The organism is Mesorhizobium sp. B2-3-15 (assembly GCF_006442875.1).
Taxonomy (GTDB): Bacteria; Pseudomonadota; Alphaproteobacteria; order Rhizobiales; family Rhizobiaceae; genus Mesorhizobium; species Mesorhizobium australicum.
In genome coordinates, this window is the sequence record NZ_VFVO01000015.1 from 53,743 (window position 1) to 109,733 (window position 55,991).

Annotated in this window: 56 protein-coding genes, 1 tRNA gene and 1 pseudogene (1 of these 58 running past the window's edge); 36 read left to right on the forward strand and 22 right to left on the reverse strand. The window is 62.1% G+C overall.

Annotation, left to right across the window (positions count from 1 at the left end):
• Positions 1-20 precede the first annotated feature (20 nt).
• Positions 21-224, forward strand: coding sequence for a dodecin family protein (locus FJ954_RS26395; RefSeq protein ID WP_015317939.1), 204 nt, complete (start codon positions 21-23; stop codon positions 222-224).
• Positions 225-309: 85 nt separating this feature from the next.
• Entirely contained in the window at positions 310-675 is a 366-nt protein-coding gene (locus FJ954_RS26400; protein WP_015317938.1) for a PRC-barrel domain-containing protein, read from the forward strand.
• A 59-nt stretch (positions 676-734) separates the two neighbouring features.
• On the opposite strand, the gene FJ954_RS32295 is transcribed toward FJ954_RS26400, so the two are convergent.
• On the reverse strand, positions 735-860 hold the full coding sequence (locus tag FJ954_RS32295) for a hypothetical protein (protein WP_140664388.1): 126 nt from the start codon (positions 858-860) through the stop codon (positions 735-737).
• A gap of 197 nt (positions 861-1,057) precedes the next feature.
• Between FJ954_RS32295 and eno the strand changes: the two genes are divergently transcribed.
• The 11 genes from eno (at position 1,058) to FJ954_RS26460 (ending at position 11,299) form a co-directional block, all read left to right on the forward strand.
• On the forward strand, positions 1,058-2,332 hold the full coding sequence (gene eno, locus FJ954_RS26410) for a phosphopyruvate hydratase (protein WP_140619586.1): 1,275 nt from the start codon (positions 1,058-1,060) through the stop codon (positions 2,330-2,332).
• 149 nt (positions 2,333-2,481) lie between these two features.
• Complete coding sequence (locus FJ954_RS26415; RefSeq protein ID WP_140619588.1) at positions 2,482-2,805, forward strand: septum formation initiator family protein; 324 nt, start codon at positions 2,482-2,484, stop codon at positions 2,803-2,805.
• Positions 2,806-2,996: 191 nt separating this feature from the next.
• On the forward strand, positions 2,997-4,034 hold the full coding sequence (pdhA, locus tag FJ954_RS26420) for a pyruvate dehydrogenase (acetyl-transferring) E1 component subunit alpha (protein WP_140664391.1): 1,038 nt from the start codon (positions 2,997-2,999) through the stop codon (positions 4,032-4,034).
• Between the two features lie 14 nt (positions 4,035-4,048).
• Positions 4,049-5,479 carry a pyruvate dehydrogenase complex E1 component subunit beta gene (locus tag FJ954_RS26425; RefSeq protein WP_015317933.1) on the forward strand — a complete coding sequence of 477 codons (1,431 nt, stop codon included), beginning with the start codon at positions 4,049-4,051 and terminating at the stop codon, positions 5,477-5,479.
• An 18-nt stretch (positions 5,480-5,497) separates the two neighbouring features.
• On the forward strand, positions 5,498-6,838 hold the full coding sequence (locus tag FJ954_RS26430; protein WP_140664394.1) for a pyruvate dehydrogenase complex dihydrolipoamide acetyltransferase: 1,341 nt from the start codon (positions 5,498-5,500) through the stop codon (positions 6,836-6,838).
• Positions 6,839-6,852: 14 nt separating this feature from the next.
• A complete protein-coding gene (locus FJ954_RS26435) occupies positions 6,853-7,266 on the forward strand; it encodes a hypothetical protein (protein WP_140664396.1) in 414 nt (137 codons plus the stop codon).
• A 4-nt stretch (positions 7,267-7,270) separates the two neighbouring features.
• Positions 7,271-7,906 carry an SGNH/GDSL hydrolase family protein gene (locus FJ954_RS26440; protein ID WP_140664399.1) on the forward strand — a complete coding sequence of 212 codons (636 nt, stop codon included), beginning with the start codon at positions 7,271-7,273 and terminating at the stop codon, positions 7,904-7,906.
• A 15-nt stretch (positions 7,907-7,921) separates the two neighbouring features.
• Positions 7,922-9,370, forward strand: a complete 1,449-nt coding sequence (lpdA, locus tag FJ954_RS26445) for a dihydrolipoyl dehydrogenase (RefSeq protein WP_140664402.1) — start codon at positions 7,922-7,924, stop codon at positions 9,368-9,370.
• A gap of 99 nt (positions 9,371-9,469) precedes the next feature.
• On the forward strand, positions 9,470-9,727 hold the full coding sequence (locus FJ954_RS26450) for a GlsB/YeaQ/YmgE family stress response membrane protein (protein ID WP_140619600.1): 258 nt from the start codon (positions 9,470-9,472) through the stop codon (positions 9,725-9,727).
• A gap of 137 nt (positions 9,728-9,864) precedes the next feature.
• Complete coding sequence (gene lipA, locus FJ954_RS26455; RefSeq protein ID WP_140664404.1) at positions 9,865-10,830, forward strand: lipoyl synthase; 966 nt, start codon at positions 9,865-9,867, stop codon at positions 10,828-10,830.
• A gap of 10 nt (positions 10,831-10,840) precedes the next feature.
• On the forward strand, positions 10,841-11,299 hold the full coding sequence (locus tag FJ954_RS26460) for a type II toxin-antitoxin system RatA family toxin (protein WP_140664407.1): 459 nt from the start codon (positions 10,841-10,843) through the stop codon (positions 11,297-11,299).
• On the opposite strand, the gene FJ954_RS26465 is transcribed toward FJ954_RS26460, so the two are convergent.
• Both FJ954_RS26465 and FJ954_RS26470 read right to left on the reverse strand, forming a co-directional pair.
• Positions 11,275-11,784: a CinA family protein gene (locus FJ954_RS26465; RefSeq protein ID WP_140664410.1), complete on the reverse strand. Its 510-nt coding sequence runs from the start codon at positions 11,782-11,784 to the stop codon at positions 11,275-11,277. The two genes, FJ954_RS26460 and FJ954_RS26465, sit on opposite strands and share 25 nt — an antisense overlap.
• Complete coding sequence (locus tag FJ954_RS26470; RefSeq protein ID WP_140664413.1) at positions 11,781-13,010, reverse strand: bifunctional 2-C-methyl-D-erythritol 4-phosphate cytidylyltransferase/2-C-methyl-D-erythritol 2,4-cyclodiphosphate synthase; 1,230 nt, start codon at positions 13,008-13,010, stop codon at positions 11,781-11,783. Before FJ954_RS26470 ends, FJ954_RS26465 begins: the two co-directional genes overlap by 4 nt.
• Positions 13,011-13,150: 140 nt before the next feature.
• Between FJ954_RS26470 and dusB the strand changes: the two genes are divergently transcribed.
• The 8 genes from dusB to hflX all read left to right on the forward strand — a co-directional run bounded on the left by dusB (position 13,151) and on the right by hflX (position 23,273).
• Positions 13,151-14,179, forward strand: a complete 1,029-nt coding sequence (dusB, locus tag FJ954_RS26475; protein ID WP_140664415.1) for a tRNA dihydrouridine synthase DusB — start codon at positions 13,151-13,153, stop codon at positions 14,177-14,179.
• Positions 14,176-15,318, forward strand: coding sequence for a nitrogen regulation protein NR(II) (locus FJ954_RS26480; protein ID WP_140619608.1), 1,143 nt, complete (start codon positions 14,176-14,178; stop codon positions 15,316-15,318). The genes dusB and FJ954_RS26480 overlap by 4 nt, the downstream gene beginning before the upstream one ends.
• Entirely contained in the window at positions 15,315-16,775 is a 1,461-nt protein-coding gene (gene ntrC, locus FJ954_RS26485; protein ID WP_023783973.1) for a nitrogen regulation protein NR(I), read from the forward strand. The genes FJ954_RS26480 and ntrC overlap by 4 nt, the downstream gene beginning before the upstream one ends.
• A gap of 129 nt (positions 16,776-16,904) precedes the next feature.
• On the forward strand, positions 16,905-19,190 hold the full coding sequence (locus tag FJ954_RS26490; RefSeq protein ID WP_181177924.1) for a PAS domain-containing sensor histidine kinase: 2,286 nt from the start codon (positions 16,905-16,907) through the stop codon (positions 19,188-19,190).
• Entirely contained in the window at positions 19,180-20,541 is a 1,362-nt protein-coding gene (locus tag FJ954_RS26495; RefSeq protein WP_015317919.1) for a sigma-54 dependent transcriptional regulator, read from the forward strand. The genes FJ954_RS26490 and FJ954_RS26495 overlap by 11 nt, the downstream gene beginning before the upstream one ends.
• Positions 20,542-20,627: 86 nt before the next feature.
• Positions 20,628-21,491: a D-amino-acid transaminase gene (locus FJ954_RS26500; RefSeq protein ID WP_140664418.1), complete on the forward strand. Its 864-nt coding sequence runs from the start codon at positions 20,628-20,630 to the stop codon at positions 21,489-21,491.
• Between the two features lie 144 nt (positions 21,492-21,635).
• Positions 21,636-21,881, forward strand: coding sequence for an RNA chaperone Hfq (gene hfq / locus FJ954_RS26505; protein ID WP_006202172.1), 246 nt, complete (start codon positions 21,636-21,638; stop codon positions 21,879-21,881).
• On the forward strand, positions 21,882-23,273 hold the full coding sequence (gene hflX / locus FJ954_RS26510) for a GTPase HflX (protein ID WP_015317917.1): 1,392 nt from the start codon (positions 21,882-21,884) through the stop codon (positions 23,271-23,273).
• Positions 23,274-23,333: 60 nt separating this feature from the next.
• On the opposite strand, the gene mazG is transcribed toward hflX, so the two are convergent.
• Together mazG and FJ954_RS26520 are read right to left on the reverse strand one after the other, a co-directional pair.
• Positions 23,334-24,158 carry a nucleoside triphosphate pyrophosphohydrolase gene (gene mazG, locus FJ954_RS26515; protein ID WP_140664421.1) on the reverse strand — a complete coding sequence of 275 codons (825 nt, stop codon included), beginning with the start codon at positions 24,156-24,158 and terminating at the stop codon, positions 23,334-23,336.
• A gap of 89 nt (positions 24,159-24,247) precedes the next feature.
• The gene (locus FJ954_RS26520; protein ID WP_140664581.1) at positions 24,248-25,432 is read right to left on the reverse strand and encodes an amino acid aminotransferase; all 1,185 of its coding nucleotides are present in this window, start codon (positions 25,430-25,432) and stop codon (positions 24,248-24,250) included.
• A gap of 130 nt (positions 25,433-25,562) precedes the next feature.
• Here FJ954_RS26520 and FJ954_RS26525 point away from each other — a divergent pair, with 130 nt between their 5' ends.
• The 5 genes from FJ954_RS26525 (at position 25,563) to FJ954_RS26545 (ending at position 29,390) form a co-directional block, all read left to right on the forward strand.
• The gene (locus FJ954_RS26525) at positions 25,563-26,174 is read left to right on the forward strand and encodes a histidine phosphatase family protein (protein WP_140664423.1); all 612 of its coding nucleotides are present in this window, start codon (positions 25,563-25,565) and stop codon (positions 26,172-26,174) included.
• A gap of 104 nt (positions 26,175-26,278) precedes the next feature.
• Positions 26,279-26,797, forward strand: a complete 519-nt coding sequence (locus FJ954_RS26530) for a sigma-70 family RNA polymerase sigma factor (protein WP_224597231.1) — start codon at positions 26,279-26,281, stop codon at positions 26,795-26,797.
• Positions 26,794-27,567, forward strand: a complete 774-nt coding sequence (locus FJ954_RS26535) for an anti-sigma factor (RefSeq protein WP_140664428.1) — start codon at positions 26,794-26,796, stop codon at positions 27,565-27,567. Before FJ954_RS26530 ends, FJ954_RS26535 begins: the two co-directional genes overlap by 4 nt.
• A 23-nt stretch (positions 27,568-27,590) precedes the next feature.
• Positions 27,591-28,307, forward strand: coding sequence for a Bax inhibitor-1/YccA family protein (locus FJ954_RS26540; protein ID WP_015317911.1), 717 nt, complete (start codon positions 27,591-27,593; stop codon positions 28,305-28,307).
• 198 nt (positions 28,308-28,505) lie between these two features.
• The gene (locus FJ954_RS26545; RefSeq protein ID WP_140664431.1) at positions 28,506-29,390 is read left to right on the forward strand and encodes an aldose 1-epimerase family protein; all 885 of its coding nucleotides are present in this window, start codon (positions 28,506-28,508) and stop codon (positions 29,388-29,390) included.
• A 68-nt stretch (positions 29,391-29,458) separates the two neighbouring features.
• Here the strand turns inward: FJ954_RS26545 and FJ954_RS26550 are convergent, their stop codons facing one another.
• Positions 29,459-30,370 carry an agmatinase gene (locus tag FJ954_RS26550; protein ID WP_140664433.1) on the reverse strand — a complete coding sequence of 304 codons (912 nt, stop codon included), beginning with the start codon at positions 30,368-30,370 and terminating at the stop codon, positions 29,459-29,461.
• Between the two features lie 297 nt (positions 30,371-30,667).
• On the opposite strand from FJ954_RS26550, the gene FJ954_RS26555 reads away from it, so the two are divergent.
• The 4 genes and pseudogenes from FJ954_RS26555 (at position 30,668) to FJ954_RS26570 (ending at position 32,401) form a co-directional block, all read left to right on the forward strand.
• Positions 30,668-30,991 carry a hypothetical protein gene (locus FJ954_RS26555; protein WP_015317908.1) on the forward strand — a complete coding sequence of 108 codons (324 nt, stop codon included), beginning with the start codon at positions 30,668-30,670 and terminating at the stop codon, positions 30,989-30,991.
• Positions 30,992-31,067: 76 nt separating this feature from the next.
• Positions 31,068-31,267: pseudogene (locus tag FJ954_RS32160) on the forward strand (hypothetical protein); the annotation flags it as partial.
• Positions 31,264-31,590, forward strand: coding sequence for a hypothetical protein (locus FJ954_RS26565; protein ID WP_140664436.1), 327 nt, complete (start codon positions 31,264-31,266; stop codon positions 31,588-31,590). The pseudogene FJ954_RS32160 and the gene FJ954_RS26565, both read left to right, overlap by 4 nt.
• Positions 31,591-31,741: 151 nt before the next feature.
• Complete coding sequence (locus tag FJ954_RS26570) at positions 31,742-32,401, forward strand: DUF1629 domain-containing protein (protein ID WP_140664439.1); 660 nt, start codon at positions 31,742-31,744, stop codon at positions 32,399-32,401.
• Positions 32,402-32,619: 218 nt separating this feature from the next.
• Here FJ954_RS26570 and FJ954_RS26575 read toward each other — a convergent pair whose 3' ends face one another.
• The 7 genes from FJ954_RS26575 to FJ954_RS26605 all read right to left on the reverse strand — a co-directional run bounded on the left by FJ954_RS26575 (position 32,620) and on the right by FJ954_RS26605 (position 40,211).
• On the reverse strand, positions 32,620-33,441 hold the full coding sequence (locus FJ954_RS26575) for an MBL fold metallo-hydrolase (protein ID WP_140664441.1): 822 nt from the start codon (positions 33,439-33,441) through the stop codon (positions 32,620-32,622).
• The gene (locus FJ954_RS26580; RefSeq protein ID WP_140664444.1) at positions 33,438-34,232 is read right to left on the reverse strand and encodes a TatD family hydrolase; all 795 of its coding nucleotides are present in this window, start codon (positions 34,230-34,232) and stop codon (positions 33,438-33,440) included. Before FJ954_RS26580 ends, FJ954_RS26575 begins: the two co-directional genes overlap by 4 nt.
• Entirely contained in the window at positions 34,232-35,785 is a 1,554-nt protein-coding gene (gene metG, locus FJ954_RS26585) for a methionine--tRNA ligase (protein ID WP_140664447.1), read from the reverse strand. Before metG ends, FJ954_RS26580 begins: the two co-directional genes overlap by 1 nt.
• Positions 35,786-35,927: 142 nt before the next feature.
• Positions 35,928-36,983, reverse strand: coding sequence for a DNA polymerase III subunit delta' (locus FJ954_RS26590; protein WP_140664450.1), 1,056 nt, complete (start codon positions 36,981-36,983; stop codon positions 35,928-35,930).
• Positions 36,980-37,654: a dTMP kinase gene (tmk, locus tag FJ954_RS26595; protein WP_015317900.1), complete on the reverse strand. Its 675-nt coding sequence runs from the start codon at positions 37,652-37,654 to the stop codon at positions 36,980-36,982. The genes FJ954_RS26590 and tmk overlap by 4 nt, the downstream gene beginning before the upstream one ends.
• Before the next feature lie 80 nt (positions 37,655-37,734).
• A complete protein-coding gene (locus FJ954_RS26600) occupies positions 37,735-38,898 on the reverse strand; it encodes a D-alanyl-D-alanine carboxypeptidase family protein (protein ID WP_140664453.1) in 1,164 nt (387 codons plus the stop codon).
• A gap of 92 nt (positions 38,899-38,990) precedes the next feature.
• Entirely contained in the window at positions 38,991-40,211 is a 1,221-nt protein-coding gene (locus FJ954_RS26605; RefSeq protein WP_140664456.1) for a septal ring lytic transglycosylase RlpA family protein, read from the reverse strand.
• Between the two features lie 264 nt (positions 40,212-40,475).
• Between FJ954_RS26605 and FJ954_RS26610 the strand changes: the two genes are divergently transcribed.
• Positions 40,476-40,565, forward strand: a tRNA-Ser gene (locus FJ954_RS26610).
• 2,375 nt (positions 40,566-42,940) lie between these two features.
• Here FJ954_RS26610 and FJ954_RS26620 read toward each other — a convergent pair.
• Positions 42,941-43,174: a hypothetical protein gene (locus FJ954_RS26620; protein ID WP_023784107.1), complete on the reverse strand. Its 234-nt coding sequence runs from the start codon at positions 43,172-43,174 to the stop codon at positions 42,941-42,943.
• Positions 43,175-43,551: 377 nt separating this feature from the next.
• Here FJ954_RS26620 and FJ954_RS26625 point away from each other — a divergent pair, with 377 nt between their 5' ends.
• From FJ954_RS26625 to rimO, 5 genes are all read left to right on the forward strand, one after another.
• Positions 43,552-44,391, forward strand: coding sequence for a sterol desaturase family protein (locus FJ954_RS26625; RefSeq protein WP_015317896.1), 840 nt, complete (start codon positions 43,552-43,554; stop codon positions 44,389-44,391).
• Between the two features lie 54 nt (positions 44,392-44,445).
• The gene (locus FJ954_RS26630; protein WP_015317895.1) at positions 44,446-45,144 is read left to right on the forward strand and encodes a DUF2161 family putative PD-(D/E)XK-type phosphodiesterase; all 699 of its coding nucleotides are present in this window, start codon (positions 44,446-44,448) and stop codon (positions 45,142-45,144) included.
• Positions 45,145-45,200: 56 nt separating this feature from the next.
• Entirely contained in the window at positions 45,201-45,608 is a 408-nt protein-coding gene (locus tag FJ954_RS26635) for a DUF930 domain-containing protein (RefSeq protein WP_041163455.1), read from the forward strand.
• Positions 45,609-45,790: 182 nt separating this feature from the next.
• A complete protein-coding gene (locus FJ954_RS26640) occupies positions 45,791-46,477 on the forward strand; it encodes a TerC family protein (protein ID WP_023773709.1) in 687 nt (228 codons plus the stop codon).
• Between the two features lie 158 nt (positions 46,478-46,635).
• Entirely contained in the window at positions 46,636-47,949 is a 1,314-nt protein-coding gene (gene rimO, locus FJ954_RS26645) for a 30S ribosomal protein S12 methylthiotransferase RimO (protein WP_140664459.1), read from the forward strand.
• Between the two features lie 76 nt (positions 47,950-48,025).
• Here the strand turns inward: rimO and FJ954_RS26650 are convergent, their stop codons facing one another.
• From FJ954_RS26650 to FJ954_RS26685, 8 genes are all read right to left on the reverse strand, one after another.
• Positions 48,026-49,093 (reverse strand): BMP family ABC transporter substrate-binding protein, encoded by a 1,068-nt coding sequence (locus tag FJ954_RS26650; protein WP_015317891.1) that lies wholly within the window; start codon positions 49,091-49,093, stop codon positions 48,026-48,028.
• A gap of 51 nt (positions 49,094-49,144) precedes the next feature.
• Entirely contained in the window at positions 49,145-50,065 is a 921-nt protein-coding gene (locus tag FJ954_RS26655) for an ABC transporter permease (RefSeq protein WP_015317890.1), read from the reverse strand.
• The gene (locus FJ954_RS26660; RefSeq protein WP_140664462.1) at positions 50,065-51,195 is read right to left on the reverse strand and encodes an ABC transporter permease; all 1,131 of its coding nucleotides are present in this window, start codon (positions 51,193-51,195) and stop codon (positions 50,065-50,067) included. The genes FJ954_RS26655 and FJ954_RS26660 overlap by 1 nt, the downstream gene beginning before the upstream one ends.
• Positions 51,192-52,769: an ABC transporter ATP-binding protein gene (locus FJ954_RS26665; protein ID WP_181177925.1), complete on the reverse strand. Its 1,578-nt coding sequence runs from the start codon at positions 52,767-52,769 to the stop codon at positions 51,192-51,194. The genes FJ954_RS26660 and FJ954_RS26665 overlap by 4 nt, the downstream gene beginning before the upstream one ends.
• Before the next feature lie 217 nt (positions 52,770-52,986).
• Positions 52,987-53,964: a quinone oxidoreductase gene (locus FJ954_RS26670; RefSeq protein WP_140619646.1), complete on the reverse strand. Its 978-nt coding sequence runs from the start codon at positions 53,962-53,964 to the stop codon at positions 52,987-52,989.
• Positions 53,965-53,991: 27 nt separating this feature from the next.
• Positions 53,992-54,810: a phosphatidylcholine synthase gene (gene pcsA / locus FJ954_RS26675; RefSeq protein WP_181173904.1), complete on the reverse strand. Its 819-nt coding sequence runs from the start codon at positions 54,808-54,810 to the stop codon at positions 53,992-53,994.
• Positions 54,807-55,421: a DUF1326 domain-containing protein gene (locus FJ954_RS26680; protein ID WP_023795157.1), complete on the reverse strand. Its 615-nt coding sequence runs from the start codon at positions 55,419-55,421 to the stop codon at positions 54,807-54,809. Before FJ954_RS26680 ends, pcsA begins: the two co-directional genes overlap by 4 nt.
• Positions 55,422-55,435: 14 nt before the next feature.
• Positions 55,436-55,991: the 3' portion of a DUF2182 domain-containing protein gene (locus FJ954_RS26685; protein WP_140664470.1), read on the reverse strand. 374 nt of this gene lie beyond the right edge of the window; only the last 556 of its 930 coding nucleotides appear in the window; its start codon lies off the right edge, out of view; the stop codon is at positions 55,436-55,438.

The window sequence follows — 55,991 nt, forward strand, 5'->3', positions numbered from 1 at the left end:
GCTTTGGCAGGAGGAAGCCAATGTCCGTCGCCCGCGTCACCGAAATCACCTCGTCGTCCAGGAAAAGCTTTCAAGATGCCATCGAGAAGGGAATTGCGCGCGCCGCGAAGACCCTGAAGAACGTCGAAGGCGCCTGGATCCAAGACCAGAAGATCGTCGTCGAGGATGGCAAGATCGCAGCCTATCGCGTCAATATGAAGGTGACTTTCATCCTCGCGGAGTGATTGGGCAGCCCGCCAAAAAAGTCGGGAACTTTCGCCCGCGCCCCTCATTGTCAAAGTGCGGATTAACGACAACGAGGAGCAAACAATGACGACGCAAACAGGCCACACCGAAGCCATTGCCGCTTCGCGAGTCATCGGCACGACCGTCTACAACACCCAAGGCGACAGCATCGGCAGCATCGAGGACGTCATGCTCGACAAGACGTCGAACGGCATCATGTTCGCGGTGATTGGATTTGGCGGCTTTCTCGGCATTGGCGAGAAGTACCACGCCATCCCCTGGGCAAGCCTCGACTATGATGAGGCAAGGGGCGGCTATGTCATACCCTTCTCCAAGGAACAGCTGAAGGCAGCGCCTGCCCATTCCATCAACGAACTGGCCGGCGCGGATGGCGAGAGCGCGCGCGACGAGTCATACGAATATTACAAGGTCGCGCCCTACTGGCATTGACGCCACAATCGAAAAAAGGGGGTCGTTTCCACGGCCCCCTTTTTGATTCAAACGCAACGCTACTCGCTGATGTGCAAAGCCGGCAAAGACGCAATAGCCTTTGGCGGCGACTGCTGGTTGTGGCATGACGTCAGGAACGCCGCGGCGATCAGGAACAGACTGACAATACCGCTCAACTCAGACATGGCGAACCCCTCCTGTTTCGCCCCGCGATAACATTCCTAACCCGAAATGCGCGTCCGGTGGCATGACTTATGATGACAGGAAATTGCGCTTCGTGAATCGGGCGGGCGGCACTATTCGATCAGGCCCCGATTGCCTTTTGCGTCGCTTTGGCTAAGACGGGCGCGACGTTTTCTCCAGATCAATCGAGGACATCGCAATGACCGCCATCATCGACATTGTCGGGCGTGAAATCCTGGACAGCCGTGGAAACCCGACCGTCGAGGTCGATGTTGTTCTCGAAGACGGTTCGATGGGCCGCGCCGCGGTGCCGTCGGGTGCCTCCACCGGCGCCCACGAAGCCGTCGAGCTTCGCGACGGCGGCGCCCGCTACCTTGGCAAGGGCGTGCTCAGGGCCGTCGAGGCGGTCAATGGCGAATTGTTCGAGGCGATCGGCGGCATGGAAGCCGAAAACCAGATCCATATCGATCAGACCATGATTGAGCTTGATGGCACGCCCAACAAGAGCCGGCTCGGCGCCAACGCCATCTTGGGCGTTTCGCTGGCGGTCGCGAAGGCCGCGGCCGATGCCGCCGGCCTGCCGCTCTACCGCTATGTCGGCGGCACCAAGGCGCATGTCCTGCCCGTGCCGATGATGAACATCATCAATGGTGGCGCGCATGCCGACAATCCGATCGACTTCCAGGAATTCATGATCCTGCCGGTCGGTGCGCCGACGCTGCGCGAAGGCGTGCGCTGGGGCTCGGAAATCTTCCACACGCTGCGCAAGAAGCTGAAGGATGCCGGCCACAACACCAATGTCGGCGACGAGGGCGGCTTCGCCCCGAACCTGAAGAGCGCGCCGGTGGCGCTCGACTTCATCATGGAATCGATCGAGAAGGCCGGATTCAAACCAGGTGAAGAGATCGCGCTCGGCCTCGATTGCGCCGCGACCGAGTTCTTCAAGGACGGCAACTATGTCTATGAGGGCGAGAAGAAGACGCGCGATCCCAAGGCGCAAGCCAAGTACCTCGCCAAGCTCGCGGCCGACTATCCGATCATCTCGATCGAGGATGGCCTTGCCGAGGACGATTGGGAAGGCTGGAAGTACCTGACCGACCTGATCGGCAAGAATACGCAGCTCGTTGGTGACGATCTCTTCGTCACCAACACGGCGCGCCTGCGCGACGGCATCCGCATGGGCGTCGCCAACTCGATCCTGGTCAAGGTCAACCAGATCGGCTCGCTGACCGAGACGCTGGATGCGGTCGAGACCGCGCACAAGGCTGCCTACACCGCCGTCATGTCGCACCGTTCGGGCGAAACCGAGGATTCGACCATCGCCGATCTCGCCGTCGCCACCAATTGCGGGCAGATCAAGACCGGCTCGCTGTCGCGCTCCGACCGCATGGCCAAATACAACCAGCTGATCCGCATCGAGGAAGAACTCGGCAAGCAGGCGCATTATGCCGGCAAGTCCGTGATCAAGGGCTGATCCGGCCGCACATCGTTGATACGGAGAGGGCGGGACATCCCGCCCTTTTTTATTTCAGGCCGGCATGGCGGTCTCCCGTAACCGTCCGTTAAGCACAATCAGGCGAAAAGACTTCGAGCCGTTTGAGTTCGCGGCACGGGGAATCGGTTATGTGGACGCGTCAGCACAAGCAGAGAAACACCGGCCGGCTGATCATTCCCTCGCTGTGCGTGCTGTTCCTGGCTTATTTCGGCTTCCATGCCTATCACGGTGAATTCGGCATCAATTCGAAATACAAGCTTGAGGCCGAGACGGTTGCGTTGCAGGGTCAGCTCGATGCGATCAAGGCACGCAGGATGGAACTCGAGCGGCGCGTCAAGCTCATGCATGACGGCACGCTGGAGAAGGACATGCTCGACGAGCAGGCGCGCAAGGCACTCAATCTGTCGCAGGCCGACGAGATCACCATCATGCTGCCGGCTCCGGCGAAGTAACCAATTTCAGGTTAATCGCCAATATTTTCAATGATTTTAATTGCTTAGGCGCATGCCAGCTATGCAATTTCGACATGGCGGAACGCCTTTCTACGTGTTAGCCTCCCATAAATCGAAGGGGAGGGCGATCTCCCCGGAGCAGTTTGATCTTGCTCCAGTGTCCGCAAAGAGACGCCAACAGGGAGTGATGCATGGCCACCGCAGCCAGAAAAGCGCCTGCCAAATTGAAATCCGACGGCAAACCCGGTCTATCAGCACCCAAGCCTGTTGACTTCACCAAGGACGAAGAGCTTGCCGCCTACCGGCACATGCTGCTCATCCGCCGTTTCGAGGAGAAGGCCGGCCAGCTCTACGGCATGGGCTTCATTGGCGGTTTCTGTCACCTCTATATCGGCCAGGAAGCGGTCGTCACCGGCATGAAGATGGCGCTGATCGACGGCGATCAGATGATCACGGCCTATCGCGATCACGGCCACATGCTGGCGATGGAGCTGTCGCCGCGTGGCGTGATGGCCGAGCTGACCGGACGCCGCGGCGGCTTGTCCAGAGGCAAGGGCGGTTCCATGCACATGTTCTCCAAGGAGAAGCATTTCTATGGCGGTCACGGCATTGTCGGTGCGCAGGTGTCGCTTGGAACAGGTCTGGCGTTTGCCAACCGCTACCGCGACAACAACAATGTCTCGCTGACCTATTTCGGCGACGGCGCCGCCAACCAGGGCCAGGTCTATGAAAGCTTCAACATGGCCTCGCTGTGGAAGCTGCCGGTGATCTACATCATCGAGAACAACCGCTACGCCATGGGCACCTCGGTGTCGCGCTCTTCGGCGGAAACCAATTTTTCGCATCGTGGCGCGTCGTTCAAGATTCCGGGCATCCAGGTCGACGGCATGGATGTGCGTGCGGTGAAGGCGGCCGGCGATCTGGCTACCGATTGGTGCCGTGCCGGCAACGGGCCGATCATTCTCGAAATGCAGACTTATCGCTATCGCGGCCACTCGATGTCCGACCCGGCGAAATACCGCTCCAAGGAAGAAGTCCAGAAGATGCGCTCCGATCATGATCCGATCGAGCAGGTCAAGGCGCGGCTCATCGAGAAGAAGTGGGCGACCGAGGACGAACTCAAAACCGTCGACAAGGAGGTTCGCGACATCGTCGCCGACGCCGCCGAATTTGCCCAGCACGACGCGGAGCCGGATCCGTCCGAGCTCTGGACCGATATCGTATTGTAAGGGAGGGCCAGGACATGCCGATCGAAATTCTCATGCCCGCCCTCTCGCCGACCATGGAAGAGGGCAATCTTTCCAAGTGGTTGAAGAACGAGGGCGACAAGGTCGTCGCCGGCGACGTCATTGCCGAGATCGAAACTGACAAGGCGACGATGGAAGTCGAAGCCGTCGACGAAGGTACGCTGGGCAAGATCCTGATCGCCGCCGGCACCGAAGGCGTCAAGGTCAACACGCCGATCGCCGTTCTGCTGCAGGATGGCGAAAGTTCTGGCGACATCGACAAGGCCTCCAAGGCGGCTCCCGCCTCGACGCAAGACGCGGTGTCAACTGGTGGGCAGCGCGCCGACGCGGCCGAGGAAGGCTCGCAACGGGCGCCGCAGGATGCTGGAGAGGCGCCGAAAGCCTCCGTCCCCGCCGCCCCGGTGGTCAACCTCGCTGCCGATCCGGACATTCCTGCCGGCACCGAAATGGTCTCGACCACGGTGCGCGAGGCGCTGCGTGATGCCATGGCCGAGGAAATGCGCCGCGACGGCGATGTCTTCGTCATGGGTGAGGAAGTCGCCGAATACCAGGGCGCCTACAAGATCACACAGGGCTTGCTGCAGGAATTTGGGCCGCGGCGCGTCGTTGACACGCCGATTACCGAGCATGGTTTTGCCGGCGTTGGTGTCGGCGCGGCGATGGCTGGGCTGAAGCCGATCGTCGAGTTCATGACCTTCAACTTCGCCATGCAGGCGATTGACCAGATCATCAACTCCGCCGCCAAGACGCTTTATATGTCGGGCGGCCAGATGGGCGCGCCGATCGTGTTCCGCGGGCCAAATGGCGCGGCGGCCCGCGTCGCGGCGCAGCACTCGCAGTGCTATGCCGCCTGGTACAGCCACATTCCAGGCCTGAAGGTCGTGATGCCGTATACGGCCGCCGACGCCAAGGGCCTGCTCAAGGCAGCGATCCGCGATCCGAACCCGGTCATCTTCCTCGAGAATGAAATCCTCTACGGCCAGTCCTTCGACGTTCCGAAGCTGGACGACTTCGTGCTGCCGATCGGCAAGGCGCGCATCCACAAGGCAGGCAAGGATGTCACCATCGTCTCCTTCGGCATTGGCATGACCTATGCGGTCAAGGCTGAAGCCGAGCTGCGCGGCATGGGGATCGACGCCGAGATCATCGACCTCAGGACTATCCGTCCGCTCGATCTCGACACCGTCATCGCCTCGGTCAAGAAGACCAACCGGCTGGTCGTGGTCGAAGAAGGCTACCCGCAGAATTCGGTTGGCGACCACATCGCCAACCAGGTCTCGCAGCGCGCCTTCGATTTCCTCGACGCACCGGTCATCACCATTGCCGGCAAGGACGTGCCGATGCCTTATGCGGCGAACCTCGAAAAACTGGCTTTGCCGAATGTCGGCGAGGTCATCGAGGCCGTCAAAGCCGTCGCATATCGCTGAACCGGGTGGGAGGACAATATGCCAATCAACATCACCATGCCGGCGCTCTCGCCCACTATGGAAGAGGGCAATCTTTCCAAGTGGCTGGTCAAGGAAGGCGACAAGATTTCGCCCGGCGACGTGATCGCCGAGATCGAAACCGACAAGGCGACGATGGAGGTCGAAGCCGTCGATGAGGGCACGGTTGCCAAGCTCGTCGTGCCGGCCGGAACCGAAGGGGTCAAGGTCAACGCGCTGATCGCGGTGCTTGCGGCGGAAGGCGAAGATGCCGGCGCCGCGGCGAAAAGCGGCGGCGCCACACCGGCGAAAGCCGAAGCTCCGAAAGCCGAAGCGCCGAATGCTGAAGCGCCAAAGGCCGAGGCCCCAAAGGCGCAGGCGGCTCCGGCCGCCAATGGCAACGCGGCTGGCGACCGCACCTTTGCATCGCCGCTTGCCCGCCGTATCGCCAAGGACGCTGGCGTCGACGTCTCTGCGGTCACCGGCACCGGCCCGCACGGCCGCGTGGTCAAGGCTGACGTAGATGCCGCGATTGCCGGTGGTGGCGCCAAGGCGGCACCGGCTGCCAAGGCTCCGGCCGGCGCGCCTGCCTCCGCCCCGGCGGTAAAGGCGATGTCGGACGAGCAGGTGCTGAAACTGTTCGAGGAAGGCTCCTACGAACTCGTCCCGCACGACAATATGCGCAAGACCATCGCGCGGCGCCTGGTCGAAGCAAAAACCACCATCCCGCATTTCTATCTGACGCTCGACTGCGAACTCGACGCGCTGCTGGCTTTACGCACTCAGCTCAATGCCGCGGCACCGGTGAAAAAGACCGACAAGGGTGAGGCGCCCGTCTACAAGCTGTCGGTCAACGACATGGTCATCAAGGCGATGGCGATGGCGCTGAAGGCGGTGCCGGATGCCAATGCCTCATGGACCGAGAGCGCCATGGTCAAGCACAAGCATGCCGATGTCGGCGTCGCCGTTTCGATCCCCGGTGGCCTGATCACGCCGATCATCCGGCATGCCGACGAAAAGACGCTGTCGGTCATCTCCAACGAGATGAAGGACCTGGCCAGCCGCGCCCGCAGCCGCAAGCTGAAGCCGGAAGAATATCAAGGCGGCACGACCGCCGTTTCCAATCTCGGCATGTTCGGCATCAAGGACTTTGCCGCCGTCATCAACCCGCCGCATGCGACGATCCTGGCGGTCGGCGCCGGCGAGGAGCGGGCGGTGGTCAGGAACGGCGAGATCAGAATAGCCACCGTGATGTCGGTGACGCTGTCGACTGACCATCGTGCGGTTGATGGCGCGCTGGGGGCCGAACTGCTGGTCGCCTTCAAGAAGCTGATCGAGAATCCGATGGGCATGCTGGTCTAGGAAAGGGAAAGGCTGTGCGGATATTCTTCACCAGCCTTTTCGCCTTTTTGATTTCCGGCTTGGCCGGCGGCCTTATCGCGCAATGGTTGGCTGTCGCCACCGGCGCCGAGGAAGAATACATCATCGTCTTCATGTTCTCGGTGCTGGTGACTTTTGTCGCCACCTTCATCTTCTTCGTTGCGCAATTGACGAACGATCCGGTCGCGGCCGTTGCCAGGGCGGGCAAGTGGACGCTGATTGCCTTTGTGGCGCTTCTCGTCCTGCTGGTCGCGCTGATCCTCTACAGCGACAGCAGCGCCGCGGTGGTCAGGAAAGACATACCGATGGTTGCCGGTCTCGGTCTGCCGGGCCTGGTGACGATCGTCATCCATTGGTTGTTCGTACGCTGGCGCGTGAAGCGCGGCGTGGCCGACACAAAGGCAGGTTGAACGGATGAAGACGGTGCTTTGTTACGGCGACTCGCTGACCTGGGGCTACAATGCCGAGGGCGGCCGTCATGGGCTCGGGGATCGCTGGCCAAGCGTCCTGCAAGCAGGCCTCGGCGGAGGCGTTCAAGTCGTCGCCGAGGGGCTCAATGGCCGCACCACCGCCTTCGACGATCATCTGGCCGGAGCCGATCGCAACGGCGCGCGGCTGCTGCCGACAGTGTTGACGACGCATGCGCCGATCGACCTGATCGTCATCATGCTCGGCGCCAATGACATGAAGCCATGGATCCATGGCAACCCAGTTGCCGCCAAGCAAGGCATCCAGCGGCTTATCGATATCGTGCGTGGCCACGACTACCCGTTCGACTGGCCGGCGCCACAGATACTGATCGTTTCGCCGCCTCTTGTCAGCCGCACCGAAAATACCGACTTCAGGGAGATGTTCGCCGGCGGCGATGAGGCCTCGAAGCAGCTTGCGCCGCAATACGCCGCACTCGCCGACGAGGTCGGCTGCGGCTTCTTCGACGCTGGCACGGTGGCGCAAACAACACCTCTCGATGGCGTCCACCTCGATGCCGAGAATACGCGAAACATTGGCGAGGCGCTGACGCCGGTCGTGCGCGTCATGCTGGAATTGTGATTGAAGGAGAAACCCGTGGCTGAGAACTATGACGTCATCATCATCGGCTCCGGCCCCGGCGGCTATGTCACCGCGGTGCGCTCCGCCCAGCTCGGCTTCAAGACGGCGATCGTCGAGCGCGAGCATCTAGGCGGCATCTGTCTGAATTGGGGCTGTATTCCGACCAAGGCGCTGCTGCGGTCGGCCGAGATCATGCATTATTCCGATCATCTGAAGGATTACGGCCTGAAGCTCGATGGCGGCAAGATCAGTGCCGATACCGCTGCCGTCGTCGATCGGTCGCGAAAAGTGTCGCTCAGGCTCAATGGCGGCGTCGCCTTCCTGATGAAGAAGAACAAGGTCGACGTCATCTGGGGTGAGGCCAAGCTGACAAAACCAGGCGAGATCGTCGTCTCCAAGACGGCCAAGAAGCCGATGGAGCCGCAGCCGCCGGTGCCGAAAGGCGTCAAGGGCGAGGGCACCTACACCGCCAAGCACATCATCCTGGCGACCGGCGCCCGGCCGCGCGCTCTGCCCGGCATAGAGCCGGACGGCAAGCTGATCTGGACTTATTTCGAAGCCATGGTGCCGAAGGAGATGCCGAAGTCGCTGCTGGTGATGGGCTCAGGCGCCATCGGCATCGAATTCGCCTCCTTCTATCGCACAATGGGCGCCGACGTCACGGTCGTCGAGCTGCTGCCGGCGGTGATGCCGGTCGAGGATGCCGAAGTCTCGAAATTCGCGCAAAAGCAGTTCGAGAAGCAAGGCATGAAGATCATCCTCGAGGCCAAGGTAACCAAGGTCGAGAAGGGGACGAACTCGATTACCGCGCATGTCGAGATGAAAGACGGCAAGGTCGAGAAGATCACCGCCGATCGCATGATCTCGGCCGTTGGCGTCCAGGGCAATATCGAGAACCTCGGCCTTGAAGCACTCGGTGTTAAGACCGAGCGCGGTTGCGTGGTCATAGACGGTTATGGCAAGACCAATGTGCCTGGTATCTACGCCATCGGCGATGTCGCCGGTCCGCCCATGCTTGCTCACAAGGCCGAGCACGAGGGGGTCGTGTGCGTCGAGAAGATCGCGAATTTCCCCGGTGTTCATGCCACGGACAAGCTCAAGATCCCCGGCTGCACCTACTGCAATCCGCAGGTCGCCTCGGTTGGACTGACGGAAGCAAAAGCCAAGGCCGAGGGCAAGGATATCCGCGTCGGCCGCTTCCAGTTCGGGGCCAACGGCAAGGCCATCGCGCTTGGCGAAGACCAAGGCTTCATCAAGACCATCTTCGACAAGAAGACCGGTCAGTTGCTCGGCGCACACATGGTCGGCGCCGAAGTCACGGAACTGATCCAGGGTTTTGTCGTGGCGATGAACCTCGAAACCACCGAGGAAGAGCTGATGCACACCATCTTCCCGCATCCGACGCTATCCGAGATGATGAAGGAAAGCGTGCTAGACGCCTATGGCCGCGCCTTGAACGCATGATAGATTCCCCGCGGGAGACTCAGCTGTCAAAGCCGTGGGATCTCGACGGCGAGGCAGTTCGTTTCCCAATGCATTTTTACTGGCGCAAGGAGAAGGCATATGCACTTGAACGGCGTGGGCTGGATCGCAGCAATCATCATCGGCGGCCTGGCAGGCTGGTTGGCCGAAATGGTCATGAAGAGCAACACCGGCATATTCATGAACATTATCATGGGCATCGTTGGCGCGGTGGTGCTGAATGCAGTCCTGCAGGCCCTCAACATCGGCGTATTCGGCGTCGGCTGGACCGCTTATCTGATCACCGGATTCATCGGTGCCTGCCTGCTGATCTGGGTAGGTCGCCTGGTGCGCCGTTAGTCGATATCGTTTTCGGCTATGCGAAAACGGTTGTAGCGGCATGCGCCGCTGCAGCCTTTTTCTTTGTCCCGAAAAGTCCTAGATGACGTTAAAGTGACGATCGCCGACGGGCGGTCGCAAGAAAGGCCAGGGTTCAGATGGTCACTGTCCTCGACACGATCGCCAACGCGCCGCGGCTGCGGCATCCCGAGAAGGCCCACAAGCCCGACCAGGAGGTATTGCGCAAGCCGGACTGGATCCGCGTCAAGGCGCCGGTGTCGAAGGGATATGCCGAGACACGTGAGATCGTGAAATCGCACAAGCTGGTGACCGTATGCGAAGAGGCCGGTTGCCCGAACATCGGCGAGTGCTGGGAAAAGAAGCACGCCACCTTCATGATCATGGGCGAGATCTGCACGCGCGCCTGCGCCTTCTGCAATGTCGCCACTGGCATCCCGACCGCACTCGACTCCGACGAGCCCGCGCGTGTCGCGCATGCCGTCAAGCAAATGGGCCTCAGCCACGTCGTCATCACCTCCGTTGACCGCGACGATCTCGACGATGGCGGTGCGCAGCACTTCGCCGATGTCATCCGTGCGATCCGGGCGGCAACGCCTCTGACGACGATCGAAATCCTGACGCCCGATTTCCTGCGCAAGGAAGGCGCACTGGAGATCGTCGTGGCGGCCCGGCCCGACGTCTTCAACCACAACCTCGAAACCGTGCCGTCGAATTATCTTAAGGTCCGGCCGGGCGCCCGCTATTTCCACTCGATCCGGCTGCTGCAGCGGGTCAAGGAACTCGATCCGTCGATTTTCACCAAGTCCGGCATCATGGTCGGCCTTGGCGAGGAGCGGAACGAAATCCTGCAATTAATGGACGATCTGCGTTCGGCCAATGTCGACTTCATGACCATCGGCCAATACCTGCAGCCGTCGAAGAAGCACCACCCGGTGATCCGCTTCGTCACGCCGGAGGAATTCAAGTCCTTCGAGACGATCGGCAAGACAAAGGGTTTCCTGCTGGTGGCATCGAGCCCGCTGACACGCTCTTCGCACCATGCCGGCGACGATTTCGCCCGGCTGCGCGCCGCGCGCGAAGCGCAGCTCCAGAAATTGGTCTAACGCCGGTTTCATGCCGAAATTCGAAGCCACCCGCCGCGTCGCCCACACGCCTGAGCAGATGTTCGCGCTGGTCGCCGACATCGAAACTTACCCGCAATTCCTGCCGCTTTGCGAAGCGTTGGCGGTCCGCTCGCGCAAGGAGCGTGACGGCCGCACCATCCTCGTGGCCGACATGAGCATCGGCTATAAGGCGATCCGGGAGACTTTCACGACGCAGGTGCTGCTCAAGCCCGACGAACATGCCATCGACGTGAAGTATATTGACGGCCCGTTCAAATATCTGAGCAATGTCTGGCGGTTCGAGCCGGATGATGCCGGTTGTGCCGTGCGCTTCTTCATCGACTATGAATTCAAGAGCCGCATCCTGGGTGCGCTGATGGGCACGATGTTCGATCGTGCCTTCCGCATGTTCGCCGAGGCTTTCGAAAAGCGCGCCGACATCATCTACGGCAAGAAACCGGCGGCCTGACTCTCGCCAAGCGCCTGCAAGCCGATCTCAAGTGCATGATGGACGGTTTCCCGGCGGATGAAGTCACGGCCATTGTCGGCAAACAGCTTGTGTTCAGCCGTCACGGGTCGGCCGTTCACCGCGATGCCAAACCAGACCAGCCCGACCGGCCTTTCCCTGGAACCGCCACCCGGACCGGCAATGCCGGTGACGGCCAGCGCCAGCCCGGCACGCGAACGGGCGAGCGCTCCGGCGGCCATCTCGATGGCTGTCTCGCGGGAGACCGCACCATGCACCTCGAGCGTGGCGGCGCGAACGCCGAGCATGTCCATCTTGGCTTCATTGGAATAGGTGATGAAGCCGCGATCGACCACGGCGGAAGAACCGGCAATGTCGGTCAGCGCGGCGATGATCATCCCGCCGGTACAGCTTTCCGCGGTCGCCAGCATGATGCCGCGCTGCCGGCACGCCTCAAACAGGGCGATTGCCAGTTCGCTGTTGGTCATCCCGGAACCTCGCCTGGAAACACCACACTGGCGGTGGCGATCGCCGCGATACCTTCCTCGCGACCGACAAAGCCGAGCTTCTCGTTGGTTGTCGCCTTGACCGAGATGCGGTCGGCGGAAATGCCCAGCATCAGCGAAAGGACTGATGTCATCGCCTCGCGGTGCGGGCCGACGCGCGGCGCCTCGCAGATCAGCGTGATATCGGCATTGGCGATGCGTCCGCCGCGCTCGCGCACCAGTCTTGCCGCATGTTCGACGAATATCCGCGATGCAGCGCCTTTCCACTGCGGATCGGACGGAGGAAAGTGCGTGCCGATGTCGCCGGCCCCGCAGGTCGCCAGCAGCGCGTCGGTCAGGGCGTGCAGGCCGACATCCGCGTCGGAATGGCCCGACAATTTCCTGTCATGCGGGATGGCGACGCCACAAAGCGTAACATGGTCGCCGGGCTCGAAGGCGTGGACATCATAGCCATTGCCGGTGCGGATGTCGGGAAAGTGTGTCCGCTCGCTGGAAAGTCGCTGGTGCGCCATGGCGATATCCCGTGCCCATGTGAGTTTGACATTGTCGGGCGATCCAGGAACGAGCTTCACCGGCATTTGCATCCATTCGGCGATCGACGCGTCGTCGGTAAAGTCGGATTTGCCGCTGTTATAGGCTTGCTCATGCATCGTCATGATCGCGAGGAAGGGAAAGCCTTGCGGTGTTTGCGCCGCGTGCAGCCCGCTCCGTGGCACCGTTTCGCCGACCATGCCGGTCGCCGATTCGCGTTTCAGCGTATCGGCGACCGGCAGGGCGGGAAGAGCGCCTTCACGTTCGCCGATGGCCGCGATGGTGCGGTCGATCAGATCCATGTCGACAAAGGGGCGCGCGGCGTCGTGGATGAGGACCTTGTCCGGCGCGTAGCTTCTCAGCGCCTGCAGCCCGAGCCGAACCGAATCCTGCCTGGTCGCGCCTCCGGCAATTGCCGTTACCCGATCCGCATCGGTTCCGACCGCTTGCTGAAAAAGCTCGCGGTCCTCTGCATGGATCGCCACGACAATCCGGCCGATGAGTGGGTGCGCCAGAAAAATGTCTATCACACGAGCGATAACGGCGCGTCCGCCAATTCGTTGATATTGCTTCGGACCATCGGTTTGTCCGGCGCGCGCGCCGCGGCCGGCCGCGACGATAACCACCGCGACTTTGCCACCCGGATCCGGAGCCTGATTTTCGGTTGCGCCAGTCATGCAGTCCGGTCCTAGTCGCGGCCAAGGCCGAAGGCCAGCATTTTCCCAATTGCGCCTTAATGTGGCGTCATTCCGCGTTGCACATTTCTCTCGATCTGGCTAGAGAATGTGCAACGAATGGACGTGCTTGGTTTTTGTGCATGGTTAACTTGACCGGATTGGCCCAGCCTCTCGACGTCGGCGGCGTCAGAATACGCAACCGCGTCTTCCTCGCGCCAATGTCGGGGATCACGGACGAGGCGTTCAGGCAGCGCGCCCATGGGCATGGCGCAGGCCTGGTCGTGTCCGAAATGGTGGCCAGCGGCGAGCTCGCCAAGGGCAGGGCGGGTTGTGGCCTGCGGATACGCCATTCCGGATTGCCCGTCCATATGGTGCAGCTTGCCGGGCGCGAGGCCAAGCATATGGCCGAAGGCGCGCGGATCGCCGCCGGCGAGGGCGCCGACATCATCGACATCAACATGGGCTGCCCGGCCAAGAAGGTCACCGGTGGCTATGCCGGTTCGGCATTGATGCTGGATTTAGACCACGCGCTCTCGCTGATCGAGGCCGTGGTAGGCGTGGTCCAGGTGCCGGTGACGGTCAAGATGCGGCTGGGTTGGGACGAAGGCGTGCTCAACGCTCCTATCCTGGCGCGCCGGGCCGAGCAGGCGGGCGTCAGGATGGTCACGGTCCATGGCCGCACACGCTGTCAGTTCTACCAGGGCAAGGCGGACTGGCGCGCCATCGCTCGCGTCAAGGAGGCTGTTTCCATTCCGGTCGTCGCCAATGGCGATGTCTGCTCCCCAAGCGAGGCAGCCGCCGTTCTCGAACAGTCCGGCGCCAATGCGTTGATGGTCGGCCGCGCCCATTATGGCGCGCCGTGGGTCGCCGGCGGCATCGCTGCGGCTGCCGCCGGGACATTTTCGCCCGGCATTCCCCAGACCCCGCAAGCGCTTACCGACTATGTCGCCGCCCACTACGAGGACATGCTGGCGCTTTACGGCATCGAGAGCGGCCTGCGCCAAGCGCGCAAGCATCTGGGCTGGTATCTCGACCGACATGCCGAGGGTGTCGCTGGCGAGAGTAGGAAAGCGATATTGACCGCGTCCGAACCGGCCCGCGTCATTGCCTTGCTGCGTGACGTGTTTTCGCGCGATCCGCAAACCTTGAACCTGCGGAGCGCCGCATGACCGCAACCCCTGGCCAAGGCGTTGAAATGGCGGATGCTGCCCAGATCGTGCTAAACACGATCCGCCGCCCGGTGATCATGATCAGCGAGGAAGGCTTCATCACCTTCGCCAATGCCGATGCCGAGGACTTCTTTCGCTCCAGCGCGACCATGCTGGCGCGCAACACCCTGTCCAAGCTCATACCCTTCGGCAGTCCGCTGCTGACACTGGTCGACCAGGTGCGCGAGCGCCGCGCGCCCGTCAACGAATATCGGGTCGACGTTTCGTCGCCGCGCCTCGGCATCGAAAAGGTCGTCGATCTCTATGTCGCGCCGGTACCGGAGTTTCCGGGCTCCGTCGTGGTCATGTTCCAGGAGCGGTCGATGGCCGACAAGATCGACCGGCAGATGACGCATCGCGGCGCCGCGCGCTCGGTGACCGGTCTGGCGGCGATGCTGGCGCATGAGATCAAGAACCCGCTCTCCGGTATCAGGGGGGCGGCTCAGCTGCTCGAGCTGTCCGCTTCCGATGAGGATCGCGCGCTGACGCGGCTGATCACCGATGAGACGGACCGTATCGTGTCGCTGGTCGACCGCATGGAGGTGTTTTCCGACGAGCGGCCGATCGACCGCTATCCCGTCAACATCCATGTGGTGCTCGATCACGTGAAAGCGATCGCAAAGAACGGTTTCGCTAGGAAAATCAAGATACTGGAGGACTATGATCCATCATTGCCTCCGGTGTTTGCCAATCGTGATCAGCTGATCCAGGTGTTCCTTAATCTGATCAAGAACGCCGCCGAGGCAATCGGTAGCGACCCCCAGGGCGAGATCGTGCTGTCCACCGCCTTCCGGCCCGGTATTCGCGTTTCGGTTCCGGGGACGCAGGACCGCGTGTCGCTGCCGCTGGAGTTTTGCGTGCGCGACAATGGTTCCGGCGTGTCGGAGGATATCCTGCCGATCCTGTTCGATCCCTTCATCACCACCAAGCCGAACGGCTCGGGGCTCGGGCTGGCGCTGGTCGCCAAGATCGTCGGTGAACATGGCGGCATCATCGAATGCGATTCGACGCCGCGCGCGACAACATTCCGGGTTCTGATGCCGGCCTGGAAGGAAACGGCGCTTGGCGCTGATCAAGACGGTGAAGGAGACCGCAAATGACCGTTCGCGGCAATATTCTGGTCGCCGACGACGACGCTGCGATCCGCACCGTTCTCAATCAGGCCTTGTCGCGTGTCGGTCACGAGGTGCGCGTCACCTCCAACGCCTCGACCCTGTGGCGCTGGGTGGCGGCTGGCGAGGGGGATCTCGTCATCACCGATGTCGTGATGCCGGACGAGAACGCTTTCGATATGCTGCCGCGCATCAAGAAGGCACGGCCGGAACTGCCCGTTATCGTCATGAGTGCCCAGAATACTTTCATGACGGCGATCCGCGCCTCCGAAACGGGCGCCTATGAGTATCTGCCGAAGCCTTTCGACCTGACCGAACTCCTTAACATCGTCAACCGCGCTTTGTCCGAGCCCCGGCGGCCGAAGATCGATGCCAGGCAAGAAGAGCCGCCCGAAACGATGCCGCTGGTCGGCCGTTCGGCAGCCATGCAGGACATCTACCGCATGCTGGCGCGCATGATGCAGACCGACCTGACGGTGATGATTTCGGGCGAATCGGGCACCGGCAAGGAACTGGTGGCGCGCGCGCTGCATGAATATGGGCGCCGTCGTGGCGGCCCGTTCGTTGCCATCAACATGGCGGCTATCCCGCGCGATCTCATTGAATCGGAACTGTTCGGTCACGAGAAGGGCGCCTTCACCGGCGCGCAGAGCCGCTCGACCGGTCGCTTCGAGCAGGCGGAGGGCGGCACGCTGTTCCTCGACGAGATCGGCGACATGCCGATGGAGGCGCAGACGCGCTTGCTGCGCGTCCTGCAGCAGGGCGAGTACACGACCGTCGGCGGCCGCACGCCGATCAAGACCGATGTGCGCATTGTCGCCGCCACCAACAAGGACCTGCGTACGCTGATCAACCAGGGCCTCTTCCGCGAGGATCTTTTCTACCGTCTCAATGTCGTGCCGCTCAGGTTGCCGGCCCTGCGCGAACGCTCCGAGGATGTGCCCGATCTGGTGCGCCATTTCTTCAAGCTCGGCGAAATGGAGGGGCTGCAGACCAAGCGCATCTCTTCCGGCGGCATCGAACTGATGAAGCGCTATCCCTGGCCAGGCAATGTGCGCGAGCTGGAAAACCTGGTCCGCAGGCTCGCCGCGCTTTATTCGCAGGACGAGATTTCCGCCGAGATCATCGAGACGGAGCTCAAGACAGGCGAACGCCCCGTGGTACCAGGCGGCGGCAACCTCATTCCCGACGATCTTTCCATCGGGCAGGCGGTGGAGCACTTCCTGCAGCGCTATTTCGCCTCCTTTGCGGGCGAATTGCCGCCTGCCGGTCTGTACGAGCGTATCTTGTCCGAAGTCGAATATCCGTTGGTGCTGGCTTCGATGACGGCAACCCGCGGCAACCAGATCAAGGCCGCCGAGCTCCTGGGACTCAACCGCAACACCCTGCGCAAGAAGATTCGCGAATTGGGCGTCAACGTTTACAAGTCCTCCCGCCAGACCTGAGCCCGCGCTGCATACAGGATCTTTTCAGGGGACCGACCGGGGAAAGAGTCCTGTAGTTGTCACACTTGTTGCATAATCGCCACAATGCGTTGCATAGATCGGACGCAATCACTGGCTCTAGACGGCGACATGGCTCCGCAGACACCTGTACTCAACAAACCGCTCTTCAGCGAACCTGGCGCGCGCGACGGGCGCCGGCTGCTGGCACTCCCCGGCGTGGTGGCGGTCGTCGGTGCCTTGGTCATGGCGGCTATTTCGTTCGCCATCCTGGTCGGTGCGACACCGATTGCGCCTGACGCCAAAACGACCTGGGCGCTGATCGCTCTCAACGCCGCCTTCGTGCTCTTCCTCATCGCGCTGGTTGGACGCGAGGTGCATCGCATCGTCATGGCGCGCCGGCATGGCAAAGCGGCTTCTCGGCTGCATGTGCGCATCGTTGCCATGTTCGCTCTCGTCGCCGCCATTCCCGCCATCATGGTGGCGATCATCGCCTCGATCACGCTCGATATCGGCCTTGATCGCTGGTTCGAAATTCGCACCAAGACGATCGTCAATTCGTCCCTGTCGATCGCCGACGCCTATGTGCAGGAGAACGCGCGCAACCTGCAGGGTACGACGTTGTCGATGGCCTACGATCTCGATGCGTCGCGAACGCTCTACGGCCTCGATCGCACCGGCTTTCTCGATCTCATGAACAAGGAAGCCGTGGGGCGCTCGCTGGCGCATGCCGCGCTGATCAAGCCCGATGGCTCCTTCGTCATGAGCGCCAAGACCGATGCCGATTTCGCCATGCCGGAACCGCCGGAAGGAGCGGTGGCCACCGCCACCGACGGCAAGCCGGTGCTGATCGAGCCGCGCACGCGCAACATCATGGGCGCCATCGTCAAGCTGCGCGAGCTCGATGGCCTCTATCTCTACACCATCCGTCTGGTCGACCCCGAGGTGATCAAGGCGCGGCAGATCGTCAGGTCCAACACCGACGAGTATCGCAATCTCGAGGACAACAGGCGTACCTCGCAAGTGGCGTTTGCGCTGCCCTATCTGTCGCTGACCCTGATCATCATCCTATCGGCAATCTGGACCGGCATAGCTGTTGCCGACCGGCTCGTGCGGCCGATCCGTCAGCTGATCGGCGCTGCCGACGAAGTCGCGACCGGCAATCTCGACGTCGCGGTGCCGGTGCGGCCATCCGATGGCGATGTCGCCTCGCTCGGCGACACGTTCAACAAGATGCTGCTGGAGCTCAAATCACAACGCAACGAGATCCTGTCGGCGAAGGACCTGATCGATGAGAGGCGGCGTTTTTCCGAAGCCGTGCTTGCCGGCGTCACCGCCGGCGTCATCGGCGTCGACCCTTACGGCATCATCACCATCGTCAATCGTTCTGCCGAATCGATGCTGGCCGTTTCCGCCAGCGCGGCACTTGGGCAGAATCTTTCCGCGATCCTGCCGCATGTCGGCCGCGTCTTCGAGATCGGTCGTAAATCCGGCAAGCCGGTCTACCGCGAACAGGTGACCTTCTATCGCGCCGGCGCCGAGCGGACCTTCAATGTGCAGGTCACCATCGAGGCAGGCGACGACGGCTCGGAGGAAAAATCCTATGTCGTGACCGTCGACGACATCACCGATCTGGTTCAGGCCCAGCGCTCATCCGCTTGGGCCGACGTGGCGCGGCGCATCGCCCACGAGATCAAGAATCCGCTGACGCCGATCCAGCTTTCCGCCGAACGCATCAAGCGCCGCTACGGCAAGGTCATCACCGAAGACCGCGAGGTTTTCGACCAGTGCACCGACACCATCATCCGCCAGGTGGAGGATATCGGCCGCATGGTCGACGAGTTCTCGGCTTTCGCGCGCATGCCAAAGCCCGAGATGAAGGCCATCGACCTGCGCGAATCGCTGCGCGAGGCTTCCTTCCTGGTCGAAGTCAGCCGCGCCGACATCACCTTCGAGCGGATATTCGGCAACGAGCCACTCAAGGGCACCTTCGACAGCCGGCTGATGGCACAGGCCTTCGGCAATGTGATCAAGAATGCCGCCGAGGCGATCGACGGACTGGAACATAAGGACGGTTCGCACGGCATAATCCGGATTCAAGCCGGCCGTCAGAATGGTGCGATTCGCATTGACGTCGTCGACAATGGCAAAGGCCTGCCGCGCGAGAATCGCCAGCGGTTGCTGGAGCCCTATATGACCACGCGTGAAAAGGGCACCGGGCTTGGTCTCGCTATCGTCAAGAAGATCGTGGAGGACCATGGCGGCAGGCTGGAACTCCATGACGCGCCTGCGGATTTCCACGGCGGGCGCGGCGCGATGATCAGCATCATCCTGCCGCCTGCGACCAGCGCGCTGCCGCGCGGCGAAAGCAAGGCGGACCACGAAAGAGAAACTGAAAAGGTCGATAATGGCGTCTGATATTCTCATCGTCGATGACGAGGAAGACATCCGCGAACTCGTCGCGGGCATCCTGAGTGACGAGGGTCACGAAACCCGTACGGCATTCGATGCCGACAGCGCACTGGCGGCCATCGCCGACCGAGCGCCGAGGCTGATCTTCCTGGATATCTGGCTGCAGGGTTCGCGTCTGGACGGCTTGGCGCTACTCGACGAGATCAAGACCATGCACCCGAACCTGCCGGTGGTGATGATTTCAGGCCACGGCAACATCGAAACGGCGGTTTCCGCAATCCGTCGCGGCGCCTATGATTTCATCGAAAAGCCGTTCAAGGCCGACAGGCTGATCCTCATTGCCGAACGCGCACTCGAAACCTCGAAACTGCGCCGCGAAGTTTCCGACCTCAAGCTGCGCAGCGGCGAGACTTTCGATTTGATCGGCATGTCCTCGGCGATGAGCCAGTTGCGCCAGACCATCGAGCGCGTCGCGCCGACCAACAGCCGGGTGATGATCGTTGGCCCTTCCGGATCGGGCAAGGAACTGGCCGCCCGCGCCATTCATACGCTGTCGACGCGCAAGGGCGGGCCGTTCGTGACACTGAGCGCCGCCAATATCACGCCTGAACGCATGGAGATCGAACTGTTCGGCACCGAATCGAACGGGGTCGAACGCAAGGTGGGGGCGCTGGAGGAGGCCCATCGCGGCATTCTCTACATCGACGAAGTGGCCGACATGCCGCGCGAGACGCAGAACAAGATTTTGCGCGTCCTGGTCGAACAGCAATTCGAGCGGGTGGGCGGTACTAAGCGGGTCAAGGTCGACGTCCGCATCATTTCCTCGACCTCGCAGAACCTCGAGGCGATGATCGCCGACGGGCGTTTCCGCGAGGATCTCTATCACCGGCTCGCCGTGGTTCCGGTCATGGTGCCGGGACTGGCCGAGCGGCGCGAGGACATTCCCTATCTCGTCGACAACTTCATGAAGCAGATCGCCCGCCAGGCTGGCATCAAGCCACGCCGTATCGGCGACGACGCGCTGGCCGTGCTGCAGGCGCACAACTGGCCGGGCAACGTGCGCCAGTTGCGCAACAACGTCGAGCGACTGATGATCCTGGCGCGCGGCGAGGACGTGGACGCGCCGATCACCGCGGATCTGCTGCCGTCCGAAATCGGCGATGTCATGCCGCGCACGCCCAACCAGTCGGACCAGCATATAATGGCGCTGCCGCTGCGCGAGGCACGCGAACAGTTCGAAAAGGACTATCTGATCGCCCAGATCAACCGGTTCGGCGGCAACATTTCGAAGACGGCCGAGTTCATCGGCATGGAGCGTTCCGCCTTGCACCGCAAGCTGAAGTCGCTGGGCGTCTGACCCGATCCTCGGTGGCCCACGCGATTGTCCGTTACCTGCACGGCGGAATCGCCTAAACAGGCCGAACCAAATCTCCCGAGGTGACCATGCCGCGCATTGCCTATGTGAACGGGCGCTACATCACTCATGCCGATGCCGCCGTGCATATCGAGGATCGCGGCTACCAGTTCGCCGACGGCGTCTATGAGGTCTGCGAGGTGGCGCGCGGCTTCATCGTCGACATGCCGCGCCACCTTGCCCGGCTGAACCGCTCGCTGACCGAACTGTCGATCGCCTGGCCGGTGACACGCAATGTGTTGCCGCTGATCCTGCGCGAAGTGGTCAACCGCAATCATGTCGTCAACGGCCTGGTCTATGTTCAGGTGACGCGCGGTGTCGCCAGCCGGGAATTTGTCTTCCCATCGGCGAACGTCAAGCCCGCGCTGGTGGTGACAGCCAGGAAGGCCGACCCTGCCGCGGGAGCCAAGCGAGCCGAGACCGGTATCGCCGTCATCACCGTGCCGGAGAACCGGTGGGACCGCGTCGACATCAAGACCGTCGGGCTGCTGCCCAATGTATTGGCCAAGCAGAAGGCCAAGGAAGCGGGCGCGCAGGAGGCGTGGTTCGTGGATGCCGACGGCAACGTCAAGGAGGGCGGGTCGTCGAATGCCTGGATCGTTACCAGGGATGGCGTTCTGGTCACCCGGCCGGCCGAACATGGCATTCTGCGCGGCATCACGCGCACCACCATGTTCGAAGTCGCGGCAAGGCTCGGCCTGAAGATCGAGGAACGGGAATTTTCCGTCGCCGAGGCCAAAGCGGCCCGCGAAGCATTCATCAGTTCCGCGACGACTATTGCCATGCCGATCGTGGCCATTGACGGCGATCCCATAGCCAATGGCCACCCCGGCTCAATAACACTTTCGTTGCGGCATGCCTTTTTTGACATTGCGGAAAAAAGTCCAGCCTGATAACCGCACAGGTGGAATGAACATCAATATATCTCGTTCTGCTTGTCGTTACTGACGGCAAGAGGGTGTTTGCGCGCTTGACATGTGCCCGCTAATTTGGCGCATTGGCTGCAAACCGAAGGGGATCGGCGAAAGACAAAAACAATGGCGGAACGATCGCAAAACCTTCAGGACCTGTTCCTGAATTCAGTTCGCAAGAGCAAGAACCCGCTCACCATCTTTCTTATCAACGGCGTGAAGCTGACCGGCGTGGTCACTTCTTTCGATAATTTCTGCGTCCTGCTGCGCCGCGACGGTCACTCCCAACTCGTCTACAAGCACGCCATTTCCACGATCATGCCGAGCCAGCCGGTTCAGATGTTCGATGGCGAGGAAAGCCAGGGCGCCTGATTGGCACGTGAGAAGGACGCGGACGGCACGGTTCGCGGAAAACCAGCGCATCATCCCGGGACGGAAGCCAAGGGTCCGACCCGGGCTGTTGTCATTGTGCCTGTGCTTACGCGCCAACCGCGTAACGACGATGACACGAACCGTCCGCGGCTGACGCGCTCGGCCGAGGCGCGCCACGACGAAGCAGTCGGCCTTGCCCGCGCCATCGACCTTGATCTGATCCATACGGCGGTCGTGACCGTCAACGACCCGCGCCCGGCGACGTTGCTGGGCAGCGGCAAGGTCGAGGAGTTCGCCGGGATCGTCAGGGAAGGGCACGCGGAAGTGGTCATCGTCGACCATCCGCTGACGCCGGTGCAACAGCGCAATCTCGAGAAGCAATTCAACGCCAAGGTGCTGGATCGCACCGGGCTGATCCTGGAGATTTTCGGCGAGCGCGCGCGCACCAAGGAAGGCACGCTGCAGGTCGAGCTTGCCCATCTCAACTACCAGAAGGGCCGCCTGGTGCGCAGCTGGACCCACCTGGAGCGTCAGCGTGGCGGTGCAGGCTTCCTCGGTGGCCCCGGTGAAACGCAGATCGAATCCGATCGGCGGCAGTTGCAGGAAAAGATCATAAAGCTGAAGCACGAGCTGGAAACCGTGCGCCGCACCCGCGACCTGCACCGCGCCAAGCGCAAGAAGGTGCCGTTTCCAGTGGTGGCGATCGTCGGCTACACCAACGCTGGCAAGTCGACGCTGTTCAACAAGCTGACCGGAGCAGGGGTGCTGGCGCAGGACATGCTGTTCGCCACGCTGGATCCGACACTGCGCCGCGTGCGGCTGCCGCATGGCACGCCGATCATTCTTTCCGACACGGTGGGCTTCATTTCGGACCTGCCGACGCATCTGATCGCAGCGTTCCGGGCGACCTTGGAAGAGGTGGTCGAGGCCGATCTCGTCATCCATTTGCGCGACATTTCCGATCCCGACACGGCGGCGCAGGCCGAGGATGTCGAGCGCATCCTCGCCGATCTCGGCGTCGACGCCAGCGACACCAGGCGCGTGATCGAAGTCTGGAACAAGATCGACCTGCTGGACGAAGGCAACAGGCAGCGGCTGCTCGCCGATAGCACCGACGGTTCCAAGGAGCCGCCGATTGCCGTATCGGCGGTGTCAGGCGAAGGCATCGATGCGCTGAAAGCGGTTATCGAAACGCGGATGGCCGGCGAACTGCAAGACCTGACAGTGACGATCGAGCCGGCACAATTCGGCCTGGTCGACTGGCTTTATCGCAATGGCGATGTCGTTTCGCGAACCGACAATGACGATGGCAGCGCCACCGTTTCGCTGAAGGCCACGCAAAGCGCCCGAGAAGAGATTGAAAGCCGATTGCGACGCAAAAACAACGGCTAACGCGCAGAAATTCCAGGATAAGTATCGCGCTTTCCGTCCGGAATTGCCGGAGCTATAGGCTTACCTTGCAGTCTTTGCTTCCTGCCAGAGAGCTTCCATCTCCTCCAGGCTAGCTTCCTCCAGCGAGCCGCCTGATTTTTCCAGGGCTCGCTCGACATAGTGGAAGCGTGAGCGGAATTTCTCGTTGGTGCCGCTGAGTGCCGCCTCCGAATCGAGCTTCAGGTGACGGCCGAGATTGACGACGGCAAACAACATGTCGCCGAACTCGTCCTTGATCGAGGCCGTCTCACCCTTGGCCAAAGCCTCGCGCAACTCCCCGATCTCTTCCTCGATCTTGTCCAGGATGGGAGCCGCCTCGCTCCAGTCGAAGCCGACACGGGCGGCTTTTTCCTGAAGCTTCAGCGCTCGCGTCAAGGCGGGCAGGGCGACCGGAACACTGTCCAGGAACCCCTTGCCGTTGTCCTCCGGGTCGAGGCCGCGTGCGAGGCGGGCTTGTCGCTTCTCGGCCTTCTCCTGCGCCTTGATCTTCTCCCACATGCCCTTGGCCATGCCGGCGCTGCGGGCCTTCTCATCGCCAAAGACGTGCGGATGGCGGCGGATCATCTTGGTGGTGATGGCCTGGACAACGTCAGGGAAGGCGAATTCGCCGGCTTCCTGCGCCATCTGGGCATGGTAGACGACCTGCAGCAGGAGGTCACCGAGTTCGTCGCGCAAATCGTCGAGATCGCCGCGCGCGATGGCATCCGCCACCTCGTAGGCCTCCTCGATCGTGTAGGGCGCGATGGTGGAGAAGTCCTGCTCGATGTCCCACGGGCAGCCGGTCTTCGGCGCGCGCAACGCCGCCATGATCTCGATCAGGCGTGAAATGTCTTTCGATGGCGTCATGGAGCCGATGCTATCGCGCGAACCGCCACTCGGCCAACGCTGTCAGCCGGCGAGGGGACCTTGTCCACAGGCGCACCGTACCCGCCTCGTCAGTCCAGCACGGAAACAATCGCCTTGGCGAGGTCATCCATGCCGTCCTCGGGCAGGCCGGCCACGTTGATGCGGCTGTCGCCGACCATGTAGACGGCGTGCTCGGCGCGCAGCCTTTCGACCTGCGCTTCCGTGAGGCCGAGCCGCGAGAACATGCCACGATGGCTAGCAACGAAGTCGAAGCGGTCGGAATTGGATTGCCGGCGCAGCGCCTCGGCGAATGCGACCCTAAGCCTCAGCATACGAAGACGCATCTCTTCCAGTTCTGCTTCCCAGTCGGCACGCAGCGCGGCGTCTTCCAGGACGATGCGCACCGCCGCCGCGCCATGGTCGGGCGGCATAGAATACATGGCGCGCGCCGCCGACAGCATCTGGCTCATCGCGACGTCGGCCTGCGCGCCGTCCCTGGCCAGGATCATCGCCGCGCCGACCCGGTCGCGGTACACCGCGAAATTCTTCGAGCAGCTCGACGCGACAACCATTTCCGGAACTTTCGCGGCCAGCAGCCGCAAGCCGAGGGCATCGGCCTCCAGGCCGTCGCCAAAGCCTTGATAGGCGATGTCGACAAATGGCAGCAGGCCGCGCTCGACGACGAGATCGGCGATGGCTTCCCACTGGGCCGCATCCAGATTGGCGCCGGTCGGATTGTGGCAGCAGCCATGCAGCAGCACCACGTCGCCGCTGTTGGCCGACCGCAGCGTCGCCAGCATGTCGTCGAAACGAACCGCTCCCGAGGCCGCATCGAAATAGGGATATTCGCGAATCTGCAGGCCGGCGGAACGCATCACTGGCATATGGTTCGGCCAGGTCGGGTCGGAGACCCAGACCGTGGCATCCGAACGCGTCCGCTTGAGCAGTTCTGCCACCAACCGCAGCGCGCCGGAGCCACCAGGCGCCTGTGCCGCCCGGATGCGCGACAGGTCCGCGCCTGGACCGAAGGCGAGCTTGGCCATCATAGTGTTGAACCCGGTATCGCCGGCAAGGCCGAGATAGGTCTTGGTATCCTGGCTCTGCAGCAGTCGCTTCTCGGCCTCGCGCACGGCCCGCATAACCGGCGTCTTGCCGTCGCGATCCTTGTAGACGCCGACACCGAGATCGACCTTGCCAGGGCGTGGATCGGCGCGATAGAGGCCGATCAGCGCAAGAATCTTGTCGGCGGCAGCTGGCTGCAGGTCTTCGAACATCATTATGGTTCCGTTGGCGCGGCGGAGTGATACGCAAATTGGCCACGTTTCACCAGCGGTTTTGATCGCGCCGGCGCGAAAGGCGGCACCTGCTGGTGCGGCTTTTCAACCACTTCAGAGAAGGCATGCCATGCTCGTCCGTCTGACCATGATCTGCGCCGGTGCCACGGCGGCGACCCGGAAAGGGCGGTTTCCCTCGGATGAACCGCTGGAGCCACGATCGCTGACATTGGCAAAGGCGATGCGCGGGACGCTGCGTCGCGCCGACCGTGTGTGGACAGCGCCGGCGCTTCGCGCCTGTCAGACCGCCGAGGCGCTGTCGCTGAACGCGTCCGTCGATCCGATGCTGGCCGACCAGAATTACGGACGATGGGCAGGCAAGAGCTTTGAAGAGGTGCAGGCGCGACAGCCTGAAGAAATCGCCGCATGGCTCATGGATCCGAATGCAGCCCCGCATGGTGGTGAGCCGCTGGCCGACGTTGCCCGACGGACCGCCGGATTGATGGATCGATTGATCGCCGAACGTGGCCATACCATCGCCGTGACGCATGCCAGCGTCATCCGCGCCGCGATCCTGCATGTTCTCGGGGCGCCGCTTGCCGCCAGCTCGAAGATCGACGTCGAGCCACTGAGCATCACCGATTTGCGCAGCGACGGCCGCCGGTGGATGTTGCGCGCTTGCGGTGTCACGGTTCCCAAACCGGCAAAACCACTTGGACCTAAGGGCGCTCACGGCACCTAGGCGAGACGAGATACCTGCAGCCGATATATTTTCCCGCGAAGAAAAAACGGCACGGCCGGGATTAAAATCCCCACATGCTCCGTAAACAGGGCATGAAACGGTCGATGCCACGCTTTGACATCATTGGACAACTCGGGTCGCTGCGGCGCTACGCCCGTTCGCTGACGCGCGACGGCGTCGAGGCCGAGGATCTCGTCCACGACGCGCTGGTGCGCGCCTATGAGCGGCGCGGCACGTTCCGCTCGGGCGGAAACCTGCGCGCCTGGCTGCTGTCGATCGTCCACAACACCTTCATCGACCGCGTGCGCTCGCGCCGCTCGGAAGCGGCACGCCTCGAACAGGCCCGATATCTGGCCGACGGCAGCACCCCGGCGCCGCAGGACCATTCCGTGCGCCTGGCGCAGGTTCGCGAAGCCTTTTTCAGCCTGCCGGAAGAGCAGCGCTCGGCGCTGCATCTGGTCGCCATCGAAGGGCTCTCCTACCAGCAGGCCGCCAACGCCAGCGGCGTGCCGCTGGGCACGCTGATGTCGCGTATCGGCAGGGCGCGCACAGCCTTGCGGCAGATGGAAGAGGCGCCCGCCCGGGGCAAAAATCATCTCAGGATCGTGGGAGGTGACTCATGACCGCTCTTGTCGACCCGGTTACGGACGCCGATCTCGACGCCTATATCGACGACCAGCTCGACGTCAGCCGCCGTATCGAGGTCGAAGCCTTCCTGTCGGCGCGTCCGGACACGGCCGCGCGTGTGATGTCGGATCTGCGCACCCGCGACGAACTGCGCATGGCGCTGGCCGGCTCCGAAGGCATGGCGCGGCCGGCGACGGCCGATGCGGCGCGGCGGCTGGAGAGGGGGCTTGGCCGGGGCCGCATCTTCGGTGTGCTGCAACGCGCGGCAGCGGTCGCCGCTTTCGTCGCCGCCGGCTGGCTGGCCAACGGCATCGTCGGGCCGATGTCGGTGACCAAGGTCGTCGCGTCGCCTCAGCCGCCCGCCTATGTCGACGAGGCGGTACAGGCACACAGGACGACGCTGCTGCGCGAAAACATGGCCTCGCAGACCGAGGCGCCTAATTACAATGCGGGCGAGATCCGCGCCGCCACCGCCATCGTCATGCCGGCGCTGCCGAAGGACTGGAAGGTCCGCGACGTGCAGATCTATCCGTCGCGCTTCGGCCCGAGTGTCGAGATTGCGGTCGACACCAAGGAGATGGGCCTGGTTTCGCTGTTCGCGATCCGGCCGGGCACTTTCGATGTGGTCAAGCCGACCGTGGCGCCCTCGGGCGACGTCTCCTCGGCCTATTTCCAGATCGGCGATGTCGCCTACGCTGTCGTCGCCAAGAGCGCGGTTCATGATCTCGACCGCGCCGCCGAAACGCTCGCCAGAACGCTTTATTGACCAATCCACAAAGGAGACCTCGAATGAATACGCCCAATCTTGGATACCGCGTGGGCACAGGCGCCCGGACTGGAGCCGTCTATGACGAGGGCCTGCGCCAGCACATGCTGCGCGTCTACAATTATATGGGCCTTGGCCTGGTGGTTACCGGCCTTGTCGCCTTCCTAGTGTCGTCGACGCCGGCGCTTTATGTGCCGATCTTTTCCAGCCCGCTGAAATGGGTGGTGATGCTGGCGCCGCTCGCCTTCGTGCTCCTGTTTTCGTTCAAGATGCAGACCATGTCGGCGGCAAGCGCGCAGGCGATGTTTTGGGCCTTCTGTGCCGTCATGGGCCTGTCGCTGGCTTCGGTGTTCCTCGTCTTCACCGGCACCAGCATCGCGCGCACCTTCTTCATCGCCGCCACCATGTTCGGCGCCACCAGCCTCTATGGCTACACGACAAGGCGCGACCTGACGCAGTTCTCGTCCTTCCTGATCATGGGCCTGATCGGCGTGGTGATCGCCAGCATCGTCAACATCTTCCTCGGCTCGACCGCGCTGCAGTTCGCCATCTCGGTCATCGGCATCGCCGTGTTCATCGGCCTGACGGCCTGGGACACGCAGACGATCAAGGAGCAATACGCGGAGAATTTCGATGCGGAGTCGCGCCAGAAGCTCGCCGTCTTCGGTGCCTTCTCGCTCTACCTGAACTTCATCAACATCTTCCAGCTGCTGCTGAATTTTACCGGCGAGCGGGAATAGTCCGGACCGTAGCAGGCAACAGCTTTGAGTCTTGGCTGGCCGGAGGGAAACCTCCGGCCATCTTCTTTCGAAAGGGGCGCCTGGCCCACCATCAAGGTTCATCGCGATCGCGTGAAATGCAAACGCCGTCCGCCACCTTGAGTTCACGCCCGGCCATTTGCTAGCCTGCCGGCCACGCCGGACGAACCGCGAGGACATATGGAACAGGACAGTCTGACGCTTCATGGCGATGGCATATCGGCAACCATCATCGCCCACGGCGCAGAGTTGGTTTCCCTGCGGGATGCACGAGGATTTGAGTTCCTGTGGCAGGCTGGACCGGCCTGGCGGCGCCATTCGCCGGTGCTGTTTCCGATCGTCGGCCGGCTGAAGGGCGATCACCTGCACCATCGCGGCCAGACCTATCCGATGACGCAGCACGGCTTCGCCCGCGACAAGCCTTTTATGCGGGCGGAGAGGGGGCCTCGATCCTGCACGCTGGTGCTCACCGACGACGCGGCAACCCGAACGCACTACCCTTTCGCATTTCGACTGGCCGTGACCTATACGCTGGGCGAGGCGCAACTCGACATAGAATTCGAGATTACCAACCCGGGCGACGAACCGATGCCGGCGTCGATCGGGGCGCATCCGGCGTTCAACTGGCCGGTTCTGCCCGATATGGCCAAGGACGCCTATCGCCTGACGTTTGCCCAGGCAGAGCCAGCGCCGATCCGCCGGCTGAAGGATGGCCTGCTCATCGCAACGCCGCAGCCGACGCCGGTCAAAGGCACTGTGCTCGAGCTGTCCGAACGGCTGTTTGACGACGACGCTGTGATCCTGGACCGGCCGGCCAGCAACAGCGTTCGCTATGGCGCCGATGACGGTCCGGCGATCGAGGTCTCATGGCAGGGATTTCAGGAAGTGGGCATCTGGTCCAAACCCGGCGGCGCACCGTTCCTGTGCATCGAGCCCTGGCACGGCATTGCCAGTCCGTTGGATTTCGATGGCGAGTTCACCGACAAGCCCGGCCTGATGCTGATCGCGCCGGGCGCGAGGCGTTCGCTGAGTTACCGGATCAGCCTGGAGCAGGGGCCTCGGTAAAGTTTTCCTGCAAGCCATGAAGCGGGCGCAAAGCCGGACCGGGGCTGTATTCGACCTCAGGTCGGGTCTCAGACCTGCCTGACCAAGGCGCCGATAACATTGACAAGAAGGCGCGCGGCGGTGAGCGCCGACAGGCCGTCAATGTCGGCTGGCGGATAGAGCTCCACAAGATCGAATCCGGCGATCCTCGCTCGCTTGCCCAGGCCCGCGATGAGATCGATGACCTGCGTATAGGTGAGGCCGCCGGGCGTACGCGCGGCCACGCCCGGCATGATGCCGGGGTCGAGACTGTCGCAGTCGAGGGTAACGACGACTCGCGCGCCTTCCGGAATATGGCCGAGCGCCGCTTCGACACCCAGGGCGTGGACCTCGCGAGCGGTGACGAAACGGCTGCCATAGCGCCGCGCCGCTTCGATTTCCATGAGACGTGCGCTGCCGACGCTGCGCAGTCCGACCTGCACCATGCCGGCGACATGCGCCATCTCGCTCGCGCGGCGCATCGGGCTGGAGTAGCCATGGCGTTCGCCATGCACCTCGTCTCGCCAGTCGATATGGGCGTCGATCTGCAGGATCCAGACAGGCCCGTGATCCGCGAAGCCGGCGAGGAAGGGACCGACCACGGAATCGTCGCCGCCGAGCAGGATGGGCACGGCCGGCAAGGACAGGACTTCGCGCGTCTTCGCCTCGATCCGGGCGCGGTTGCCGGCATTGTCATGCATGATGGTCAGGATGTCGCCGACGTCGACGCAGCAGACGGGCTTGCCGTCGAACAGCGGGCCGCCGAGATCGAAATCCCAATGCTCGACGAGCGCGGCATCACCCTGGCTCGCAACGCGGATGGCATCGGCGGCCAAGGCATGACCGCTGCTGTCCTTGCCGGGATAGGTGCTGCCGTGCCCAGCGCCGAAGATCACCGCGCGGGGGGCCGTGTCATCGACGAGGCGATCGGGCAAGCCGAGAAAGGAAGATCGTGTGGTCATTCTTGATAAGCCTTTGAGTCCAGCCGAGGCGTGATGGATTGAAGCTAGCGTAGTTGCTGGGATGGTCGAATTCCATTGCCGCAATCGCCGTCCAGAAGTTCCGTCGGTTCCAAGCTGGAGGCGGCCCTGAGACGGGGACATTGAGCTTGCTAAAGTGGGCAAACGTTGCAGATTACTGGAACTGCGATAAAGCGAATGGACCGACCGAGGAAAATCCGCATGATCTCTCTTTGTTGTCGAGTGCCGCGGTTCTTATGGCTGAACGCATCCGCATAGATGTGGTTGATGGGGAAGGGAATGACATTGCCAAAGTTCTCATGGCAGGCAGGTCTCCTTTTCGGCCTATGCGCTACTCCCGTTGCCTTCCTGCTGGCACTCTTTTCGGCCGGAGCTGGGCATGGCGACTATGTGCTAGCCCGCATTCTCTATCCAATCCCCATGTTGGCAACTCTTTTGACCGACAACACGATTACCGGCCTTTCCCTAGGGTTGGCTGTGGCACAGTTTCCTGCCTATGGGGCATTTGTTGCTCAAGCCGGCCGCGCCGGTTGGTTGGCGCTTGGCCTCGTCCACGTCATTGCAATAGCAACTGCTTTCAGCGGGGTGCTCGACTATTTTTAGGAACGCCTACGACGCCTCGCTGCCGCTACGCGCAACGGGACCAGCCAGCAGATAGCGCTGCGCTGGCAGCTATGCCTATTTGCGCGAAAGACAGCCGCCGACTCTCATCGCCTGGGGACCGGAAGATGGCTACATGCCGGCGCAGTGAAAGGCGCCGGCCACTGGCTTCTGGAAACCCATTTCGATAGCGCGCTTCCGCTGGTGCGGGACTTCCTGACGCGCGTCCATGGCTCAGCACAAGGATTTGAAGAGGTGCAAAAGGAGAAAGATCGATGACGACAACGCCGACCATCGCACGCATCTGGCGCGGCCGTACCCGGGCTGACGTAGGCGACACTTACGAAGTCTATTTGAGAGCCGAAGGTATTCCGCCGCTTGAGAAGACCGCCCTGGGCGTCCAGCTGTTTCGCGAGGATCGCGAAGGGGAAAGCTGGTTCACCACCATCTCGTACTGGCCCGACCACGAATCGATGACGGCTTTCACCAAGGGTGAGCCAACCAAGGTCCACCATCTCGACCGCGACCCGGAGTTCCTGATCGAATTACCGGAGCGAATCCAGATCCACCGCATCCTGCTCGACCACCGGAGGCTGCCCTGATGCGACCGGTCGCGATGTAGGAACACATGGAAAGCGTCGCGCGCCGCCGCCGCGTCATCTGGCATGATATGCTCGGTACGGGCGTCCGCCAAACCGGACGCGATGTCTCGAGCGACGTGCCGGTGTCGGCGGCGCCGGGTCAGGAGGTCGGGTGAAAATCTATAGTCCGCGTGTAGTGGAGGGACAGGAATGGGTTCTTCCCCAACAAGCCGAGGACTACCAGCTATTCGCGAGCCTCGGCGACCTGGGCCAGAAGCGATGGCGTCCGCCGCGGATGAAATTCCTGCGCGAGCAAGAAGACGGAACACCCCGGCTATATTCCGATTTTCCTTGGCTCGGCGAGCACGTGCTCATTCTGAGGAGCACGGCGTTGAAGTTGCTAAGGCCGATTCTAGAACCGTATGGTGACTTCCTGTCGCTTCGTGCTGACGAACCCATATCGCTGTTCAACGTCACCAATGTGGTCGATGCGATGGACGAAGAACGTTCAAGAACCGTCCGGTTTGACGATGGCGGTATCATGATGATCGAAAATCTCGTCCTTCGGCCGGAGGCCATCGGCGGGGCCGAGATATTCAAGTTGCCGGAGCGGCCCGATGGCGTGCGACTATCCGATATCTATCTGCAAGAGACCATCGTGCGTCAGATCGGCGAGCTCGGATTCAAAGGCATCGCCTTTGAATTGGTCTGGAATGACGAAGCGGTCGGTCGCGACAGGATCGAATACCGCGGCATGGAGCGGCGTGCGCTAGTTTCATTCGCGAGTTTGAGACGCTTTTGGTCCGGTCTGCTTCGGAAGCCCGGGCTGTGAAGCAGGGCTGTGAGATGGATTCGAGATGCTTTTCACGTTGTGATAAAAGTCGCATAAGATAGATTATGGAACCTACGCACGTAGCGCGGCCGGGGAATTGCTGCGGTTCCGACCGCTGTCGGCAATCATCGTGAATGGGCGCCACCGGCACTTCACGACCTCGAACCCATGGTCGAGCGTTCAAACGACGACTTGAAACGCCAACTGAGCAGCAGCCTCTAGCGGTTTGACTCGTATGGGATTTCGATCACCATGCCATCATAGGCTGGTTCGACATTGTCGGGCGTCTCGGCCATCACGGCGGTGTAATCGAGCGGCACGTGCATGTGCGTCAGCACGGCGCTCCCAGGCGAAACCGCCTCGATCCAGTCCAGCGCCTGGCCAAGCGAAAGATGGCTTGGATGCGTGTTGTATTGCAAAGCGTCGATGACCAGCATGTCGAGACCTCGCAGCCGTTCTGCGGTGGTCTTGGGAAAGTCGCTGACATCGGGACAGTAGGCGAGCCCACCGATGCGGAAACCCAGCGAAATGATGTCGCCATGGATCTGGGGCAGCGGCTCGAAGGTGAGGGCACCCCCCTCTCCTTCGATCACGACCGGCCTGGTATGATCGATGATGTGGGCGTCGACGATCGGCGGATACGAACTGCCTGCCGGCGTCTGGAAGCAATAGCCGAACGCCTCGCGCAGCCGCAGCATGGTCGGCTCGTCGGCATGGATGCCGATGCGGTGCCGTTGTTCCAGCACATAGCCGCGCAGGTCATCGATGCCGTGGATGTGGTCGGCATGCGGATGCGTGTAGATCACCCCGTCGATGCGCCTGACTGAAGCCATCAGCATCTGCTCGCGGAAATCGGGGCCGGTGTCGATGACGACCGTGGTGCGGCCGCCATTGGCGGCAATGCGCTCGACAAGCGCCGCCGTGCGCATGCGCCGGTTCCTGGGATTGGTGGGATCGCAATTGCCCCAGTCGCCGGTGATGCGCGGCGTGCCTGGCGACGACCCGCAGCCGAGAATTGTCAGGCGCAGCCGGTCGCTCATGTCTCGAGCGCCTGCTGGCGAGGCATTTTTCCAAACAGCCGAAAGAAATTATCGGTCGTCACCGCCGCGATCTCAGCCTCGCTGACGCCGATTGTCTCGGCCAGCACCTTGGCGGTTTGCGCGACGTAAGCCGGCTCGTTGCGCTTGCCGCGGAACGGCACCGGCGCCAGATATGGCGCGTCGGTCTCGACCAGCAGCCGGTCACGCGGCAGATCGGCGGCGATGGCGCGCAATTCGACGGAGTTCTTGAAGGTCAGGATACCCGAGAACGACACATAGCCGCCTAACGACACGCCGACCTCGGCGAGCCGCCGTCCCGACGAAAAGCAATGCAGGATGAACGGGAAGGCGCCCTTCCCTGTCTCGTCCTCGAGAATGGCGGCCATGTCGTCGTCGGCATCGCGTGAATGGATGACGAGAGGCAGCCCGGTCTCGCGGGCGGCGGCGATATGAGCGCGAAAACCCTGCGCCTGCGCATCGCGCGGTGCCTTGTCGTAGAAATAATCGAGACCTGCTTCACCGATCGCCACCACCTTTGGGTGAGTGGACAGGCGGACAAGGTTGGCGGTGGTGACGTCGAGCTCCTCGGCGGCATTGTGCGGGTGAGTGCCGACCGAGCAATAGACTTCGTCGAAAGTCTCCGCGATCTCAAGAACTTGCTGGAACCGCTTCACGCGCGTGGAGATCGTCACCATGCGGCCGATTCCGGCCGCCTTAGCGCGGGCGACAATGACCGCCCGCTCCTCGGCGAAGTCCGGAAAGTCCAGATGACAATGGCTGTCGACGAGCATCAGGCGTTCGCGTCCGTCTGTTCGACATAGCGCGGAAACACGCCCTCCGGCGCAGGCAGCGCCGTCCCGGAAACAAGCGCGTGGTCGGCGTGGACATGCACGAACTCGCGATTGTCCGCCGGCACCGCCAGCAGGTCGAGCAGCTTGCCGGCCGAGCCCGGAATGAAGGGCTGGCATAGAACCGCCACGCGCCGGACCACTTCGGCCGTTGTCCACAGCACCGTTTCCATGCGCTCGGGATTGGTTTTCTTGAGCGCCCAGGGTTCCTGTCCGGCGAAATACCGGTCGGCTTCCGCAACCACGCCGAAGATCGCCGCCAGTGCCAGATGGATGCCCTGTTCGGCCATTGCCTTGCGCGCGGTGGCGAGAGCGTCGATCGCTTGATCCAGGATCACCTTGTCGGCTTCCGCCAGGTCGCCGCGCTTCGGTACCACGCCGCCGCAATTCTTGGCGATCATCGACAGCGAGCGCTGCGCCAGATTGCCGAGACCGTTGGCCAGATCGGCGTTGGTGCGGTTAACGATCGCTTCATGGCTGTAGCTGCCGTCCTGGCCGAACGGCACTTCGCGCAGGAAGAAGTAGCGTACCTGGTCGAGGCCGTAATGCTCGATCATGGTGAACGGGTCGATGACGTTGCCGACCGATTTCGACATCTTCTCGCCGCGGTTGAACAGAAAGCCGTGGCCGAAAACGCGCTTCGGCAGCGGGATGCCGGCCGACATCAGGAAGGCCGGCCAATAAACCGCGTGGAAGCGCACGATGTCCTTGCCGATGATGTGCGCATCGGCTGGCCAGAACTTCCATTTCTCATCTTTTTCATCGGGATAGCCGACGCCGGTGATGTAGTTGGTCAGCGCGTCGACCCACACATACATGACATGCTTTTCGTCGCCGGGCACCGGCACGCCCCAGTCAAATGTGGTGCGCGAGATCGACAGGTCCTTCAGTCCCGACTTGACGAAGCTCATCACCTCGTTGCGGCGCTCGGCCGGACCTATGAAGTCGGGCTGGCCTTCATAAAGCGCGACGAGCTTGTCCTGATAGGCCGACAGGCGGAAGAAATAGCTCTCTTCCTCGACCCATTCGACCGGCGTTCCCTGCGGCCCGTAGCGGACATTGTCGGGACGGACCTCGGTCTCTTCCTCGCCGTAATAGGCTTCGTCGCGCACCGAGTACCAGCCGGCATAGCCGCCCTTATAGACGTCGCCATTGGCGGCCATCGCCTTCCAGATCGCCTGCGAAGCGGCGTAATGGCGCTCCTCGGTGGTGCGGATGAAATCGTCGTTGGAGGCGTTGAGCGCGGTCGCCATGCGCTTGAACTCGGCTGAATTGCGGTCGGCCAGTTCGCGCGCCGAAATGCCTTCGCGCTTGGCTGTCTGCAGCATCTTGATGCCGTGCTCGTCGGTGCCGGTAAGGAAGAAGACCTGCTTGCCGTCGAGCCGCTGGAAGCGGGCAAGCGCGTCGGTGGCGATCAGCTCGTAGGCATGGCCGATATGCGGCTTGCCGTTCGGATAGGAAATCGCGGTCGTGATGTAGAATGTGTCGCGTGACATGAATGAACCGTCATGAATGTCTGAATGGAGGCCGTGGCGGTGGATATCGCATCGGAATGGCGATTGCCATCCCGAGACCAGTGCATGCCGCCCAAAAGTGGCCCCGGTTTAAGGGGCAACGGCATGCACCAAAAAAGGCCCGTCACATTCGCATTGCAGAATTCAGGCGGTCGATCATGGTCAGGGCGTGCTGCTTTTTGTCGAGATTGTAGGTGTCCGTCTCAGATATAGCGTCCAGCGCCTCATGCCAACTGTCCGACAGCATTTTGGCCCGCTTGAGATCGCCAGCCCGCGCCGCCTGGCTTGCCGCATCCGACAGAAGGTCCAGCGCCCGGCGATTGAAGATGTCGAACTGTATCGCCTGGTCCTTGCCCGCGACCGCCTCGGCCAGGCGATAGGCGCCGCCAATATCGCTCTTTCCCGTCGCCACCAGTCCATCCAGCGTCCGCGCGATCTCCAGCCCGCCATACTGCGTCAACAGGATCGCGTTGCGGGCGCTGCCCCCTGCCCGCCCGACCAATGCAGCCCTCGCGGCCGGATCGTCCGGCGGCGGCGGCTCCGCTGTCTCCAGCACCGCCATCAGTTCGTTGGCGTCGAGCGGTGTCAGCCGCACCACCTGGCAGCGCGAGCGGATCGTCGGCAGCAGACTGCCGGGTGCATGGACGATGAGAATGAACAGGGTCCGTGCCGGTGGTTCCTCGAGATTCTTCAGCAAGGCATTGGCCGCATTGGCATTCATGTCGTCGGCCGGATCGACGATCACCACCCGGTAGCTGCCGTCATGCGAAGTCAGCGACAGAAAGCGGCTGACCTTGCGGATTTCGTCGACGGTGACGACGGTCTTGAAACTCTTGGTCTTGTCGTTCAACGGGCGGGTCAGATGCAGTACGCCGGGATGCGCGCCGGTTGCGATCTGGCGAAACAGCGGCGAGGCCGGATCGGGAACTGCTAGGTTGCCAGGCGCCTGGTCGAAGGCCGGATGCTTCAAAAGGTGGTGGGCGAGATGGAAGGCGAGCGTCGCCTTGCCGATCCCGACCGGACCGGCGAAGATAAGCGCATGAGGCAGCTTTCCCGCACGATAGGCGGCGGCAAGCATGGTGACGGCCTGCCCGTGTCCGACCAGACGCGGTGTTTCGGAGGGTTCCGGCACACCGTCCAACGTATCATGCTGTTCCGGCGCGATGCGTTCGAAGATCATACGGGTGCGACCTGCCTGTTGCGCTCGGACGCCCTTGCCTCCAGTGCCGCGAACACGGTCGCCGTGACGACATCCTCCACCGTGTCCGGATCGGCGGACGCATCGACGACGATGCAGCGTTCCGGCTCTGCCGCGGCGATCGCCAGGAACGCTTCGCGGCGGGCCTGGTGGATGGCCAGCGTCTCTTTTTCGAAGCGGTCGGCTGTGGCATCGCTGCCACGCCGCAATGTCGCGCGCTTCAAACCCTCGGCCGGGTCGATATCGAAGATCAGCGTCATGTCGGGCATCATGCCGTTGATGGCGACCTGTTCCAGCATGGCCATGAATGCCGGATCGATCCCACCCGTAACGCCTTGATAGACACGCGAGGAATCCAGGAAGCGGTCACAAAGCACGATGGAGCCGCGTTCGACCGCCGGACGGATGACCTGCTCGACGTGGTCGGAACGCGCGGCTGCGAAGAGCAGCGCTTCCATCTTGGGCCCGAACGGTTCGGCGGCACCCGAAAGCAGCACATGCCTGACCGCTTCGGCGCCCGGCGAGCCGCCCGGCTCGCGTGTCCGTACGACATCATACTTCTTGGCGCGCATCTTGGTGGCCAGCCGCTCGATCTGTGTCGACTTGCCTGCGCCTTCGCCGCCTTCGAAGGTGATGAAAAAACCGCGCGCCAACCGAGGGCCTTTGTTCGTGTTCGAGTGGATTGTTGGGCTGTAGATAGTCCGCGTTCGGGAAAACGTCCATGCTGTCGGCGCTATCGAAGCCAGCCGATCGCCAGTTCCTTGACGGCATCGAGAGCGCGTTGCGGCAACGTGCCGACGCTGATCGACTCGGCGGCGAACAACGGTGTCTCCTGGCTCAGCGTGTCGCCGATCCAGACGCGCAGTGCGCCCACCCGCTGCCCCTCTTCCACCGGTGCCGCGACCGGGCCGGTGTAGATGATCCTGGCCGTCAGCTTGTCGCGGTTGGTGATCGGCAGGAAGATGTCGATCGGACCTTTTGCCTTGAGCGTCACGCCGGATTTCATGCCGCCAAAAACCTGGGCCTCTCCGACCACCTCGTCCTTGGCGAAGATTTCGGTCTTCTCGAACGAGCGAACGCCCCAATCGAGCAGTTTGCGTGCCTCTTCTGCGCGCTCCTTGTCATTTGCCAGCCCGCTCATCGCCGCGATCACCCTCGTGCCGTTGTGGCTGGCCGAAGCCACGATGCCGAAACCGGATGTCTCGCTTGCGCCGACAGCCAGGCCGTCGGCGCCGATGTCCATCGCCAGCAACGGGTTGCGGTTCCTCTGCGAGATCTTGTTCCAGGTGAAATCCTTCAACCCGTAATACCGGTAGAAATCGGGGTATTCGCGCCATAGATGCAGGGCGAGCTGCGCCAATTCGCGCACGTTTGTCTGCTGGCCGTCGGCCGGCAGGCCAGTGGAGTTCACGAAAGTCGACGTCTTGAGGCCGATCTGGCGCGCACGTTCGGTCATCTCTCCGGCAAAATTGTCCTCGGATCCGGCCATGCCTTCGGCGATGACGATACAGCCGTCATTGGCGGCCTGCACGGTCACCCCCTGGATCAGGTCCTCGAGCCGGATCGCCGATTTGAGCTTGGCGAACATCGTCGAGGTTCCCGACGGCGCGCCACCTTTGCGCCAGGCGTTTTCGCTGACCACGAACGTATCGTCGAGTTTGAGGCGCCCGGATTTGAGGGCGTTGAAAACCACTTCCATCGTCATCAGCTTGGCCATCGAAGCCGGCGGAATGGGTTTATCGGCATCTTTCGAAAACAGCACCGTGCCGGTATCGGCATCGATCATGAAGGCTTGCGCGGCCTTGGTCTCGAAAAGCTGCGCTTGGGCCGGCGAAAGCGTAAGCAGGAGGCTGAGGAGAAAAAAAACGGCGAAAGGCTGTAGCAAGCGAAACTGCATGAAAATCGACCCGTTGGCCGGCCCCTCCGGCGTCCCGAAACTATCGGGCTTTTTCGGTGAGGGATCAACTGCCGGGCGCAACCGGCGCTGGATCAGTCGCGCACGACCAGCGCGTCGGGCGCGCCATGAGACCACGCCGCCTTCAGCAACTCGTCCAGACCGCCATGGCCGTCCGGATAGAGGTTGACCGCATACCAGTCATTGCCGTCGAGATCGGAGCGCTGGATTTCTATTCTGCCGAAGGGCTTTAGTGCCGAGGCCACACGTGTGGCTTCGGTGGCGTCGTCGAACGTGCCGGCGGCGACATAGTCGGCACTGGATGGCGCCCCTTGGCGGCCGGTGTTTTTCCACGACCGCAGGATGTCTGCGGGCGACATGCCGCTGTCGTCCAGGGCGGCAAAGACATCCGCGCGATGGACGCGTTCATCCGCATAGGACAGCGACGCCATGGCGAACGGCGATTGCGGCGGCAGGCTGATCTGCGGCCGTTCCGGCACGATCGGTCCAAAATCGGGCAGCGCCGGATCGCCGAAGGCCGGTTGCGCGGCCATCCGTCCCTGCATCGGTGCCGCGGCATCGGTCAGCTGACCTGGAAACGGCACGGCGGCCGCGCCGACCGGAAGGCTCGGCGAAGGCCCGTTCATGGCCACCATGACGCCGGTCGGCAGGCCGTCCGATGGGTCCGGTATGCGGTTGCCTGGATGGTAAGAGGCCATCAGGTACTGGTCGTCATTGCCGTCGAGCGGCGCGCGGCCGACATATTCGACCTTCACCTTCGCGGTACCGACCTTGTCGTAGTCCAGCATCTGCGCGGCTCGCTCCGAGACGTCGATGATGCGGCCCTCATGGTAGGGGCCGCGGTCATTGACGCGCACGATGACCGAACTGCCGGTTTCGAGGTTGGTGACGCGGGCATAGCTGGGCAGCGGCATGGTCGGATGCGCCGCCGTCAGATGCGCCATGTCGTAGACTTCGCCATTGGCGGTCAGCCGGCCATGGAAGGCGTCGCCATACCATGATGCCAGACCCACCTTGGCGTACTTCTTGTCTTCCTTGGGATAATACCACTTGCCGCGCACCTGATAGGGCTTGCCAAGCTGGTCGCGACCGCCGCCGCGCCGCATGAAGGCAGCGCGCGGACTGGCCTTCACCCCATATTCGGTCTCGGCGAAATATTCCTTGGAGCGGGTCTTCTTGTAGACCATCCCTTTCGGCTCGGGCTGCGACGCGCAAGCGGCGAGCAATGCAGCCGACGCTGCAAGCAACGCAACCGTGGCAACGCGACGAAGACGCGGGTGCGTCACAGCCTGCATTCTTGATTGCCCCCTAAATCTTATGAAGACGTCGCATCCGACCATCAGAGGAGCCAAAGCACTCACTCGACAATGCCAACGACGCCTCGAACCCCGCTCCTTTGTGCGCAGGAATTGTTTATCACGGTATTAACCGATTGTGGCCGGAACCGGGCAAGATTGTGACGCTGTCTGTCCTTGCCCTAGGCTCAGGGAGCGACCTGCTCATGCAAGCCGGTTGACAGGCCTTTGCCGGGCACACTAGAGCAGTGGCCGGCAGTAGCTGGAGGGATGGCCGAGCGGTTTAAGGCACCGGTCTTGAAAACCGGCGTGGGCGCAAGTTCACCGTGGGTTCGAATCCCACTCCCTCCGCCACAACCTCTATGAATCAGATAGGGACCCCACCGCTATCCCCTGCCCGCTTGGCTGCGGTGGTGCCGCAACATCTTCACCAAATCATCCGCGGGTGCCATGGTCGAGTTCGAGACGGGCATCTGGGGCCGCCGATTTGAGAGCCGATAAGGGGTGACTGCAAGCGCCGTAAAGCGTCTCGTAGTTACCATTCACGATGATTTTGGGCATGGTGGGCACAGGGAACCGGTAGCTATCCACCGCGTTCTCTCGGCATGCTCAAGAAAATCGCCTTTGCCGCCGTGCTTGTTCAAGTTGCAGCCTTGTCAGCCCTCCTGACGCAAACATTCCTCCTTGCATCCACGCCTACCCAAGCGGCCAGTGTGCAAGGCGAGCCCGTGGTGGCCGTTACGGCATCGGAATGCGCCAAGGCGACATGGCCTAACATTCCCGTTCAGTGTCTTGAGAGGGTGGAGGCGAGAGCGCAATAAAACGGGAGAAACCCAAGCCGGCGGGCCGCTCCCGACGAACGGAATTGTTCCTTTGCGTCCAAGGCGATCATTGCCACCGTCGAAAGTTATAGATTACTGCTGGCACGCCCGGCCGGCGAAACTGTCACGATTAACGAATCATTGACCGCGCTGTCCTATTCTGAGACAGCGCGGTCAAATCCCAACCGGACTGCGCAGGCGGCTCCGGCAACCCAGCCCCCGCCGCACTGTCGGAGCCGCCACCATACAATGGAATAAGTACCAGCAATGGTTGAATCAACCGTTACTGCAGTTGTTGCAACTAGAACGAACGACATCCATCGTTCCGCACCATTCCACCTAGCGCTCCCGGTTCAAAAAACCGCAGGACGTCATAGGAGCCAAAAAAGCCCGCCGGGCGGAGCCAGTCCGCTCAGCGTGACAAACAGGAGACTGATAGCGAATCCGTTTCGATTTATGCTCTGAGCATGGAATGCGCCGCCTTCGATGACATCGCCAGCGCCCTGGCAGCCCGCAAACGGCAAACCGCAATGGGAAGCGCTATAGCAGCGAGTCCTGCTCTAGCTCCCTCTCGCAAGGCGTGGGCCGTGCCACAGCCGGCTGACACTCTACAGAAGAGTCGAGCAGTCTACCTGATCGCGCATCGAGGCTAGATCGTCGCGAACGAGCCATTCCGAGTAAGCCCTCAGTCGCCTGAGGCCAGCGGTCTTGGCGTCTCGCTCCGTTCGCTCGGCTTCCAGCGTTGCTGACGCTGGAAGCCACGCGATGCATTTAGGCTTCGGATGGTACCGAAGTGATCCGACAATTTGATCCTTCACCGGCCATTCCCCTCATACGCCCTGTGAAGCTTTCACATGTGGCGGGGTAAATCGTCCGTCATTGTGATGATGTCACGGCCAACTGCTATGCGTTAGCAATCGCTTGTTCCCTCTGGACTATCGCCGTGCCGACCGCGTTGTTTCCCGGCTGGTTCCAATGGCGGCACCTCCCAGCTGCGCGGGTGCAAAAAAGCCTTCGGCCGGGGCAGGAGGCAGTTCAAAGGGGCGAACCGATAACAGGGAAGCGGACCAGTTCCGAGCCTTCATGACCGGCACATATTTTTCAACCCACCAGCAAAAGGCCCGCCAGGTGGGAACCGGCGGGCAAGTTCTGGAGTGCTGGGATCAACCAGCATAGGTCAACGATGGGCGGCGAAGTTGGTTGCGGGGGCGACCCAACCGTAGACGGCTATTTCGACTCCGCGCCCGGCTCAGGCTGAATGTCGATCGTGTCGCCATCTCCATGCACGGCATCACGGTCCCAATCATTGGCCTTGTCAGGTGTTTTGGCAATCGCTTTTCGGGTGTCCCTTCCTCGGTCCTTGCGGGGTTCTGGACCTGGCAGTTCGCGTGATGACTTTGGCTCCACATGCGCCTCCTGTTCTCTACCAAAACAAAGTCGGGGGGCTCGGGTTCCAACAAAGCAAAGCCCGCCGCCTCCGGGAGGAGCGCAGCGGGCCATTCGGCTAGGAGTTGAGGGGACATCTCCACGCTGCCAAAACAACAGATCGGCAGCGGATTGGTTCCCTGAGACGGGACCGTGAGATAGCGTGTTAGCCCAACAGCCGCCGCAACCGCTCCGCCCGGCAAACGATCGGCGTTTGCTATTTGGCTTTTAGCCGGAGACATGTCAGCCAGATTTTTTGGCTCGGTCGCTTTTCGCTGCGCGTTCGTCTGGTGGCCCCGACGCTTGGTGCAACCCGACCGTCTCCCGCCGTTTGAATGATGCCGTTTCTGGAAGCTGGCGTATTAACGGTCAAGCTGGCGGGTAATCATCCCAACCCAACACCGCTGGTCAGGCCCGGCGGCGTCCCACCCCTCCTCGCCGGGCCGCCCGCATGTTGCACAAAGGCGAAGGTCGCCACCTTGCTCAGTCGGACTGCTGTGTGCGCTCCGCGATGGCAAACGCCTGCAGGTTCCTGGCCTTGCCGATGTCCCGGTCGGCGTTCGCGATGATCGAAAAGAAGGCTGCTCTGGCGATATCCTTCTTGGAGGCCTTGGGGTGCGCTTTCCGGGCAGCCTTGACGAGCTGCTTGGGAGACATGTCGGGCGTGACGATCCTCATGAGGGTATCGCCGATCGCACTCATTTCGCTTGCATCCATGATGGGCGTCCCTGCTGACCGCAATGCCACAATAGCAAGGACAACTCGCGACCGACAATATGGTTCTGAAAATGAGAAACCCCGCCGGCAGGGACCGGAGGGGTTAGTCCTGGAAGGACGCGCGTTGCGCTGCGTTCGACAAGCGCGCATTGTCCAGATATCGCGCGGTTGCGACACCGATGTGACACAAGGACAGATGGCTGCGTACGCCCTTCGCAAGGACGATCGGTACGCGTCTCGCGGTCTTGCGACATCGGTGGCGATCACATGCCGGCCATAAGCATTATCGGAGATCCCTTCAGCCTTTGGAAAGGGAGATGTGGTTCTGCTGAGGAGTTGAAGCGCTGGCGGCGTGCCGGCGACAGGCTGGGCGATAGATGGACATCTTTGGCATCAAGGCGCTTTTGATCTGTGCGCTGATCTTCATTCCGTTCGAACATCTGTTTGCCGAGCAGCCGCAGAAGGTCCTCCGCAAAGGCTTGGATGTCGATCTGATTTATGTGCTGTTCAACACCTTCGTCATAAAGGCAGCCATGGCCATGATGGCGCTCGGCACCCTCGAAGCCGCCGCGATCCTTGTCCCGCAATCGGTAACGCGGGCCGTCAGCGGCCAGCCCATCTGGCTGCAGGTTGCGGAAATGATCCTGATCACCGATATCGGCGTCTATTGGGCGCATCGGGCCTTCCATAAAATCCCCGCTCTCTGGAAATTCCATGCGATACACCATGGCATTGAGGAGCTGGACTGGCTCGGCGCTTTCCATTCCCACCCGGTCGACGCGATCGTCACAAAGGCAATATCGTTGACGCCGATCTACCTCCTTGGCTTCTCCGACGCCTCACTCGCCGTCTTTTCGCTTATCTACTTCGGCCACACGATGCTTGTTCATTCAAACCTGCGGATTGCGTTCGGCCCCTTCAAGTGGTTGATCGCCAGCCCGCAGTTCCATCGCTGGCACCATGCCAACCAGCGCACAGCCTACGACAAGAACTTCGCCGGCCAATTGCCGTTCCTCGACGTGATATTCGGCACCTACAATGCCACCGGCAACAAGCTGCCCGAGAAATACGGCGTCGATGATCCCATCCCCTCCAGCTATTTCGGCCAGCTCGGCTATCCGTTCTTGCCTCACAGGAAGCCGTCGAAACGGGCAGCGCCGAGCGTCGAAGCAGGCTGGTTGCCGGACACGCCGGGCATCGAGCATGTCGACAGATGAGTTCGGGGCCACGGTGCCGAGGCCTTTCATGGCGAATCGGCTAAGCCTCGAGGCATGAACGAGACCTCACTCTACGCGCCGGTGAAGCGCTTCCTCGAAAACCTCGACTTCGTCGTGAAAGGGGAAATCGGCGGTTGCGACATCGTCGCGCTGCGCGAGGGAGAGCCGCCGATCGTCGTTATCTGCGAGCTGAAGCTGCAGTTCAATCTCGAACTGGTTCTGCAGGGCGTCGACCGTGCGGCTGCTTGCGATGAAGTTTGGCTGGCAGCGCGCATGTCGGCGCGGGGCAAGGGGCGCGAAAGCGATGCCAGGTTCCGCAATCTCTGCCGTCGGCTTGGCTTCGGCCTGCTCGCGGTGACCGCCAATGACAGGGTCGAAGTGCTTCTCAGTCCGGTCGCCCAGGCACCGCGCAAAAATGCGCGACGGCGTTCTCGCCTTGTCGATGAGCATCAGCGCCGCCGCGGCGATCCTGTCGCTGGCGGCGGATCGCGCACTCCGATCATGACCGCCTACCGGCAGAGCGCCCTCGCCTGCGCCGCCGCGCTTGCGGACGGCCCCAAACGGCCGCGCGATCTGAAAGCCTTGACGTCGATCGCGCCGAAGATTCTTCAGCACAATGTCTATGGCTGGTTCGCAAGGGTCGAGCGTGGTCTCTATGATCTCACGGATGCCGGCCGAGCTTCGCTGGTTCGTTGGCCGCAGGTCGCTCACGATGAAGCCCGACACGAGATTTTGATTGCGCCGGACCTCTGAATGCCGGGGTTTGCCGAGCATGAACCGCCGCTATTGGTTGATTTTTCAGACAAAACATGTTGCTTGTCCCGCCCATGAAGACACTCTGCATGATGGCCATTGCGTCCCTGACGCTGGCCTTTCCGGCCAGTGCGATGGACAACGCTTTGCGCGCCGGGCTGATGAAACTTGATCCGCAAACCCGCCTCGAACAGCGTTGCGATGCCGAAATCCTGGACCGGATCACCCACGATGATCGCAAGTTCAAGGCCGACCGCGTCGTCGCTTACGCCTTCGCGACGCCGGAGATGAGCGCCGACGCAATCCGGAGTCCGGGTGCGGCGTTCCGCAGCAAGGGGCAATGGTACCGGCTGAAATTCAAATGCCAGACGGGACCGGACCACATGGAAGTTCTCCAGCTCCGCTATCGGATCGGCGACGAGATTCCGGAAGCCGACTGGGCGAAATACAATCTCTACGATTAGGTTCTCGCGGGCTTGCGCCGCCTCCGGCTTGTGCCGGCGGCTGTCGAGAACCTCCCGCAATTCCACCGCCACGAAAATGGTTTTCCAGCGTTGCCCGTTGCCGCACTTGACGCCAGCGGACCATGCCTTTAGGCCCGTTCGGACGATCGACGACGAACACTCGACGAAGGGCTTCCAGGTCGATGGAAATATTTACCGCCGCGGGCTTTTCGGCTCTCCTTCAGGTCATCGCCATCGACCTTGCGCTCGCGGGCGACAATGCCATCGTTATCGGCCTTGCCGCTGCCGGCCTGCCGGCCAGCCAGCGCCAGCGAGCCATTCTTGTCGGCATCGCGGCGGCCACCGTTCTTCGCATTTTCTTCGCCCTGATCACGCAATGGCTGCTGACCATTGGTCCCATGCTGCTTATCGGCGGCGGCCTGCTTTTGCTGTGGGTTTGCTGGAAGATGTGGCGCGAATTGCGTGTCAGCCACGACGACGAGCGCGACGCCACCGAAGCGCTGTCGAACGGCGACTTCGACAAGGACGGCGTCATTGGCGGCAAGGGGCCGAGCAAAACCTTCTCGCAGGCCGCTTGGCAGATCGTCATTGCCGACGTCTCGATGTCGCTCGACAATGTTCTGGCCGTCGCGGGAGCGGCTATGAACCATCCGACGGTGCTGATTGTCGGACTGGCGCTGTCGATCGCGTTGATGGGCTTTGCGGCGTCGTTCGTCGCGCGCTTGCTGCACAAATACCGCTGGATTGCCTATATCGGCCTGGTCATCATCCTCTATGTCGCGGTCAAGATGCTGCTGGACGGAGCCGTGCAGCAATTCCCCGATCATTTCGCCTTCCTGTCACCCTGGTTCGGGTCAAGCGGGCACTGACGCAAATGTCGGGCCGCAGGGCTCCGTTTGCCTGATTGAGCAAGCCGTGCTATTGCGCCGCCCAAATTGAGCTCCTGCCAGGAGCCATGCAAGCCATCATATGTTGAGACTGCGGGCCGGATCGGTGTTTCCGGTTCGCGTCCATTGGAAAATTGCCCATGTCCGCCCCACGCGTCAGCTTCGTCAGTCTCGGATGTCCCAAAGCCCTTGTCGATTCCGAGCGCATCATCACGCGTCTGCGGGCCGAGGGCTACGAGATCGCCCGCAAGCATGACGGCGCCGATCTCGTTGTCGTCAACACCTGTGGCTTTCTCGACTCCGCCCGCGACGAGTCGCTCAACGCCATCGGCTCGGCACTGAAGGAAAACGGCAGGGTCATCGTCACCGGCTGTCTGGGCGCCGAGCCGGACGTGATCCGCGAGAAGCACCCCAACGTGCTGGCGATCACCGGCCCGCAGGCCTATGAGAGCGTGATGGCCGCGGTCCATGAGGCCGCCCCTCCCGCACACGATCCCTACATCGACCTGCTGCCGCCGCAAGGCGTCAAGCTGACGCCGCGCCATTATGCCTATTTGAAGATTTCGGAAGGCTGCAACAACCGTTGCACCTTCTGCATCATTCCGGCACTGCGCGGCGATCTCGTCTCGCGGCCGGCCGCCGATGTGCTGCGCGAAGCCGAGAAACTGGCCAAGGCCGGCGTCAAGGAACTGCTCGTCATCTCGCAGGATACCAGCGCCTACGGCATCGACATCAAGTACCAGACGTCCATGTTCGGCGACCGCGAAGTGCGGGCGAAATTCCTCGATCTCTCGGAGGAATTGGGCAAGCTCGGCATCTGGGTGCGCATGCATTATGTCTACCCCTATCCGCACGTCGCCGACGTCATCCCGCTGATGGCCGAAGGAAAAATCCTTCCCTACCTGGACATCCCCTTCCAGCATGCCTCGCCACAGGTGCTGAAGAACATGCGCCGGCCCGCCCATGGCGAAAAGACGCTGGAGCGCATTCGCGGCTGGCGCGACGTGTGCCCGGATCTCGCCATCCGCTCGACCTTCATCGTCGGCTTCCCCGGCGAAACGGATGACGACTTCGAGATGCTGCTCGATTGGCTGGATGAAGCGAAAATCGATCGCGCCGGCTGCTTCAAATACGAGCCGGTCAGAGGCGCCCGCTCCAACGAGCTCGGGCTTGAGCAAGTGCCGCAGGAGATCAAGGAAGCGCGCTGGCATCGTTTCATGCAGCGCCAGCAGAAGATCTCGGCAGCGCAGCTGGCCAGGAAGGTCGGCAAGCGTCTGCCGGTGCTGATCGACGAGGCGCACGGCACTTCGGCAAAGGGTCGCACCAAATATGATGCGCCCGAGATCGATGGTTCGGTCCACATCCAGTCGCGCCGCCCGATGCGCGCCGGCGACATCGTCACCGTCAAAATCGAGCGCGCGGACGCTTACGATCTCTACGGCTCGGCTGTCTGAGCCTTCCGTCAAGTTCACCATCCAAATGAAAAAGGGCGCCTCGCGGCGCCCTTCCCATAGAGACGTGGCGTGCTGCCTATTGCGGCAACTTGTCGTCGACGCCCTTGACGTAGAAATTCATGCCGAGCAGCGTGCCGTCGTCGGCGACCTCGCCGTCCTTCAGCCATGCCGAGCCGTCCTGCTTGGCGATCGGCCCGGTGAAGGGGTTCCAGCCTCCGGCGATCTTCTTTTCGGTCGCTTCGGCCATCGCCTTCACGTCGTCGGGCATGTTGGTGTAGGGCGCGAGCTTGACCGCGCCGTCCTTGATGCCGAGCCAGACATTGTCCGGCTTCCAGGTGCCGTCGATGGCCGCCTGCACGCGGCTGATATAATACGGACCCCATTCGTCCGTCAGCGAGGTCAGCTGCGCGTTGGGCGCGAACTTGATCATGTCGGACGACTGGCCGAAGCCGTGCAGCTTGCGCTCCTCGGCCACCTGCAGGGCCGCGGTCGAGTCGGTGTGCTGGACGATGATGTCGGCGCCCTGGTCGAACAGCGCCTTGGCGGCGTCGGCTTCCTTGCCCGGATCGAACCACGAATTGACCCAGACGATCTTGGCCTTGAAGTTCGGATTGATCGACTGCGCGCCGAGCATGAAGGAGTTGATCCCCATCACCACTTCCGGGATCGGGAAGGAGACGATGTAGCCGGCGACGCCGGACTTCGATTCCTTGGCGGCGATCTGGCCGAGCACATAGCGGCCTTCATAGAAGCGGGCATTGTAGATGCCGAGATTGTCCCCGGTCTTGTAGCCGGTGGCGTGCTCGAACATCACTTTGGGAAACTTCTTGGCCACCTTCACTTCGGCGTCCATGAAGCCGAACGAGGTACCGAAGATGATCTTGCAGCCTTCGCGCGCCAGGCGCTCGAAAGCACGGTCAGCATCGGGGCCTTCGGAGACGTTTTCCAGGTAAGCAGTCTCGACCTTGTCGCCGAGCGCCTTCTCGACCTCGAGGCGGCCCTGGTCGTGCTGGTAGGAATAGCCGAAATCGCCGATCGGGCCGGTGTAGACCCAGCAGGCCTTCAACTTGTCGGCGGCCTCCGCAGACACGGCCAGCGACAAAGCCGCTGTCGTCGTCATCAGGGCAATAAGCAGTTTTTTCATTGTGTTACCTCTCTGAGTTAAGCCTTGGAGCTTCCCGTCTTGTTCTTGTTGTCAACGATCCGGAACGAATGGCTGCCCCAGGGATGCCGGCGTGTTCATCATCGTCAGACGCTTGTTGCGCGAGATTAGAACGAGAACCACGACGGTTGCCAGATAGGGCAGAGAAGAAAGCATCTGCGAGGGCACTGGAATGCCAAAAGCCTGTGCATGAAGCTGGCCGATCCACACCGCGCCGAAGATGTAGGCGCCGGCCAGTACCCGCCATGGCCGCCAGGACGCGAACACCACCAGTGCGAGCGCGATCCAGCCTCGGCCTGCGGACATGTTCTCGACCCACTGTGGCGTATAGACGAGCGACAGATGCCCACCGGCGAGACCGGCGCAGGCACCGCCGAAGATGACCGAGAGATAGCGGTAACGAATGACCTTGATGCCGAGCGCATGCGCCGAGGCATGGCTGTCACCAATCGAGCGCAGCGTGAGGCCGGTACGCGTCTTGAACAGGAACCACATCACCGCGGCCGTCAGCGCGATCGAAATGTAGAAGATCGGATCCTGGCCAAAAAGAAGCCTGCCCACGACCGGTATGGAACTGAGGCCGGGAATATCGAGATTGGGCAGCCTGACACCGGGCTGGCCGACGAAGCTTGTTCCCATCATGCCGGAAAGGCCGAGACCAAGCAGCGTCAGTGACAGGCCTGTTGCCACCTGGTTGGTGGCCAGCGACAGCGTCATCACGGCAAAAAGCAAGGAGAACAGCGCGCCCACGACGATCGCCGCCAGAAGGCCGATCCAGGGCGATCCCGTCAGATAGCCGGCCCCGAAGCCGCCGACGGCGCCCATGACCATCATGCCTTCGACACCGAGGTTGAGCACGCCGGAACGTTCGACCACCAGTTCGCCAATCGCCGCGATCAAAAGCGGCGTCGCCGCCGTGGCTATGGTCAGGAGGATGTTGACGGTGATGTCCATCAGCGGGCTTCCTTCAACTTTGGTGCGGCCTCGAGCTTCGCGGGCGTTTCCTGTTTCGTCAGCGCCAGACCGATCAAGCGGATGCGGTAATGAATGAGCGTGTCGCAGCCGAGCACGAAGAACAGCAGCATGCCCTGGAACACCCTCGCCACCTTGTCGGAAATGCCGAGTGCGCTTTGCACGGCCTCGCCGCCGAGATAGGTCAGGGCCAGCACCAGGCCCGCGGCGACGATGCCGAGCGGATTGAGGCGGCCGAGGAACGCAACGATGATGGCCGTGAAGCCATACCCGGGCGAAATCACGGGCTGAAGTTGCCCGATGGCGCCGGAAACTTCGGAGATGCCGGCAAGGCCGGCCAGCGCTCCCGATAGCAGGAAGGCAAAGAACACCATCCGGTTGAGGCCGAAGCCGGCGAAGCGCCCTGCCCTTGGGCTGGAGCCCAGCACGCGGACCTCGAAGCCCTTGAGCATGCGGGCCATCAGGATCCAGATCAGCACCGCGGCCACCAGGGCAAACACAAACCCCCAATTGGCGCGCCCGGCATCGGGCATCAGTTCCGGCAGCACGGCCGCGTCGCCGAACTGGATCGTCTGCGGAAAGCCGTGGCCCTGCGGATCGCGCCAGGGACCCCGCACCAGCCAGTCGAGGAAGAGCTGCGCGACATAGACCAGCATGAGGCTGGTCAGGATCTCGTTGGTATTGAACCGGGTCTTCAGCAAGGCCGGGATCGCCGCGTAGGCCGCACCGCCGACCATGCCGAGCAGAAGCATCAGCGGCAGCACCAGCGGGCCATCGAATTGCGGGAACAGCACGGGAATGATCGAGCCGAAGATTGCGCCGAAGATGAACTGGCCTTCGGCGCCGATGTTCCAGATGTTGGCCTTGTAGCAGACCGACAGGCCGACAGCGATCAGGATCAGCGGCGCTGCCTTGATCGCCAACTCGTGCAACTGCCAGACCTGGCTGATCGGCTCGATGAAATAGATATGGAAGGCATTCAGCGGGTTGACGCCGAGCAGCGCGAACAGAACCGCGCCGGCAATGATGGTCAGCGCGAAGGCGATGAACGGCGACAGCATCGAAAACAGCGCCGAGCGCTGCGGGCGTTTGACGAGTTCGAGGCGCATCATGCCGTCTCCAGCGTATGTTCGGCGTGGCCGGGCTCGGCGCCACCCATCAGCAAGCCGACCTTCTCGAAAGTCGCTTCGGCGATCGGCATCGGCCTGGACAATTCTCCATTGTGCATGACGGCGATCGCGTCCGATATTTCGAACAGCTCGTCGAGATCCTGGCTGATCACCAGCACCGCTGATCCGCTGCGAGAGAGCTCGATCAAGGCCTGACGGATGTGCGCTGCGGCTCCGGCGTCGACACCCCAGGTCGGCTGGTTCACCACCATCACGCTTGGCCGGCGATCGAGCTCGCGGCCGACGATGAATTTTTGCAGATTGCCGCCCGAAAGTGCTGCCGCTTCAGGATCCGGGGCGCTCTTGCGCACATCCATCGCCTCGATGATGCGCTGCGAGGCGGCATAGACGGCGCCGCTCTTGACCATCCCGCCGCTGCCGACAAAAGCCTTGCCGTCCGTGGCATGGCGCGACAGCAGGAGGTTTTCCGAGAGCTTCATGCGCGGCGCGGCGCCATGGCCGAGACGCTCCTCCGGCACGAACGCGGCCCCCAACAGGCGCCGCCCGGTAATGGTGAGGCTGCCGGCGTTCTTGCCGCGGATGCGCACCGAAGCGGCATCCTGCTGCAAAACCTCGCCGGAGACGGATTCGAAGAACTCGCCCTGGCCGTTGCCGGCGACACCGGCAATGCCGATCACCTCGCCAGCGCGGACATTGAGGCTGATGTTCTTGAGCGGAATGGAAAACGGCGTTGCCGGCTTGCGGTTGAGGTTGAGGATTTCGAGCAGCGGCTGCGCGGTTTCGATCCCCTCGACCGGCGCGCGCACCACGGCCTGCACTTCGTTGCCGACCATCATGCGGGCGAGCGATGAGGCTGTCTCCTCGCGCGGGTTGCAGTGACCGACCACCTTGCCGTGCCGCAGCACCGTGGCGCGGTCGCAGATGCGTTTGACCTCTTCGAGCCGGTGCGAAATGTAGAGGATCGATTTGCCTTCCGCGCGCAAGCGTTCCAGCGTCTCGAACAACTTGTCCGCTTCCTGCGGCGTCAGCACCGATGTCGGCTCGTCCAGGATGATGAGCTGCGGCGTCTGCAGCAGGCAGCGGATGATCTCGATGCGCTGGCGCTCGCCGACGGACAGATCGCCGACCAGCGATTCCGGATCGAGCGGCAGGCCGTAGCTGTAGGAAAGCGCCCTCGCCTTGGCCGCGATGCTGCCGATCGGCGAGCCGTCATCCAGCGACAGCGCGATGTTCTCGGCGGCCGTCAGGGCTTCGAACAGCGAGAAATGCTGGAAAACCATGCCGATGCCGAGCTTTTTGGCAACGCCTGGACTGGTGATCCGCACTGCCTGGCCGTTCCAGAAAATCTCGCCGAAATTGGGTTCCAGCGAGCCGAACAGCATCTTGACCAGTGTCGATTTGCCGGCGCCGTTCTCACCGAGCAAAGCGTGGATTTCACCTTTGGCGATGTTGAGATCGATATGATCGCACGCTGTCAGCGTGCCGAATATCTTGGTCAGGCCCCGAACCTCGAGCAGGTTCGCCCCATCATGATTTGCACTCACAGTGCCTCCCATCCGGATTACCGGACATGTTCTGTGTTCCCGCAAGCATCGTATGCGCGGCCGGCTCTCGTGCGAAAGCAGCACCCAACTTGAAAGAGCTTCAAGAATTTCAGCGGAAACTCAAGGGCAAAGATCAGCCTTCCTTCGCACAAGCATATGGCGGGCCGGCTTTTCGGGCAAACCATGCTCGCGGCTGCGGCAGCGCGCTGAAAACCCAGGCAGATTGCCGTCAGGGAACCAGGATGGTCGTACCTGTCGTTCTGCGGCCTTCAAGGTCCGCATGTGCCTTGCCGGCATCTTTCAGCGCATAGCGCTGATTGATCTTGATCTCGACGGCGCCGCTGAGCACGACCTCGAACAGTGCGGCGGCGGAGGCATCGAGGTCCTCACGTCTGGCATTGTAGACGAACAGCGTCGGCCTGGTTGCGAACAGCGAGCCCTTCTGCGCCAGCAGCGACATCGAGAACGGCGGGATGGGTCCCGAGGACTGGCCGAAGCTGACGAACATGCCGAGCGGCTTCAGGCAGTCGAGCGAGGCCGGAAATGTGTCGTTACCCACCGAATCGTAGACGACATCGCACTTCTTGCCGCCGGTGATGGCGGCTACGCCGGCGACGAAATCCTGCTCCTTGTAGTTGATGACATGGTCGAAGCCGTGCGCCTTGGCGAGTTCGATCTTGTCGGTGGAACTGGCGGTGCCGATGACCGTCGCGCCGAGATGCTTCGCCCATTGGCCGAGGATCAGGCCGACCCCGCCGGCCGCGGCATGAAACAGGATGGTGTCGCCCGCCTTCACCTTGAAGGTGCGGCGCAGAAGATATTCCGCGGTCATGCCTTTCAGCATCATGGCGGCGGCCTGCTCGTCGCTGATGCCGTCCGGTACCTTGACGACCTTGCTGGCATCGATGACGCGCTCTTGCGCGTAAGCGCCGGTCGTCACGGCATAGGCAATCCGGTCGCCCGACTTCAGCCAGTCGATGCCCCCGCCGACTTCCAGCACCACGCCGGCGGCTTCGCTGCCCGGAACGAGCGGAAATCCGCCGGGCGGCGGATAAAGACCCGAGCGATGATAGACGTCGATGAAATTGAGACCGATCGCGGTATGCCTGATCAGGATCTGCCCCGAACCCGGCTGGCCAGGATCGGTGTCCTCATGGATCAGGACTTCCGGACCGCCATTGGCGTGGATGCGGATGGCTTTGGACATGGAGAGGATTCCTTGAAGAGCGGCTGGTCAGGCCTTTTTGGCGCCGAGGTTCGGAAAGAACTGCATGAGGCCACCAATGGTTGCGAGATAGAGCCCGGTAACGGTGATTCCGATCTTGGTGAAAGTGCCGACTTGCTCGCCCAGCACGCCGATCTGGTCGTAGAAAGCGGCGAGTGCGGCCTGCGCAAGCGCGAGCGCGCCGAAAGCACACCACAACAGCGTCATGCCGAGATTGATCGGCCGCAGCCGCCTCACCCGCACCGGATGGATGAAGTTTATCGGGACAAAGGTCAGAATGCCGGCCACCACCACCACCGCGAACGAGACCCATTGTCCCGGTTCGATGACAAACAGCGTGAACACCACCATGTTCCAGACCACCGGGAATCCCTTGAAGAAATTCTCCTTCGTCTTCATGCCGGTGTCGGCATAGTAGATCGCGCTGGAGACGACGATGATCGCCGCCGAAAGGAACGACAGGCCCTCGCCCATGAAGCCCCGTTGGTAGAGCGCGAAGGCCGGGATCAGCACGTAGGTCACGTAGTCGATGATGTTGTCGAGGAGTTCGCCGGACCAGGTCGGCAGGATTTCCTTGACCTCCAGCTTTCGGGCGATCGGCCCGTCGATGCCATCGACGAACAGCGCCAGGCCTAGCCACCAGAACATGGCCGTCCAGCGCTCCTCGCTCGCCGCCACCAGCGACAGGAAAGCCAGGAACGAACCGGAGGCGGTCAGCAGATGCACCGAAAACGCACGCGCCTGCGGCCAGGTGACCTTCTTCTTCGGCCGCGGAATTCGGTCGGTGATCTTTCCGGCGATCTTGCGGGCTTTTGTGTTCTTGCTCACGGGCCCCGCCAATCAAGCTTGCAGATCTCGGCCGATCGGCCGGCGAAATTCCAGTTGCGGCCAAAGGCGCGCATCTTGCTCTTGTCGGACCTCGCCACGATGATCTCCGGCGCGATCCAGTATTCCGAATTCGTGATCACCGTATCCTTGTCGCGGTCCTTGCCCGCGATTGGCGTGACCGCCCCGTCGATGATCTTCGGAATCTGGAAGATACGCGTCTTGTCCCGTGTCTCGTAGGTGATCGGCACCTGTTCGACGCCCAGGAATTTGCCGACGAGGATCGAGAGCAGCGACGTGGTCCCGCCGGCCTTGCCGGTGAAGATCCTGGTCAACGCCTTGACCGCGTAAACCGAGGCTCTGATGTCGATGAACAGGCCCGCGGTCCAATTGCCGCGGCTCATGTAACCGGGGATTTCCATGATCAGCCCAAGGTTGAGGCCGGAGAGGTCGACTTCGCCGAAGTGACCCGCATCGATACGGAAACCCGCCCATGTCTGGCAATAGCCTTCTGTTGGTGGGTGACTGCCGAGCGACAAGACGCAAGGGCAAAAAACCGTGCAATTGCAGGAGAGTACGAGCTCTCCTTTCATTGCCCAGCCCGGGTCAGTCATCGAATTCCCCCCAATCACAGTGAGACTACTAGCAGCACGGCTGCCCAGACAAGCAGTATCGCACCGGCCAGCCGGGTTGGAAGACTGCCCATCGTTTGTTTTTCAATTAGGGTGAACACGCCGATCAGCGCCATCCAGAAGACGTTCATGACGCCGACGGCGAACATCACCAGCATCAATGCCCAGCAGCATCCCAGGCACCAGATACCTTGCACGATGCCCAGCCGAAAGATGCGGAAGGTCTCGGCACTCCAGTTTGAAAACAAGGTCGAGAATGGGTTCCGGCATTTCGTCAGGCTGGCCTCCTTGAGGCCGCTGAACTGGTAGAGGCCGGCAACCAGCAAGGCCAGCCCACCAGCAACGCCAAGCACCGGATCGAATACCCCCGCGGACGCGGCGACTGCGTGGACGGCAAGTGTCAGTGCCGCAAACAGCAGCGATGCGGCGAGCCAGGCGCAGAGGTAGCCGGCAACCAGCACCAGCGGATGGACGACCGGCGCCCGCTTGATCCGCGCCGTATCGGCGATCTCGCAATAGGTGCGGATCATCGGTGCCGCCGACGGCAGCATC

What these genes read in the sequence shown, in the direction of transcription:
- mazG (WP_140664421.1), bottom strand. Translation starts at nt 24,158, where the DNA reads ATGACGCCATCGAAAGACATTTCACGCCTGATCGAGATCATGGCGGCG.
- FJ954_RS26550 (WP_140664433.1), bottom strand. Translation starts at nt 30,370, where the DNA reads ATGACCACACGATCTTCCTTTCTCGGCTTGCCCGATCGCCTCGTCGAT.
- FJ954_RS26440 (WP_140664399.1), top strand. Translation starts at nt 7,271, where the DNA reads ATGAAGACGGTGCTTTGTTACGGCGACTCGCTGACCTGGGGCTACAAT.
- FJ954_RS26605 (WP_140664456.1), bottom strand. Translation starts at nt 40,211, where the DNA reads ATGCAGGCTGTGACGCACCCGCGTCTTCGTCGCGTTGCCACGGTTGCG.
- lipA (WP_140664404.1), top strand. Translation starts at nt 9,865, where the DNA reads ATGGTCACTGTCCTCGACACGATCGCCAACGCGCCGCGGCTGCGGCAT.
- FJ954_RS26575 (WP_140664441.1), bottom strand. Translation starts at nt 33,441, where the DNA reads ATGAGCGACCGGCTGCGCCTGACAATTCTCGGCTGCGGGTCGTCGCCA.
- FJ954_RS26520 (WP_140664581.1), bottom strand. Translation starts at nt 25,432, where the DNA reads ATGTTCGAAGACCTGCAGCCAGCTGCCGCCGACAAGATTCTTGCGCTG.
- FJ954_RS26470 (WP_140664413.1), bottom strand. Translation starts at nt 13,010, where the DNA reads ATGACTGGCGCAACCGAAAATCAGGCTCCGGATCCGGGTGGCAAAGTC.
- FJ954_RS26545 (WP_140664431.1), top strand. Translation starts at nt 28,506, where the DNA reads ATGGAACAGGACAGTCTGACGCTTCATGGCGATGGCATATCGGCAACC.
- metG (WP_140664447.1), bottom strand. Translation starts at nt 35,785, where the DNA reads ATGTCACGCGACACATTCTACATCACGACCGCGATTTCCTATCCGAAC.
- FJ954_RS26660 (WP_140664462.1), bottom strand. Translation starts at nt 51,195, where the DNA reads ATGATGCGCCTCGAACTCGTCAAACGCCCGCAGCGCTCGGCGCTGTTT.
- FJ954_RS26540 (WP_015317911.1), top strand. Translation starts at nt 27,591, where the DNA reads ATGAATACGCCCAATCTTGGATACCGCGTGGGCACAGGCGCCCGGACT.
- pdhA (WP_140664391.1), top strand. Translation starts at nt 2,997, where the DNA reads ATGGCCACCGCAGCCAGAAAAGCGCCTGCCAAATTGAAATCCGACGGC.
- FJ954_RS26425 (WP_015317933.1), top strand. Translation starts at nt 4,049, where the DNA reads ATGCCGATCGAAATTCTCATGCCCGCCCTCTCGCCGACCATGGAAGAG.
- FJ954_RS26465 (WP_140664410.1), bottom strand. Translation starts at nt 11,784, where the DNA reads ATGACCAACAGCGAACTGGCAATCGCCCTGTTTGAGGCGTGCCGGCAG.
- dusB (WP_140664415.1), top strand. Translation starts at nt 13,151, where the DNA reads ATGGTTAACTTGACCGGATTGGCCCAGCCTCTCGACGTCGGCGGCGTC.
- rimO (WP_140664459.1), top strand. Translation starts at nt 46,636, where the DNA reads ATGTCCGCCCCACGCGTCAGCTTCGTCAGTCTCGGATGTCCCAAAGCC.
- ntrC (WP_023783973.1), top strand. Translation starts at nt 15,315, where the DNA reads ATGACCGTTCGCGGCAATATTCTGGTCGCCGACGACGACGCTGCGATC.
- hfq (WP_006202172.1), top strand. Translation starts at nt 21,636, where the DNA reads ATGGCGGAACGATCGCAAAACCTTCAGGACCTGTTCCTGAATTCAGTT.
- FJ954_RS26630 (WP_015317895.1), top strand. Translation starts at nt 44,446, where the DNA reads ATGAACGAGACCTCACTCTACGCGCCGGTGAAGCGCTTCCTCGAAAAC.
- FJ954_RS26535 (WP_140664428.1), top strand. Translation starts at nt 26,794, where the DNA reads ATGACCGCTCTTGTCGACCCGGTTACGGACGCCGATCTCGACGCCTAT.
- eno (WP_140619586.1), top strand. Translation starts at nt 1,058, where the DNA reads ATGACCGCCATCATCGACATTGTCGGGCGTGAAATCCTGGACAGCCGT.
- FJ954_RS26650 (WP_015317891.1), bottom strand. Translation starts at nt 49,093, where the DNA reads ATGAAAAAACTGCTTATTGCCCTGATGACGACGACAGCGGCTTTGTCG.
- FJ954_RS26525 (WP_140664423.1), top strand. Translation starts at nt 25,563, where the DNA reads ATGCTCGTCCGTCTGACCATGATCTGCGCCGGTGCCACGGCGGCGACC.
- FJ954_RS26635 (WP_041163455.1), top strand. Translation starts at nt 45,201, where the DNA reads ATGTTGCTTGTCCCGCCCATGAAGACACTCTGCATGATGGCCATTGCG.
- FJ954_RS26480 (WP_140619608.1), top strand. Translation starts at nt 14,176, where the DNA reads ATGACCGCAACCCCTGGCCAAGGCGTTGAAATGGCGGATGCTGCCCAG.
- FJ954_RS26655 (WP_015317890.1), bottom strand. Translation starts at nt 50,065, where the DNA reads ATGGACATCACCGTCAACATCCTCCTGACCATAGCCACGGCGGCGACG.
- FJ954_RS26430 (WP_140664394.1), top strand. Translation starts at nt 5,498, where the DNA reads ATGCCAATCAACATCACCATGCCGGCGCTCTCGCCCACTATGGAAGAG.
- FJ954_RS26590 (WP_140664450.1), bottom strand. Translation starts at nt 36,983, where the DNA reads ATGATCTTCGAACGCATCGCGCCGGAACAGCATGATACGTTGGACGGT.
- FJ954_RS26640 (WP_023773709.1), top strand. Translation starts at nt 45,791, where the DNA reads ATGGAAATATTTACCGCCGCGGGCTTTTCGGCTCTCCTTCAGGTCATC.
- FJ954_RS26495 (WP_015317919.1), top strand. Translation starts at nt 19,180, where the DNA reads ATGGCGTCTGATATTCTCATCGTCGATGACGAGGAAGACATCCGCGAA.
- FJ954_RS26415 (WP_140619588.1), top strand. Translation starts at nt 2,482, where the DNA reads ATGTGGACGCGTCAGCACAAGCAGAGAAACACCGGCCGGCTGATCATT.
- FJ954_RS26555 (WP_015317908.1), top strand. Translation starts at nt 30,668, where the DNA reads ATGACATTGCCAAAGTTCTCATGGCAGGCAGGTCTCCTTTTCGGCCTA.
- FJ954_RS26500 (WP_140664418.1), top strand. Translation starts at nt 20,628, where the DNA reads ATGCCGCGCATTGCCTATGTGAACGGGCGCTACATCACTCATGCCGAT.
- FJ954_RS26400 (WP_015317938.1), top strand. Translation starts at nt 310, where the DNA reads ATGACGACGCAAACAGGCCACACCGAAGCCATTGCCGCTTCGCGAGTC.
- FJ954_RS32295 (WP_140664388.1), bottom strand. Translation starts at nt 860, where the DNA reads ATGTCTGAGTTGAGCGGTATTGTCAGTCTGTTCCTGATCGCCGCGGCG.
- FJ954_RS26530 (WP_224597231.1), top strand. Translation starts at nt 26,279, where the DNA reads ATGCCACGCTTTGACATCATTGGACAACTCGGGTCGCTGCGGCGCTAC.
- FJ954_RS26625 (WP_015317896.1), top strand. Translation starts at nt 43,552, where the DNA reads ATGGACATCTTTGGCATCAAGGCGCTTTTGATCTGTGCGCTGATCTTC.
- FJ954_RS26450 (WP_140619600.1), top strand. Translation starts at nt 9,470, where the DNA reads ATGCACTTGAACGGCGTGGGCTGGATCGCAGCAATCATCATCGGCGGC.
- FJ954_RS26490 (WP_181177924.1), top strand. Translation starts at nt 16,905, where the DNA reads ATGGCTCCGCAGACACCTGTACTCAACAAACCGCTCTTCAGCGAACCT.
- FJ954_RS26665 (WP_181177925.1), bottom strand. Translation starts at nt 52,769, where the DNA reads ATGGGAGGCACTGTGAGTGCAAATCATGATGGGGCGAACCTGCTCGAG.
- FJ954_RS26460 (WP_140664407.1), top strand. Translation starts at nt 10,841, where the DNA reads ATGCCGAAATTCGAAGCCACCCGCCGCGTCGCCCACACGCCTGAGCAG.
- FJ954_RS26565 (WP_140664436.1), top strand. Translation starts at nt 31,264, where the DNA reads ATGACGACAACGCCGACCATCGCACGCATCTGGCGCGGCCGTACCCGG.
- FJ954_RS26680 (WP_023795157.1), bottom strand. Translation starts at nt 55,421, where the DNA reads ATGACTGACCCGGGCTGGGCAATGAAAGGAGAGCTCGTACTCTCCTGC.
- FJ954_RS26600 (WP_140664453.1), bottom strand. Translation starts at nt 38,898, where the DNA reads ATGCAGTTTCGCTTGCTACAGCCTTTCGCCGTTTTTTTTCTCCTCAGC.
- FJ954_RS26580 (WP_140664444.1), bottom strand. Translation starts at nt 34,232, where the DNA reads ATGCTCGTCGACAGCCATTGTCATCTGGACTTTCCGGACTTCGCCGAG.
- FJ954_RS26395 (WP_015317939.1), top strand. Translation starts at nt 21, where the DNA reads ATGTCCGTCGCCCGCGTCACCGAAATCACCTCGTCGTCCAGGAAAAGC.
- FJ954_RS26670 (WP_140619646.1), bottom strand. Translation starts at nt 53,964, where the DNA reads ATGTCCAAAGCCATCCGCATCCACGCCAATGGCGGTCCGGAAGTCCTG.
- FJ954_RS26620 (WP_023784107.1), bottom strand. Translation starts at nt 43,174, where the DNA reads ATGGATGCAAGCGAAATGAGTGCGATCGGCGATACCCTCATGAGGATC.